Here is a 56,895-nt window from a genome sequence, read left to right on the forward strand (position 1 = left end):
AGCATTTCAGCGCGTTTTGCGATCATCAAACTGGTCACCGGCGGCCTGCGCATCGGCGTCTCGGCGCGGCTGGCGAAACAGGCGCTGGCCGAATTCGGCAAGGTCGAAATCGCCGAAATCGAGGAGCTGTGGCACGGGCTGACCCCACCCTATGCCGGGCTGTTCGCCTGGCTGGAAGGCAAGACTGAAAAGCCGGCGAGGACAGCGCTGGCGCTGTTCCGGCCGGTGATGCTGTCCAACCCGATTGGCGACGGCGATCTCGAAAAGCTCAACCCGGCCGACTATGCCGCCGAATGGAAATGGGACGGTATCCGCGTCCAGGCAACCTGCGAAGGCGGCGTTCGCCGGCTCTATTCGCGCACCGGCGACGATGTCTCCGGCGCCTTTCCGGATCTCGCCGAGGCTATGCATTTTTCCGCCGCCCTCGACGGCGAGCTGCTGGTTGGCGATCCCTCAGCAACCGGCACGTTTTCGGACCTGCAGCAGCGGCTGAACCGCAAGACGGTGACGCCGAAGATGCAGCAGCGATACCCTGCGTTCATGCGCTGCTACGACCTCCTGCAGATCGGCGACGAGGATCTGCGCGCCCAGTCGTTTCGCGAACGGCGCGGCCACCTTGAAGCCTTCGTCAAGACGCTCGATCCGAGCCGCTTCGATCTCTCGCCACTGGTCGACTTCACCGGCTGGCCGGCGCTGGAGGAAATGCGCCGGGCGCCGCCGCACCCAATCATCGAAGGCGTGATGCTGAAGCGCTGGGATTCGCCGTACGTCGCGGGACGGCCGAAAGGCCCGTGGTTCAAGTGGAAGCGCGATCCGCACACGGTCGACGCGGTGCTGATGTATGCGCAGCGCGGCCATGGCAAGCGCTCGAGTTTCTACTCCGACTATACGTTCGGTGTCTGGTCGGGGCCGGAGGGATCGGAGGAACTGGTGCCGGTCGGCAAGGCCTATTTCGGCTTCACCGACGAGGAACTGAAGCAGATCGACAAATATGTCCGCGACAACACGGTCGAGCGTTTTGGCCCGGTCCGCTCGGTGCGGGCCGACCGCAAGAACGGCCTGGTGCTGGAGGTGGCGTTCGAAGGGCTCAACCGCTCGACCCGGCACAAATCCGGCGTCGCCATGCGATTTCCCAGAATTTCGCGACTACGCTGGGACAAGCCGACCGCCGAGGCCGACCGCATCGAAACGCTGCAGGCGTTGTTGGACTAGGGCGCGATCGAGACGCGGATTTCGTAGATGTCGACTGCTTTGCCCTGCTTGTCAAAGTCGGAATTGATGGCGATGGTGCCGGCGGCACCCGGATGCTTCTGCGGGAATTGCACGTCGAACAGATATTCGTTGCGCTCCTGGCTGACCGCGTAGCGCTTGCGGCCACAATCGCCGAGATCGCCGAAATTGCAGTCGACGGAAATCTGCGTCTCCTTGCCCTCTTCGGAGCGGGCGAGGATATCGAACATGGCGTGTTTGCCGGCGAGTTTCTCCAGCACGCCTTGCCCGACATCGAAGGCGATGGCCGAGCCGGAGGCGCCGGAGCGGATGCGCAGGAAGGACCCGGTGTCGTCCTGCATCACCTCGGCCTTGGCGTCGGACGGCGCGCTGACATGCGTCGGATCGGCAGGCGAAAACACATTGATCCAGTCGCGCGCCTGATCGGCGGCGCCGGGTTTCTGCGGCGAGCCCGAGTCGGCCGGTGGCGTGAAATCGTCACCGTCGACCGTCGGCGGCGCCTCTGGCGGGGCCGTGTCGAGTTGGGCCGGCGTTTTGAAGACGCCGGTCTGGATGCCGAAATAGAGGCCGATGCCGGCGGCGGCGAGCAGAGTCACAGCGAGGAAGATCGCGGTCAGCGGCAAGCGGCGCCCCCTCACCCGCCTCTCGTCACGGTCGGGCGCCACCTCTGTCGCGGCTTCGGTGGGAGCTGAGGTGAACATGTCGATTTCCGGCACGCCGGGAAGAACCGCGTCGGGCATGATATCGGGGACGACCGGCAAGACGCGCGATTGCGGCGCGTCGGATGCCGGAGGTTGCACTGGCCCGTCGACAACGACCTCAGGCGACGGCGCGGGTTCGACAGCTTCGCCCACAGGTTCGGTGCTCGTGGGAAGTTCCACCGCGGGCGCAGCCGCGGCAGGTTCCGCTTGCGTGGCAGTTTCCGCCTGCGGCGCAACGTCGGCTACCGCCGGCAGATACTCGGATTCGATCTCGGTGATCTTGGCCTGCACCGCCTTGCGGCGCTTGATGGCGGCTTCCACCGTCACGCCGGGATTGGCCTGGAGGACGCGGTCAAGCGCGGCGAAGGCCGATCGATAGACCTTCTCGCGAAACGCCCGGTCCTCGGCATTGCCTTTTTCGAAGGCGTTGCGGATCGCTTTTTCGATCGCGTCCAAGCGAATTCCCTCTGCACGTTCGCTCACATCGCCATGATCGTTAGCCGCAGGCGACCAATCAATCAACGGGCGAGCGGCCGCATTCTGCCTCAGCAGGGCGTCCAAGGCCGATTTCGGAGGTTTTCGGCAAAGAAATCAACATATTTCGCCGATCTTGCCGGTGCGATCACGGACGAAGCGCCCGGCGACGGTCGCGTAGGCGTCAAGCGGACCGGTGTGCCGGCTCCTTTTGGACCGGCAGCCAGGGTCGGCACGAAATGCCAAGTCCTGTCTTGAATTTACGACCGGTTGCGTCTATCACCCAGCCCATCTTGGAGGCCTTGGCTTCCCGGGCCGCTTTAGCTCAGTTGGTAGAGCACATCATTCGTAATGATGGGGTCAGGTGTTCGAGTCACCTAAGCGGCACCATTTTTCTCAGACATTTGTCCGCACTTGCTCCCGACGGGCTGCTCTGGACGCCCCCATTTATCGACGACAGCAAAATGGCAGGCGGTGGCTTGCGTCAGGCGCCAATTGGCAGGATGTTGTACGAGGGAAACGGGAGGCGAACCGGCACGCTGGCGCCAAAACGGCTGCTGGAATTATCCGATGTCGCGAGCTTGCTTTGCCTTTCTTGCCCTGATTGCCGTCTTCATCAAGCCGGTGGAGGCAGGCGGGTGGATTTCTCATCTGCTTGACCATTCGGCCATGGCTTCAGCCTATGCGGCAGAATCCGACCTTGTAACCGCTTACACGACAGGGATGGCGCGCATCCGGCTGAAGCTCGCGGGACGTTCTGGCGAAACCGACCTTGCGGTCCCTCTCGAACCAACGCTCTTGCGAGCGGAATTCCGGGCCCGGACATGGCGCGCGGCGGACGGCAGTCTGTTGCAGGGTTTCGCAGGGACTGGCGGCTTCCGGCTGACGCTCGGAAATTGCCTTGCCCGCATCTGCGCTGCCAGCGAATGCAGCGATGCCGGTTGGCCGGTTTTCAGTTGCAGCGACGGCCGTAAGCGCAAGATGTCGGCTACGGACTTTGCCGTCGCGGTTTTCGACGGCGTCTCCTATCGACGATTGAGCGCTGCCCCCTCTCAGCAGTAAGATCGACCCACAGTGAGTTGCCTGCCCGCGTTGCGGCTGAAACGCCCGCCCGTTTCCGGAGCGGGCGCTTTTGGTAAATCCTGTCAGTGGTCAAAAGCCCCAATAGCCGGGATGCCAGCGATGGCGGAACCAGAATCCGGCATGCCAGTGGCCGACCGGACGCATCATCACCCGGTGGTTCGGCACGCAATTGCCCCATCGGTTCATGTGCCAGGCGGGGCCGCATCGCCAACCAACGGTTTCAATGGGACCGACGCTTTGAATGGGGATTGGGACGGTACCGGGCTTTGCCGTTGGCAGAGCCTGCGAGCCGACACTCGACAGCATCAAGGTGCCTGCCGCAATCGCGATGGGTAGAATGTGTTTGGTGAGCATGACTGTGTTCTCCATGTTCACACCCCCGCGAACAATTAACCCGCTGCCACCTGAATGTTGACTGAACGGCGCAATCACAAATGCGTCATTTGGCCATGCCGCCGCCTCGCCGACATGCGTGGAACACGCCCTGCAAGAAGCGTTGAAAGGCGATGACAGGCTCGACTGCCGTGCCAGCAAGGCCTGCACCTTCGCCAGATCACCAAAAACCCCGACCTGACGCCGGGGTTTTCGCTTCATGGAAAACAAACAAGCTTGCCGCCGCTCGGCTCAGCGGCCGGCTTCAACCGTCTGCGCAGGGCAGCACAGTGGCGGTCAGGCCATCTTTGCCAGGATCTTGGCCATGTCTGCGGTGTCGAACGCCCGCAATGTCTGGGTTCTGATGTTGCCCAGCGATGCGATCGATAGGGCTAGTGCGGTCGCAGCAATGTCGTCGTCGGCTTCTGCGACCGCCACGACATCATATTGACCAAGCGTCCACAACAGCGTGTGAACCTTGATCCCGTTCTTGCTGGCCATCGCCTTGAAAGCCTCAGCACGCTTCTGGGTGTCCTTGATGCTCTTGATGCCTTGATCTGTGAAACTCGACAGCAATACGTAGTAAGCCATTGGTTCCTCCCACAAATGGGGAGCGTACGGGCGCTCACGGCGCGTCCGCCGTCTCCCAGAATTACGATAGCACGAGCCGGGCGCGCGAACCACAGAAGGCCTGCCGCACCCGCTATTTCACCGGTCAGCTGGGAGAAGCACGAAATCCGTTCGCTACAGCGAGGCCACGGTCTTCAGCGCGCCGTCAAGCATGTCGCCCTTCTCGTCTTTCAGCGCCATCTCTCGCAGCCGCCGGATCCAGTCGGCGGCATCCGGGCGGCCCTTGACCAGATCGAGCGCCGACAGCACCCGGTCGAATTTCGATTGGGCGCGGAGATGGGTGTCGCTGTAGCCCTTGATCAGCCGGCGGCAGTTGACGATCTCGACAGCCAGCGCGTAATCAGCCGGCACATAGCCAAGCGCCAGCGCGTACCAGCGATCGATATGCTCGACCTCGACCTTGTGGCGCAGCAGGCTGCGGCGCCAGCGACGCAGGCCGCCGATGAACCAGAGCGCGGCGAAGCCGGCGAAACTGTCGGTGCGGATGCGGCGGCCATGGTTGATACGGCGGTCGAGAAAGGCGGCGAGCTTGGGCCGGTCCTCGATATAGCTGCCGAGCCCAGCTGGCAGCGTGCCGCAGAATTCCTCGATGCGCGGATGGAAATATTCGGTCACGTGCAGGATCGAGCCGTCCTTGACGCCGACCTCGCGGCGCACGCGCTGGTCTCTGGTCGAGCGCGTCTTCAGATCGGCAACGCGGATCATGTCGTCATAGCACATCGCGTTGGCGAGATGCTTGGCGGCGGCGATCGACAGCGCATAGGCCTGTCCGGCACCATCCAGCGCGATCGCCCGGTCGAGCCGGTCGAGATACTCGCCGCCATAGGCGATGTCCTGATAGTCGACGACCTTTTTCAGGCCGCGCATCGCCATGTCGCGCGCTGGCTCCGGCAGCGCGGCGACGCGAGCCGCCAAGGCCTGCCAGTCCTTCAGCAGGCTTTCCGGACCGCTGACTTTTCCCGCCGCATCAGGGACGCTCTCGGCAGCCACGGGTTCCGCCGCCTGTGGCGCTGGCGAGCCGGTGCCGCCCGCGCGATCAAAGGCAGCGCCGAAGGCGGCGAGGCTGGCCTTGACGCCGCGACCACCGGCACCGATCGCCTGCTCATAGCTTTCGCGGGTGAAGGGCAGCGCGTCGGATCCGGCCAGTGCGCCGAGCAGGCTGGCCGAGATCATCGAGCCGTTGTCGGCGGCGATCTTTTCCATGTCGAAGGCGATGAAGCGCTTGGCCGCAGCTTCCGCCGTTGCGTGCACCTTTGACGACGATGCGCGGCCGTCGCCGGGTTCGATCTTTTCCGACACCGCGGCAATGCGGTGCGACGAGGCGATCAGCGTCGTGCGTTCAGGCGTGACGAAGCCACGGATGATGGCGCGGCCGGCCTCCATCAGTTCGGCGGCGATCAGGATGTCGACATCGCCCTGCGACGGCGACAGAGCGAGGACCGGCGGGCGGCCGCTGTCGCGGCACATCTCGACATAGTAGATGGTGGCGCCGGTGCGCTGGGCGACGCCGGCAACCGAGGTCGATTGCGCGACATAGCCATTGCGCTCGGCGACGTCGGTGATCCAGTCGGCCAGAACGCCGCCGCCCTGGCCGCCAACCGCCAGCACGGCAAGCTTGATGACGCGCTCGTCATGCTGCGCGTCCGCCCTGGAGTGGGATGAAGGCTCAAGCATCGGCGAATGTCAGGCGCCGGCTTTCGCGCCGCCTCTGCAGGAGGCTGATCGTGGCCCGGCGCGTGGCTTCCAGGAAACGATCCCAGCGGCCGGGATTGTGCACGACGTCGGCGCGATAGAAAGACGGGCACAGTACCGCCGCATCGGCGACCTCACCGCAATTGCCGCAGCCGACGCAGCTCTGGTCGATATGCGCCACCGGATCGTCGCGCAGCGGATCGTCGAGCGACTTTACCGACAGCGACGGGCAGCCGGACAGCCGCATGCAGGCATGGTCGCCGGTGCAGATATCCTCGTCGACGCCGAATTTCGGTTTGACGACGCGCTCGCCACCCTTGATCGCCTTGTCGACCAGCGGCTTTTCACGACGCTGCCGGTTGAGCATGCATTCGGACGAAGCGACGATGACCTTTGGTCCCTTCTCCTCCGTCGTCAGCGCCTCGCGCAGCGTGTCCTGCATCTTGGTGACGTCATAGGTGCGGTCGATGTGGCGCAGCCATTTGACGCCCATGCCTTTCACCGCCTCGGTGATCGGATGCTTGGTCGATTTGGTCTTGTTGCCGGCGCGCGATGAGAGAATGTCCTGGCCGCCAGTGGCGGCCGAGTAGAAGTTGTCGACGATGACGATGACGCCGTCGTTCTTGTTGAACACCGCATTGCCGATCGAGGAGGTCAGGCCGTTGTGCCAGAAGCCGCCATCGCCGACGAAGGAGATCGAGCGGCGCTTGGCATCGGGCGAATTGAATGCCGAGGCCGAGGCCGGCCCGAGCCCATAGCCCATGGTGGTGGCGCCGAGCTCGAAAGGCGGCATGATCGAGAACAGATGGCAGCCGATGTCGGAGGCGATGTGGTGCTTGCCAAGCTCCTGCTCGACCAGCTTGGTGGCGGCAAAGATCGGCCGTTCCGGGCAACCGACGCAGAAGCCGGGCGGGCGGCCCGGCACGACATTGATCAGGTCGGCAATGTCGAGCCCGTCGCCGGCCTTGTTTGGCGCGCGCACCTCGCCCGGCAAAAGATGCGGTGCGGTGGCGCGCAGGAAGGTACCGATGCCGTCTAGCATGACCTGGCCGGTGTATTCGCCGGCCATCGGCAGGTGCTCCTTGCCGACGATGCTGGTACCGCGCCCGGCCTTGTGCAGCATCGAGGCGAACGCCTGCTCGATGTAGTTGGGCTGGCCCTCCTCGACGACAAGCACGGACCCTTTGCCTTCGCAGAAGGACAGGAACTCGTCATCAACAAGCGGATAGACGGCATTCAGGACATAGAGCGGCACGTCGGTGCCGCCAAAGGTATCGGCAAGGCCGAGGCGCTGCAGCGCGCGGATGACCGCATTGTACATGCCGCCCTGCAGGACGATGCCGACCGAGCCGTGATCCGGCCCGAAGATCTCGTTGATCTTGTTCTTGCGAATGAAATCGACCGCCGCCGGCCAGCGTTTCAGCACCTTCTCCTTCTCGTGCAGGAAGGAAGCGGGCGGCAGCACGATGCGGCCGGTATCGCGGCGCGGCGCGTCGAGCGCGTCGGCCACAGTCATTTGCGGCCGCTTGTTGTCCTTGGCGATGAAGTGGCCATGCACATGGCAGCAACGGATACGGACCTGCAGCATGACGGGCGTGTTGGAGGCCTCGGACAGCTCAAACCCGTCCTCCACCGCCTTGACGATCGACGGCAGGTTCGGGCGCGGATCGAGCAGCCAGACCTGACTCTTCATGGCGAAGGCATGGCTGCGCTCCTGCATGATCGAGGAGCCCTCGCCATAATCCTCGCCGACGATGATCAGCGCACCGCCGGTAACGCCTCCGGAAGCGAGATTGGCGAGCGCATCGGAGGCGACATTGGTGCCGACCGTCGACTTGAAGGTTGCGGCGCCACGGATCGGATAGTGCACCGATGCCGCCAGCATGGCAGTGGCTGTCGCTTCCGAGGCGCTGGCCTCGAAATGCACGCCGAGCTCGCCCAGAATGTCCTGGGCGTCGGCCAGCACGTCCATCAGATGGCTGATCGGCGCGCCCTGATAGCCGCCGACATAGCCGACGCCGCATTGCAGCAGCGCCTTGGTGATGGCGAGAATGCCTTCGCCGGCAAACTTCTCGCCGGCACCGAGCCGGAGTTTTTCGACTTCCTTGGCAAAAGACCGTTCGGCCATTTTTGTCTCCTTCCGTTACCGCCCGACGCCGGCGGCGCGTAGGTCTAGATGTCGTGCTTGCGAATGTTCTTCAGCATCTTCAAAAGCGTGGCGATGAGCGCGGCATATTCGGCATCGTCGACATCGTCGAACATTGCCTCGAAGGCGTCGTGCATAGCCGGCCAGGCGCGGGTGAATTCGGCGCGACCTTCGTCGGTCAGGAACACATGGCGGATGCGGCTGTCGGTGACGCCCTGCTCGCGCCGCACAAAGCCTTGCCCCTCCAGCGTGTCGAGCGTGCGGCTCAAGGTGGACTGCTCGATCACCGTATAGACCGAGAGATCGTTGACGGTGACCCCGTCGGTGATCGACAGCACGGCCAGCGTGCGGACCTGCGGGATGGTCAGGCCCTGCTTGCGGAAATCGTCACGCAGAGTGGCGTTGTAGCGGCCCATGATGCGGTTCATCAGATAGGGCGCGAATTGCTGCAGGCCGATCTCGCCCAGGGTCGAAATGCGCTGGCGTTTTTCCGGGGGCTTCTGATCCATCACAGCCGCCCCGCCAAGAGAAAGCCGGAGCCGCCGCCCAGGCCGGCACCCGGATGGGTCGAAGCGCCGATGTGATAGAGGCCCTTGACCCCGGTGTTGTGATTGCGGCTTGCCTTGAATGGCCGCCACAGAAACGACTGGTCGATGGTCGAGGAGCCGCCATAGGGATCGCCCCCGACCAGATTGATGTTCATCGCTTCGAGATCAGCCGGCGAATAGGCGCGGCGCGCAATGACGCTGTCCTTGAAGCCGTCGATATGGCTGGCGAGGATGGCCTCGGCGCGATCGGCATAGGCTTCGCGCAGTCCGTCGGTCCAGCGGCCATCGGCCGGAGTTTGCAGCTTGCCGGCGGCATCGCCCTTGATCTGCCGTGGCGCCTCGGGCAGTTGCAGCCACAGGATCGCCTTGCCGTCCGGGCAACGTGACGGATCGAGCGCATGTGGCTGGCCGACACAGATGGTCGGCACCTCCGGCAGCATGCCGCGCGCCGCCTCGTTGCAGGCTTTTGACACACCATCAAGCCCCGGCGTCAGATGCAGCAGCGCGACCTTGTCGAGACCGTCGCCGCGCCATGCCGGCGGCTTGCTCAGGGCATAATGGATCTGGAAATTGCCCTTGCCGTAGCGGTATTTCTGCGTCGCCTCGACATCGTCCTTGGGAGCATTTGCGCCAAGCAAGCGCCCGTAAAGCTGCGTCGGCGTGACCGAACAGATGATGCTCTTCCTCGCATTGACGGTCTCGCCCGAGGCCAGCCGCACACCGGTGGCGCGGCCGTTGGTCAGGATGATGGAGGCAACGTCGGCTTCTGTGGAGATGACGCCGCCGCGCTCGGTGATGAGCGCCTCGAAAGCCGAGAGCAAGTTTTGCGCCCCGCCCTTGACGATCGGCGCCCCGGCGGCTTCCAGCGCGAAGGCAATAACCTTGGCGATCTGGCCGGAAAATGCGTCTTCAGGCCCCAGGCCCGCATGCAGCACCCAGGGCGCCCACAGCGCGCGGATGGTGTCGGACTGGTAAGTGCTTTCCAGCCAGCTGCGCGCCGGCGCCAAAGCGTCGCCGAGGAACGCTGCAAGGCCGCGTGGGCCACGCCGCCGGACCTCGCCGGCCAACAGCTTCGCCGTCGGGTAGGACCACAGGCTGCCGCCGAGCAGGCCGAACAGCAGTCCGGCATTGCGCTCGATGTCGCCGACATCGCTTCCATGCTTATCGCCGTCACCCGCAGCAATCGCATTGATCGCTGCGACATTGGCGGCACGGTCGGTGCTCAGCACGGCATGGCTGCCGTCCGGCCGCAGCACGCCGGTCGGCGTGCCGGCGTGGCAGAATTCCAGCCCGTGCCGCGCCAGGTCCTTGCCCAGCGCCGCATAGGCCGGCGAGGTGATGAACAGGACGAAGGTCGTCGCCATCACATCATGGATGAAACCGGGCGCGGTGATCTCCTCGGTGCGCATGCAGCCGCCGATGCGGTCGTTGCGCTCGAGGAGGAGCACCTTCGCGCCCTTGCCGCCGAGCATCGCCGCGCAGACCAGCGCGTTGATGCCGCTGCCGACAATGATGTGATCGGGGGCGGTCATCGGCACGTGTTCTCCGTCGGCAGGAGGTGGGGTTTAAACGCGCGGGATAGCGTTCCTTCGCGCCCCCCTCTGTCCTGCCGGACATCTCCCCCTCCAGGGGGGAGATCGGCCTTCATCATGGATTTCGCCAATCTCCAACGTTTCTGAAAGGAGTGAGGCGCCCACACTGCCAATCTCCCCCCTGGAGGGGGAGATGTCCGGCAGGACAGAGGGGGGCGCCGTAGAGCAACAGCGCCGCAAGGTCGCCTCTCCCAAATCGTCACCACTGCATTGCCTGACAGCATGATCTTCTCCCGAAGACCCCACCTCGCCCTTATTGCTTTGACACGAGCGCCAGCGCGCGGATCGGGCTGCCGGTGCCGTGCTCGATCTTGAGCGGTGCCGCGATCAGGATGGCGCCCTTCGGCGGCAGCTGGTCGAGGTTGCAGAGGCTGGCGAGGCCGTAGCGATTGGCCTTGTGCATCAGCGTGTGCGCCGGGAATGGTGGCTCCATGCCGCCGGCCTTGCCAGCATCGGTGCCGATCGTCTCSSWGCCCCAGCCCTTGATRTTCTTGCTGATCAGGAACTGGATGGCTTCGGCGGTCGGGCCCGGCGTGTGCGGGCCGGTYTCGTTGGCGTTGAGGAATTCGGCTTCCGAGCCGTTGCGCTTGTACCAGTCGGTGCGCATCACCACCCACTCGCCGGCGTTAATGGCGCCATGCTTGGCTTCCCATGCCTTGATGTGGTCGACGGTGAGCAGGAAGTCATGGTCGGCGGCGGCTTCTTTCGAGCAGTCGATGACATTGACCGGGCCGACGAAGTTCTGCGCCGGAATGGTGTCGGTGGCGCCGTCCGGATAATCCTTGCCGGTGATCCAATGCTGCGGCGCATCGAAATGCGTGCCCGAATGCTCGCCGAGCTTCAGCCAGTTCCAGGCCCACCATGGACCGTTCTTGTCGTAGCGGGAGATCGAGTGGATCTCGACCTTCGGCGTGTCGACGGCCAGCTCCGGCGGCAGCTTGATCAGCGGCGTGTTGGGTCCAAGTGGCGCCGACAGGTCGATCACCTGGATGGCGCCTGAAAGAAGCTGGCCGGCAACTTCGCCGAGGAGTTTCTGGGTGTCCATGGTCTCAGTTCCCTCTTTTGTCAGTGATGATCAAGGCTCGTCTCGGCCCTTAATATCCTACTAGACGAAAACATATGCATCTGCAATTATCTTTAAGCATAAAGGAAATGGGTTGGGTGGGCGTGAGCGAGTTTGACGCCATATTCGTCGGGGCCGGCCACAACAGTCTGGCATGCGCTGCGCATCTGGCGCTCAAGGGTTGGAAAACCGGGATTTTCGAGCGCAGTGCAGCAATCGGCGGCGCCGTCCAGACTGACGAATATACGCTTCCCGGTTTCCGCCACGATTTCGGCGCGATGAACCTGAGCCTGTTTGCCGGCTCGGCCTTTCACCGGAAATATGCAAATGAATTGAAAACCCACGGGCTGGAATTCGCGCCGGTCGCAGATTGCTTCGCCAGCGCCTTTCCTGACGGCCGCTGGTTCGGCGTCAGCAACGATCTGGAAAAGACGACGTCGCGCATCGCCGGCTTCTCCGCCGCTGACGCGGTCGCATGGCGAAAGCTGGTTGCGGCTTTCCCTGGGGAGGCCGAGCATCTGTTCCGCCTGCTGGGCTCGCCGATGAGCGCACGTGCCCTTGCCGGCACCGCCTGGAACCTGTGGCGCAAGAAGGGCATTGCCGGGGCGCTCGACACCAGTCGTATGTTGCTTTCCTCACCCCGTGCGTGGCTCGAGGAGAATTTCGAGTCGCCTTATGTCAGGGCGACGCTCGCCACCTGGGGCATGCATCTCGATTTCGCGCCCGACATCGCCGGGGGTGCGGTGTTCCCCTATCTGGAATCGATGGTCAACCAGTGTTTCGGCATGGTGATCGGCAAGGGCGGCGCCGATACCATGATCCGCGCTTTGTCCGGCATGGTCACATCAGCGGGCGGCAAGATCGTCACCGGGGCCGAAGTCTCCGAAATCACGGTTTCCGCCGGCAAGGCAACCGGCGTGCGGCTCGCTTCCGGCGAGACCCACAGCGCCACCAAGGCGGTGATCGCCGGCGTCGCTCCCGGCGCGCTAGCCGGCAAACTGTTGCCTAACGGTTCCGGCGATGCCGGCTTCGACACGGCGATGAAAAAGTTCCGCCATGCACCGGGCACGATGATGATCCATCTGGCGCTGGACGAATTGCCTGACTGGCGCGCCGGCGCAGAGCTCCGGCAATTCGCCTATGTGCATCTGTCGCCGTCGCTCGACGCCATGTCGCGCACCTATCAGCAGGCGATGGCAGGCCTGCTGCCGGACGAGCCGGTGTTGGTCGTCGGCCAACCCACGGCGATCGATCCATCGCGTGCGCCTGAGGGCAAGCATGTGCTGTGGGTGCAGGTGCGAATGCTGCCCGCGGAAATCCTTGGCGATGCGGCCGGCACGATCGCACCGGATCACTGGGACAAAGTCAAAGAAAAGTACGCCGAGCGCGTCCTCGACATCATCGAGACCTACGCGCCAGGTCTTCGCCAAAAGATCCTCGGCCGTGCGGTGTTCTCGCCCCTCGACCTCGAACGCGAGAACCCGAACCTCGTTGGCGGCGACCAGGTCTGCGGCAGCCACCATCTGGCGCAGAATTTTCTATTTCGCCCGGCACGCGGTTACGCCGGCTGGAACACGCCGGTGGCGCATCTGCATCTCACCGGTGCTGCGACGTGGCCGGGCGCCGGCACCGGTGCAGCCTCGGGCTTCATGCTCGCGCAACAGCTTGGCGGGAGGTAGCATCACGATTTTTCCAGGGTGAAGGAGAGGCAAGGCGCGGTTGCCCAAGGAGCCTGAACCCACTGATTAGACAGAGACGCCGTGCAAAGAAAACCAAACAGGGGAACGACCATGACAATCAACAGACGCGAATTGCTCGGATACAGTGCCGCAGCGCTTGGTGCGGCCGCCATCGGCCTGCCGCAGATCGCCAAGGCAGCCGGCGAACTGACCATCGCCTACAATGTCAACCTGCCGTCCTGGGATCCGACGACTGGACCTTCGGCGGTCAACCCGACGATCCAGGGTCTCTACCAATCGGTGTTCGACCAGTTCATTCCGCAGAAGCCGGACCTTTCGTTTGCGCCGGGCCTCATCACCGAATGGGGCTGGAACGACGACCGCAGCAAGATCACGATGACGGTGCGCGAGGGCGTGACCTGGCATGACGGCTCGCCGTTCACCGCAGAGGACGTGGTGTGGTCGCTGCAGCGGGCGGGCGACGAGAAGACCGGCAACCCGATCCAGTTCGTCTGGAAGAACGTCACCAACTTCAAGATCGACGGCAACAAGATCACTGGCGACGTGGTGCAGTTCGACCCGGTGTATTTCAAGTGGATGTCGTTCCTGACCGGCTACGTCATGCCAAAAGCCTATTACGAGAAGGTCGGCGCCGAGGGTTTCGAGAAGGCGCCGATCGGCACCGGCCCCTATATGGTGGACAAGTTCGAGCGCAACGCCTTCCTGCGGCTGAAGGCCAACCCGAACTATTGGGGCGACAAGCCGGCCTTCGAGAACGTGACGATCAAGTTCGTCACCGATGCGGCAAGTCGCGTCGCCGAGATCGAGTCGGGCTCCTCGCAGGTGACGCTCGAAGTCCCCTATGAGGAGTATGACCGGCTGATCGCCAAGGACGGGCTGGCCGGCTCGTGCAAGAACGTGTCCGACATCGGCATGATCTTCTTCAACGATATCGAGGCGATGCTGGACAAGAACGTCCGCCAGGCGGCAGTGATGGCGGTCGACAAGAAGCTGCTCGTCGAGCGCCTGCTGCACGGCTACGGCCAACCCATCGATACGCTGGAAACGCCGGAATACACGGCCTTCGACCCGTCGATCAAGGTCGAGCACAATCCGGAAAAGGCCAAGGAGCTTTTGGCCGCCTCCGGCTATTCGCCGGAGAAGCCGGTAAAATTCACCATACAGACGACCAAGGGCTTCAAGCCCAAGGATTACGAGATGATCCAGGCGATCGTCGGCATGTGGCGCAAGGTCGGCATCGAGGCGACGATCGAGGTTTATGAGATCGCCAAGCACTACGAGCTGCGGGCCGCCGACAAGCTGGCGCCGGCCGCTTTCTACAATTGGGGCAATGCCATCGGCGATCCGACGACGTCGACCGGCTTTGCCATGTATGGCCCCAGCCCGCATTCGGTGTGGGACAGCCAGGATTTGATCGACATGATCAACCCGCTGTGGGGCGAAAAGGACGAGGCCAAGCGCATCGCCGGCTGGAAGGCGGTCGACAAGTACATCGCCGAGCAGGCCTATGTGCTGCCGCTGATCCAGTATGCGCAGCCGATCGTGCATGCCAAGGGCGTCAACGTCGTGCAGCATGTGTCCGGCGCGCTGTTGCCGGCCTTGATGACCCCGGCCTGACATCGGCATAGACTGCGTGCGCGCCACCGCAACCGGTGGCGCGCCTCTTTCCGCCAGGCTTACAGGCGACCATGCTTCTGCAAAGATTTCTGATCCGTCTTGTGACGATGGCGATCACGCTGTTCGGCGTCGCGGTCGTGGTCTTCGTCGTCATTCGCGTCGCGCCCGGCGACCCGATTGCGATGATGCTGCCGCCCGGCGCGACCCAGGAGGATATCGCCCGGCTGCGCGCGCTCTACGGGCTCGACAAGACCATCGTGCAACAGTTCTTCATCTGGCTCTCGGGCGTGGTCAGGGGCGATTTCGGCACCTCGATTTCGCTGCGTCAGGACGTGCTGGGACTGGTCTTCAACCGGTTGCCGGCAACGCTGGAACTCGCCATCGTCGCGCTGCTGATGGCGGTGGCGATCGGCGGCACGACGGCGATCCTCGGCGCGCGCGAACGCGGCACCGCGGTGGAAGCCGGCATCGACATCGCCAGCGGTGCGGCACTGTCCATTCCGGATTTCCTGTGGGGCCTGGTGCTCATTCTTCTCTTTGGCGTGCTGGTGCCGGTGTTCGACATTTCCGGGCGGGTGTCGCCGCAACTCGACCTGCCCTTCGTCACCCAGTTCTATCTCGTCGAAAGCATCGTGCGGCTGCGCTTCGACCTGACCAAAGATCTGCTGGCGCATCTGCTGATGCCGGCGATTGCGCTGGCGCTGCCGCTGGCCGCGATCATCGCGCAGCTCTTAAAACAGTCGCTGAAGGAAGTGCTCGATCTCGACTATGTCGTGCTGGCCCGGGTGAAAGGGTTTTCGGAAACGCAGGTCATCCTGCGCGAGGCGCTGAAGAACGCCGCCCTGCCGACGCTCACCTTGGTCGGCGTGCAGTTCACCTTCCTCATCGGCGGCACCGTCATCGTCGAACGGCTGTTTTCCTATGAGGGTCTCGGCAACATGGCGATCGACGCCGTCATCAACCGCGACCTGCCGCTGATCCAGGGCATCGTGCTGGTCTTTGCGCTGCTGTTCGTGCTGATCAACCTTGCCGTCGACATGATGTATGCGCTGCTCAATCCGAGGCTGCGCCATGGATGATAGCCGCATCTCAAGACATGGCTCGGGCGCAAAACTGTGGCTGGCCGGCGGCTGGCTGCTTTTGGCACTGCTGGCCGCGATCCTGGCGCCGCTGGTGGCGCCGCAGGATCCGCTGGCGCAGGACCTGATGCTGGAGCGGCTGCCGCCCTTCTGGCTGAGTGGTGCGGAACCCGGCTATTGGCTGGGCACCGACAGCCTTGGCCGCGATCTGCTATCGCGTCTGATCTTCGGCGGCCGCATCGCCTTCATCGTTGCCTTCGCCGCGGCCATCGCCGCCTGCCTGGTCGGCTCGACGCTCGGGCTGGTCGCCGGCTATTTCGGCGGCTGGGCCGACCGCATCATCTCGCGCATCGTCGATGTCTGGATGGCGTTTCCGCCGGTGCTGTTCGCCATCCTTCTGGTCGCGGTGCTCGGCACCGGCTTGAGCTCCGTCATCATCGCCATCGCGGTCATCGACTGGACGCGCTTCTGCCGGGTGATCCGCGCCGAGACCATGGGGCAGTCGCGCATGGACTATGTCGAGAATGCCCGCATCGCCGGCTATGGCCGCGTCGGCATCATGCTGCGCGAAGTGCTGCCCAATGTGGTGCCGTCGATCGTCGCACTTCTGTCGCTGGAGATGGGCATCGCCGTTATCGTCGAGGCCATCCTGTCCTTCGTCAACCTGTCGATCTCGACCGACGATCCGACCTGGGGCGGCATCATTGCCGAGGGCCGGCTGTCGATCCATCAGGCCTGGTGGGTGCTGGTGTTTCCGCTCATCACCCTGATCCTGACGGTGCTGTCGTTCAGTCAGTTCGGCGAGGGGCTGAAGGCACGCTTCGATCCGGTGCTGCGATGAGTGCCGCTTGCCTCGATATCCGCAATCTCAGCGCGGTGCTGCCGAACGGCCAGCGCGTGCTGCGCTCGGTGTCGCTCGCCGTTCAACCCGGCGAAGTGCGCGCGCTGGTCGGCGAGAGCGGCGCCGGCAAGACCATGATCGGCAAGGCGGTGCTCGGCGTCTTGCCGCCAAGCGTGCGCATCGTCGAGGGCGACATGTTGTTGGAAGGCGAAGACCTCGGCAGACTTCAGCCCAAGGCGCGGCGCACGCTGATCGGCGCCCGCACGGCGCTGATCCCGCAGGACCCGCTGACGGCGCTCAACCCATCGCGCCGCATCGGCCCGCAGATGACCGACCGGCTGGTGCGCATCCTCGGCTGGAGTGGCGAAAGGGCCGACCAACGCATTCGGCAATTGCTGGACCAGGTGCAGATCCGCGATCCCGACCGTGTGCTCAAATGCTATCCGCATGAGCTTTCCGGCGGCATGCGCCAGCGCGTGCTGATCGCGGCCGCCTTTGCCGCCGAGCCAAGGCTGATCGTCGCCGACGAACCGACCACGGCGCTGGATGTCACCGTGCAAAAGCAAATCCTGCGGCTGATCGCCGAGTTGCAGCGCGAGCACGGCACCGCGATCCTGTTTGTCACCCACGATCTCGGCGTCGTCGCCAAGATCAGCCAAAAGGTGTCGGTGCTCTATGCCGGCAAGGTGGTGGAGGAGGCCGAGACGGCTGATCTCTTCGCCGCCCCTGAACATCCCTACACGCGGGCGCTGATGGCGGCGACGCCGCGCTACACCGATCCGTTCGCCTCGCTGAAACCGGTGGACGAGGCGGTACTCGCGGGGCTCGCCGCCGAGATCGCTGCCGCCGACCAGGCGTGGAGGCGGCCGCATGGCTGAGCCGCTGTTTTCCGTGCGCGGGCTGAAGGTGGCGCTGCCCGACATGACACGCAAGCCGCTGATTGGCCGCGCGCCGCTGGCCGAGATCCTGAAGGGCCTCGACTTCGACCTGCCCAAGGGCTCGGTGACCGGCATCGTCGGCGAATCCGGCTCCGGCAAATCGACACTCGGCCGCGCGCTGGTGCGGCTGCTGGAGCCAAGCGCCGGTAGCATCAGCTTCGACGGCCTGGACATCACCCACCTGCCGGAGGCGGAGCTTCGGCCGCTGCGCCGCAATCTGCAGATGATCTTTCAGGATCCGATGTCGTCGCTCAATCCCCGCCGCACCATCTTCAGCATCATCGCCGCCCCGCTCAGGCAGAATGGCCTTGGCGACAATCTCAAAACCCGTGTCGCCGAGGCCTTGCTGCGTGTCGGCCTGCCGCAGAGCTTTGCCAGCCGCTACCGCCACGAACTGTCGGGCGGCCAGCGCCAGCGCGTCGGCATTGCCCGTGCCCTGGCATTGTCGCCAAAATTCGTGCTGGCCGACGAGATCGTCTCCGGCCTCGACGTCTCGACCCAGGCGCAGATCCTGACGCTGCTGGAAAAGCTCGCCGCCGAGATGGGCCTGACCGTCGCCTTCATCAGCCATGACCTGTCGGTGATCCGGCGGCTGTGCAAGCAGGTGATCGTCATGCGCGAAGGCGTAATCGTCGAGGCCAGCGCGACGGACGCTCTGTTCGACAATCCGCAGCAGGCCTACACGCGCGACCTGATATCAGCCATTCCGCTTCCCGAAATCGATGCCGGCTGGCTGGACATCCATCCCGCCGCAAAGCCACCGGCATGAACCATCCGCACGCCGAACAGCGGGCGTTGGCGTGCGCCCGGCAAGTGTCCCGCGATGGAGGATGACTGACATGAAGAGTGCAATCCTGACCGCAACATTTGCGGTTGCCGTTCTGGGAACCATGGGTGCTGCTTCCGCCGATTCCATCCCCGGCATGCGCGGCCACGACCACACCGGCGTCACCGTGCCCGACATGAAGCAGGCGGTCGATTTCTTCACCGAAGTGGTCGGCTGCAAAAAGGCGATGTCGTTCGGCCCGTTCGCCGACGACAAGGGCACCTTCATGCAGGACCTGCTCGGCGTCGACCCCAAGGCGGTGATCGAGGAGATCACCCTGGTCCGCTGCGGCTATGGCTCGAACATCGAACTGTTCAAATACACCGCACCCGACCAGAAGGATTTGACGCCGAAGAACAGCGACATTGGCGGCTTCCACATCGCGCTTTATGTCGACGATGTCGCCGCCGCGAAAGCCTATCTCGACGGCAAGGGCGTGAAGACCCGGTTGGGTCCGCTCCCGGTCAAGGAGGGCCCGGCCGCCGGCCAGACCATCCTCTATTTCCAGGCGCCGTGGGGCCTTCAGCTGGAAGCCATCAGCTATCCCACAGGGATGGCCTACGAAAAAGGCGCCGAGACCGTGCTGTGGAGCCCAAAAAACCCGGAAAAGTGACCCGGCAGGGCGTGCTTGCGCAACCATCCGCAAGCACGCGATAGGCCCCCGAAGCAAATCGTCTCAACATGAACCTTTAAGCTTGAAATAATTTCCGTCCGGCACAATACTGCCAGTCGAGATCGCCGGCCTTGCCGGCGACCCGGAAGCGAAGGGGAGATCGCAGGCATGAAGGTTGCGGTTCTCGGCGGTGGACCTGCCGGCCTCTACTTTGCCATCTCGATGAAACTCAGGGACGCCGCGCACGAGGTGACGGTGTTCGAGCGCAATCGCGCCGACGACACGTTCGGCTGGGGCGTCGTGCTGTCGGCCGAGACGCTCGACAATCTGACCCGGAACGATCCGGTCAGTGCTGTCTGGATCAAGAAGCACTTCGCCTATTGGGACGACATCGCCGTCATCCATGACGGTGTGCGCACCGTCTCGACCGGCCATGGTTTCTGCGGCATCGGCCGCAAGCGGCTGCTCGTCCTGCTGCAAAGGCGGGCGCGCGAACTCGGCGTCAAACTCAACTTCGAGACCGACATCGCCGATCCCAAGCCTTATATGGAAACGTACGATCTCGTCGTTGCCGCCGACGGGCTGAACTCGAGAGCCCGCAACACTTTCGTCGACGTGTTCAAGCCCGACATCGACACCCGCAAATGCAAGTTCGTCTGGCTGGGCACCGAGCAGAAATTCGACGACGCCTTCACCTTTATCTTCGAGAAGACGGAGCATGGCTGGGTGTGGGCGCACGCCTACCAGTTCGACAGCGATACCGCGACCTTCATCGTCGAATGCAGCGAACAGACCTGGGCTGGTTTCGGCTTCGGTTCGATGTCGCAGCAGGAATCGATCGCCGTCTGCGAGCGCATCTTCGCCAAGCACCTTGGCGGCCACGCGCTGATGACCAATGCCAACCACATAAGGGGTTCGGCCTGGATCAATTTCCCGCGCGTGCTGTGCGAGCGCTGGTCCTATCAGAACCTGGCGCTGATGGGCGATGCGGCGGCATCGGCGCATTTCTCGATCGGCTCCGGCACCAAGCTGGCGCTGGAAAGTGCTGTGGCGCTGGCAGACTATGTCGAGTCCGAGCCCGACCTCGAAGCGGCGTTTCGTAAATATGAGGATGCGCGCCGCACCGAGGTGCTGAAGCTGCAGTCGGCGGCGCGCAATTCGCTCGAATGGTTCGAGGAAGTCGAGCGCTATCTCGGCCTCGATCCGGTCCAGTTCAATTACTCGCTGCTGACGCGGTCACAACGAATCAGCCACGAGAATTTGCGGCTGCGCGATGCGGAATGGCTGGCCGGCGCCGAAGAATGGTTCCAGCGCCAGGCCGGCGCCGGCGGCAACAGCTTGCGCCGCGCGCCGATGTTCGCGCCGTTCAAGCTGCGCGACATGGCGCTCAGCAACCGCATCGTCGTCTCGCCGATGGCGCAGTACAAGGCCGTCGACGGCTGTCCGACCGACTGGCATTTCGCCCACTATGCCGAGCGTGCCAAGGGCGGCGCCGGCCTGCTCTATATCGAGATGACCTGCGTCAGCCCGGAAGGTCGGATCACGCCTGGCTGCCCCGGATTCTACGCACCAGAGCATGAAGTCGCGTGGAAGCGGCTGGTCGATTTCGTCCACACCGAGACAGAGGCGAAGATCTGCGCCCAGATCGGCCATTCCGGCGCCAAGGGCTCGACCCGGCTCGGCTGGTTAGGCACCGACGTGCCGCTGCCGTCCGGCAACTGGCCGGTGATGGCGGCATCGGCTGTCGCCTGGTCGCCTGAGAACCAGGTGCCGAAGGCGATGGACCGCGCCGACATGGACCGCGTGCGAGACCAGTTCGTAGCCTCGGCCGAGATGGCCGAGCGTGGCGGCTTCGACATGCTCGAAATCCATGCCGCACACGGCTATCTGCTGTCGTCCTTCATCACACCGGTCACCAACCGACGCACCGACGCCTATGGCGGTTCGCTGGAAAACCGCATGCGTTATCCGCTGGAGATCTTCCATGCGGTGCGCGCCGTGTGGCCCTCGGAAAAGCCGATCTCGATGCGCATCTCGGCCAATGACTGGGTCGGCATCGAAGGCGTGACGCCTGCCGACGCGGTCGAGATCGCACGGCTGTTGCATGAGGCCGGCGTCGACATTTGCGACGTCTCAGCCGGCCAGACATCGGCGCTGGCAAAGCCTATCTATGGCCGCATGTTCCAGACGCCGTTTTCCGACCGCATCCGCAATGAGGTCGGCATGGCGACGATGGCGGTCGGCAACATCTACGAACCCGACCACGTCAATTCGATTCTGATGGCCGGCCGCGCCGACCTAGTGGCGCTGGCACGACCGCATCTCGCCGATCCCTACTGGACGCTGCATGCCGCCGTCACGCTCGGCGACCGCGGCGTCAAATGGCCGGATCCCTATTTGCCAGGCCGCGACCAGATCTACCGGCTGGCCGAACGCGATGCGGCTGCGGGGTTGAAAGTATGAGCGGCGCCGCAGCCATCGCTGGCAGGCATGCGCTGGTCACCGGCGGCGGCTCCGGCGTTGGCCGGGCGATCGCATTGGCGCTGGCCGGCGCCGGCATCGACGTGACCATCTGCGGCCGGCGCGAGGCGGAGCTCGCCAAGGTGGCCAAGGAAAGCAGCCGTATCTTCGGCATCGCCGCAGACGTCACCGACGAAGCCTCGATGGCGTCGCTCTACAGCCAGGCGGAAGCCGCACGCGGACCATTCGACATCGTCGTCGCCAATGCCGGTATGTCCGGCAGCGCACCGGCGCACAGAACCGCGCTCAGCGACTGGCAGCGCACGCTCGACGTCAATCTCACCGGTGCGTTCCTGACGGTGAAGCCGGCGTTGGCCGGCATGGCCGCGCGCAAGGCGGGCCGCATCGTCTTCGTCGCCTCCACCGCCGGGCTGAAAGGTTATCCGTATGTCGCAGCATACGTTGCCGCCAAGCACGGCGTCGTCGGGCTGATGCGGGCGCTTGCCGCCGAGACCGTCAAAACCGGGGTGACCGTCAACGCCGTTTGCCCGGGCTTCGTCGAAACCGACATGCTGGAGGCATCCGTCCAGCGCATCATCGACAAGACCGGCCGCTCGGTCGAGGACGCACGGACGAGCCTCGCCTCGACCAATCCGCAAGGCCGCTTCATCCAGCCGGAGGAAGTCGCCGCCGCGGTGCTTTGGCTGTGCGGCGATGCCGCCCGCTCGATCACCGGGCAGACGATCTCGATTTCAGGAGGCGAGACATGGTAGCAGGTCCCCTGCCCACCCCTTCAGGACACGGCAAGGACCGGCTGCGGCTGTGGATAAGGCTGCTGCGGGCATCCCGCACCATCGAAGCCGAACTGCGCGAGCGCCTGAAAAAAGAATTCAACACGACGCTGCCGCGCTTCGACGTGATGGCGGCGCTCTACCGCGTGCCGGAAGGCATGCTGATGAGCGACCTGTCGCGCTTCCTGCTGGTGTCCAATGGCAATGTCACCGGCATCGTCGACCGTCTCGTCTCGGAGGGACTTGTCGCCCGCGCGCGCCGCAATGGCGACCGCCGCACCTCGATGGTGCGCTTGACCGAGGAAGGCTCCAAGACCTTCGGCATCATCGCCGCCGCGCATGAGACATGGATCGCCGAGCTGCTGGGTAATGTCAGCGAGGACGAAGCACGCAGGCTGACCGGCATGCTGACCTCGTTCCGCAGCAATTGGGAGGGCAGGGAATGACCGAGATGGCCGGCCGCAAGCCGAAGCATTTCCTCTGGCAGGTCGAAGGCAAGATCGCAAAGGTCCGGCTCGACCGGCCGGAGCGCAAGAACCCGCTGACCTTCGAGAGCTATGCCGAATTGCGCGACACTTTTCGCGACCTCGTCTATGCCGACGATGTCGATGCCGTGGTGTTCCTGTCCAATGGCGGCAATTTCTGCTCCGGCGGGGATGTGCACGACATTATCGGGCCGCTGGTCAAGATGGACATGAAGGAGCTGCTCGCCTTTACCCGCATGACCGGCGATTTCGTCAAGGCGATGCTGAACTGCGGCAAGCCGATTATTTCGGCGGTAGACGGTGTGGCGGTCGGCGCCGGCGCCATCATCGCCATGGCGTCCGACATTCGCATCGCCACGCCGGAGGCGAAGACCGCGTTCCTGTTCACCCGCGTCGGCCTTGCCGGCTGCGATATGGGCGCCTGCGCGATCCTGCCGCGCATCATCGGCCAGGGCCGCGCCGCCGAACTGCTCTACACCGGGCGCACAATGAGCGCGGCGGAAGGCGAGCGCTGGGGGTTCTACAATCGGCTGGTCGATGCCGTGGCACTCGAAGCCGACGCGCTCGATATGGCGGCGCGCATCGTGTCGGGTCCGACCTTCGCCCACGGCATCACCAAGACGCAGCTGAACCAGGAATGGTCGATGGGGCTCGACCAGGCGATCGAAGCGGAAGCGCAAGCGCAAGCGATCTGCATGCAGACGCGCGATTTCGAGCGCGCCTACAAGGCCTTCGTCGCCAAGGGAAAACCTGTGTTCGAGGGCAATTGATGGCCGACAAGAGTTTCCTCAACTGGCCGTTCTTCGAGGACCGCCATCGCGCGCTGGCCGAGCGGCTGGACGCCTGGTGCGCCAAGAACCTGCCGGTCGATCATCATGATGTCGATGCCGCTTGTCGCGAGCTGGTGGCGAAGCTGGGCCGAGACGGCTGGCTGAAACCGACGGCGATCGACACGGAAAACCTTGGGCCACTCGACGTGCGTGCGCTGTGCATCACGCGCGAGACGCTGGCCCGGCATGACGGGCTCGCCGACTTCGCCTTCGCCATGCAAGGGCTGGGCACCGGCGCGCTCAGCCTGTTCGGCACACCGCAGCAGCAGCAATGGCTGGCGAAAACGCGCGCCGGCAAGGCGATTTCCGCCTTTGCCTTGTCGGAACCACGCTCGGGATCGGATGTCGCCAATATGGAGATGGCAGCTGTCCGCGACGGCGACAGCTATACTCTGTCCGGCGAAAAGACCTGGATCTCCAATGGCGGCATCGCCGATCTCTACATCGTTTTCGCCCGTACCGGCGAGGCGCCCGGCGCCAAGGGGCTTTCCGCTTTCATCGTGCCGGCGGAAACCAAGGGGTTGAGCATCGCCGAACGCATCGAGGTGATCGCGCCGCATCCGCTGGCGCGCCTGTCGTTCGACAACGTTCGCGTTCCGGCCTCGGCGCTGATCGGCAGACCGGGCGATGGCTTTCGCATCGCCATGTCGGTGCTCGACGTGTTCCGCTCGACGGTGGGTGCCGCCGCCCTGGGCTTTGCCCGCCGGGCGCTGGATGAAAGCATCGCCAGGGTGGCCGAGCGCGAATTGTTCGGCGCGCCGATGGCTGAGTTGCAGATGGTGCAAGGCCATATCGCCGACATGGCGCTGGATGTCGACGCTGCCGCTTTGCTGGTCTACCGCGCCGCCTGGACCAAGGATATGGGGGCACCGCGGGTGACGCGCGAGGCCGCCATGGCGAAACTATACGCGACAGACCGCGCGCAAGAGGTGATCGACAAGGCCGTGCAGTTGCATGGCGGCGACGGCGTTCGCAAAGGTCATATCGTCGAAAGCCTGTATCGCGAGATCCGCGCGCTGCGCATCTATGAGGGTGCGTCGGACGTGCAGAAGGTGGTGATCGCGCGACAAGTGATGGGCGCGGCCTGAGGCAGCTCAGAAGATTTAGACGAGACCGTTTTCGAACCGGACATTTGAGAAGCAAATTGAATATCGGGAGGCCAGACATGCACACCATCCTGCAGCCGGAAGGCTGGGCGAAACCTGTCGGCTACGCCAACGGCGTCGCAGCGCGTGGACGGCTGGTCTTCGTCGGCGGGCAGGTCGGCTGGAACGGGCAATGCCAGTTCGAGACCGATGATTTCGCCGGCCAGGTGCGGCAGACACTTGAAAACATCGTCGCCGTGCTGGCCGAGGCCGGCGCCGAGCCACAGCACATCACCTCGATGACCTGGTATTTTACCGACAAGGCCGAATATCTGGCCAACCTCAAAGGCGTTGGCGAGGCCTATCGCGAGGTGATCGGACGGCATTTTCCGGCCATGGCCGCCATGCAGGTGATGGCGCTGGTCGAGGATCGCGCCAAGGTCGAGATCCAGGCGACCGCGGTCATTCCGGAATAACCTTTGGGTATCCGGAGTGGTTATCCGCGAAGGCCCGCCTGCTCCAAAAGAGGCAGCACGCGGTCGCAGAAATAGGGCAGTTCCTGCGTGTAGTTGACGAAGGACAGCGCGATGCCCTGGTAGCCATGCCCGGCAATGGCAACCATATCGGCCGCGATCGTTTCCGGCGTCCCGACCAGAGGGTAAGTGCCGGCGCCGCCGGCAAAACGCTGCCGGTAGCGGTCATAGGCATGCGGGTCGTGCGACTGCGAGAATTCCTTCTTACCCGCCATATGCGCATCGACCGCGTCGTGGTCGGCCATATCGACCGCATAGCGGGTGTAATAAGCCTGCGCCTCTTCCATGGTTTCCCGGCAGACGACATGGGCCACCGTATAGACACCGACGTCGCGCCCCAATCTGTCGGCCCGTTCTTGGATGTCGGCGACGTGCTTGCCGGCGTCGCTCATTTCGGAAAAGGTCGTGAACAGATAATCGCATTTGGCGGCGGCGAAATCCCGGCCCGGCCCGCCGAAAGCGGCATTCATGGTCACCGGGCGTGGAGCCTGCAGACTGGCCGGACGGCTCACCGCCTCTTTCAGGCGATAATAGGTGCCTTCATATTCGAGGGGCTGATCCGAGGCGTAAAGTTTTTCGAGGATTTCGATCCATTCGGCGGCCTGATCGTAGCCCCTCTCGACCAGCGGCGTACCGAACATGCCGAACTCCTTCGGGTTCCAGCCGCAGACGATGTTAAGCCCGGCGCGGCCCTGGCTGATGTGATCGACCGTTGCCAAAGCCTTGGCGGCGTAAAGCGGGTGGACCAGCGGCACATGCACGGTCATGAACAGGCCAATCTGTTCGGTCGCCATGCTGAGGGCCGCCGCCCAGGTGAAGGTCTCGAATGACCATTCGCGCACCTTGTTGCGGCCGCCAAAACCGCGCCAGCGCGCGATCGGCAGCATGAATTCCAGCCCGGCGCGGTCGGCGATCCGGGCGGCGGTCAGATTGTCCTGCCAGCTCGCCGTCCAGCGCTCCGGCACATCGGTAATGGCAAGGCCGCCATCGGCATTGGTGGAAAAGACGCCGAGCTTCAACCTGTTCGGACCGTGCAGGGGATGGGCTTTGATCATGTCTGAAAACTCGCGGCGGGAGACCGCACGCTACGGCTATGGGAAAATATTTCAAGCCTGAAATAGCTTCGCCAGACGGTGGTTTGCGGCTATGAATTTGGACCGGATGAAAAAGGGGATCGGCATGAGCGAGTTCCGCCAGAAATGCACGGCCAAGCAAAACCTCGTCGGCTCGTTCGCCGCCATACCACACGCCGTTGCGGTGGAGGTGATGGCGCTGGCCGGTCTCGATTTCCTCTGCATCGACTGGGAGCATGCGCAGATCTCCAGGGACACAATCGAGAACATGGTGCGTGCGGCCGATAGTCATGGCGTGCCCGCCATGGTGCGCGTCCCTGGCCACCAGCCGGAAGCGATCGCCGCGGCACTCGACAGCGGCGCGCAAGGCGTGCTCATCCCGCGCATCTCGACCGCCGCCCAGGCCCAGGCGGCGGTGAAGGCCTCCCGCTATCCGCCTGCGGGCGAGCGAGGCGTCGGACCCGGCCGGGCCGCCGGCTATGGCTACCGCATCCCCGAGTATCTCGCTGCCGCCAATGCCAGGACTGTCGTCGCGGTGCAGGTCGAGACATCAGAAGGGCTTGCCAACATCGAGGAAATTGCCGCCGTGGACGGCGTCGACGTGATCTTCGTCGGTCCCGGCGACCTCTCGGTTTCGATCGATGCAATTGGCCCGAAGGGCGCCGACAAGCTCAACGCGGCGATCCGGACGATCATCGGCGTGACGATCGCGCACGGCAAGGCCGCCGGCATATTCTGCGCCAGCCCGCAGCCTGTCGGCCAATGGGCAGCGATTGGCGCCAGCTTCTTCATCCTGGCCAGCGATACGATGTTTCTCGGCGCCGGCGCTGCCGCCAACTATGCCGCGGCACGCGACGAGCTGGCCTAGCGAAAACTTTTTAAGCTTAAAACTTTTGCCTTGAAAAGTCCGGCGCTTTGGATAAGCATTCAATATCGATCGTGACTGCCGTGCCGGACGGGCTTGCCGGCGGTCCTGTCGAGGCGTTCAGGGTGCGAGGTTCAGTCCTTGTCGTTCATGCTGCCCCAGTCATCGTCTCTGGCCAGCGCGCGTTACGCTTTCGATGGCGTGCGCGCCCAAATTCGCGACCTGCACACCGAAAACATCGCCAACCTTGCCGTGCGCGCGCGTGAACTGGGCGACGTGATCGCGCTCTGGTACGGCGAAGGCGACATGGTGACGCCGGCCTTCATCCGCGACGCGGCCAAGGCGGCGTTCGATGAGGGCCTGACCTTCTATGTTCCCAACATGCGCGGCCACGGCCCGTTGAATGAAACGCTGTCGGAGTACCAGACGCGCCTCCACGGCAGGCCGATCCCGATCGCGCGCACCACGGTGACGCCGGGCGGCATGCAGGCGCTGTACCTGGCGCTTGAACTGCTGGTCGATACCGGCACCAACGTCGTCTATGTCGCGCCGCAATGGCCCAACATCCACAACGCCATCCACCTGATCGGTGGCGAGCCGCGGCCGTTTTCCCTCGATTTCAAGGGCGACTGGAAGCTCGATCTCGACCGGCTGTTTGCGACTTGCGATGCGCGCACGCGGGCGATCTTCCTGTCGACGCCTTCCAATCCAACCGGCTGGACCGCATCGCGCGAGGAGATGCAGGCTCTGCTCGATTTCAGCCGGCGCACCGGCATCTGGATCATCTCCGACGAGGTTTATGGCCGGCTCTATTTCGATGGCGTCGTGGCGCCGTCCGTGCTGCAGATCGCCGAGGACGGCGACCGGGTGCTTTCAGTCAACAGCTTTTCGAAAGCCTGGGCGATGACCGGCTGGCGCGTCGGCTGGCTGACGCATCCCTCCGGTGTCGCCGACCAGCTCGGCGCCATGAGCCAGTATATCAACAGCGGCACGGCCGCTCCCATCCAGGCCGGTGCCGTCGCGGCGATCCGCCAGGGCGAGCCGCTGGTCGAGGAGGTCAGGCAGCGGATCAAGACCGGTCTCGACCTCGCCTATGACAGGCTGGCTGAGATCCCGGGCATCGTGCTGCCGACAAAACCGCGCGGCGGCATGTATGCGTTCTTTGCCATGGAAGGCGAAGACGACGCGCGCCGCGCCTGCGCCAAGATCCTGGAGACGGCACGCGTCGGGCTGGCGCCCGGCCATCTGTTCGGAAGTTCGGCGACGGCCTTCCTGCGCATGTGTGTCTGCCGCGACCGCGACCAGTTAGCGACTGCGCTCGACCGCATGACCGCTGCCATGAATTGACGCCCTGCCCAAAAGCGGGGCGGCAAAAAACCGTGCGGGAGCAAACCCGCCCGATCAACAACCAGAGGGAACAAAAATGAGCCTCACTCGTCGTAACCTGCTTCTTCTCGCGGCCACGATCGGCATCGCTGCCGGCCCCGCCACCGCCTTCGCGGCCGATGTGCTCAATGTCGGCGCCTACCCGACCAATCCGCCCTTCGAATACAAGAACGAGAGCGGCACGTTCGAGGGTTTTGAAGTCGACATCGTCAACGAAGCGGCAAAGCGCGTCGGCATGACCACGGAAATTGCCGACCTCGGATTCCAGGCGCTGTTTGCCGCCACCACCTCAAAGCGCATCGATGTCGCCATCTCGTCGATCACCATCACGCCGGAGCGGCTGAAGTCGCAGTCGTTCACCCAGCCCTATTATGATTCCGACATGGGCATCGCCACCAAGACCGACAGCGCGATCAACACCGAGGCCGACCTCAAGGGCAAGATCATCGGCGTGCTGTCCGGCTCGACCGGCGAGACCTGGGTCAAGGAGCACCAGGCGGCCGACGGGTTCAGCGATGTGAAGGGCTACGACACGCAGCAGAACCTGCTGCTCGATCTCAGCGCCGGCCGCGTCGACGCCGCCGTCAGCGACATTCCGGGCATGGAATACTCCTTCACCAAGATGAAGGACCTCACCGTGAAGGAGCGCATCAAGACCGGCGAACAGTACGGCCTGATGATGACCAAGGACCACCCGCTGCTCGGCAAGCTGAACGACGCGCTGACCACGATGAAGAAGGACGGCACGATCGCCGCGATACACAAGAAGTGGTTCGGCAGCGATGCACCGGCCGATTCCTCGACCGTCAAGGAACTGCCGCTGCCGAAGGGCTGAGCGGCAGTTTTCGTTTGAACCGCGCCGGCTTTCCAGGCCGGCACGATTTGACGGCGTCCTTCGATTTTCGCGCATGACCCTCCCCGGAAACCGATTTCGGTTTCCGGGATCATGCTTTAGCGTCGCGGGACGCCAACCGTTTCGGGAATGCTCCCATGTCGCTGCTGGACACCTTCTTCAACCCCGATGTCATCATGTCCAGCCTGCCGGCGTTGCTGCGCGGCTTCCTGAACACGCTGCTGCTCGGACTGCTCAGCATCGGCATCGGTATCCCCGTCGGCCTGGTGATCAGCCTGGTGCGGCTCTATGCGCCAAAGCCGCTGCGCTGGCTGGCGATTGGCTACACCGACATCTTTCGCGCGTTGCCGGTGCTGGTCGTGCTGATCCTGATCTATTATGCGCTGCCCTTCCTCGGCATACGCCTGTCGTCCTGGACCTCCGCGGTGACGGCGTTTGCCATCATCATGTCGGCCTATTCGAGCGAAGTGTTCCGCTCCGGCATCGAAAGCATTCCAATCGGCCAGTTCGAGGCGGCAAACGCGCTCGGACTGCCGTTCCTGCTGACCTTGCGCAAGGTGGTGCTGCCGCAGGCGATCCGCGTCGTCATTCCACCGATGACCAGCAACTGCGTCTCGATGTTCAAGGACACTTCGCTGGCTTCCACCGTGGCGCTGCCGGAACTCTTGAAGGAAGCGACCAACGCGCAGTCGCTCTACGCCAATCCCTCGCCGCTGATCGGCGCGGCACTGGTCTATCTCATCTTCCTTTGGCCGATGGTCCGCCTCGTCAGCCTGCTGGAACGCCGCTTCAAAACCGAAAAGACGCGCTGACCTCGCCACAATTTCCATCTGCAAAGCACTTGCGCAGGAGACGACCTTGAACAAGCACCAGACCGACAATGCGAGCGACGCCGCCGGCGCGTTCCCCGTCGAAGCCATCCGCGCCATGTTCCCCGCGTTGCAGCGGGCCGGCGACTTCATCTTCCTGGACAATGCCGCCGGCGCGCAGATCCCGCAAAGCGTGCTCGACGCGGTGACCAACCATCTGGTCGCGCACAATGTGCAGCGCGGCGGCCGTTATGGCCGAAGCGTCACTGTCGACCAGTCGGTCGCCGATGCGCGGGAAAGCGTAGCGCTGCTGATAAACGCCTACAGCCCGGCCGAAATCTGCTTCGGCATGAACGCCACCTCCTTCATCCGTCTCGTCAGCCTCGGCATCGGCCAGATGCTGCAGGAGCGCGAGATCGTCATCACCGACATGGACCACGACGCCAACATCGCGACATGGCTGGCGCTGGAGTCCGCCGGCGCCAAGTTCAAGTGGTGGCGCATGCGTGAGGACGGCAATCTGCATGTCGACGACCTCAAGCACCTGGTCTCCGACCGCACAAGGCTTGTCGCTTGCACGGTGACGGCGCACTCGATCGGCTCGATCGTCGATGTCGCGTCAGTGGCCAGGATCGCGCACGCGGCCGGCGCCGAAGTGTTCCTCGACTGCGTGCATTACGGCCCGCACGGGTTGATCGACGTGCAGGCCTGGGATTGCGATTACCTCGTCTGCTCCGGCTACAAGAACTTCTCGCCGCATATGGGCTTCCTGTGGGGTCGCTTCGAGACACTGAAGCGGCTGCCGACCTTTCGCGAGGATTTCATCCCCGACGAGCCGCCCTACAAGGTCGAGGCCGGTACCTTCATCTACGAGAACGTCTCCGGCATGGATGCCGCCGTGCAGTATCTGGAACTGATCGGCCGCAATCTTGCGCCATCCAACAACCGCTCGCGGCGCGACAACATCGTCGCCGGCATGGGCGCCATCCGCGATTACGAGCTGGTGCTGGCGCGCGAGATGCTGGCCGTGCTCAAGGATTGCGGCGCCACCATCTACGGCGTCGCCGACGAGGCCCGCATCAACGAGCGGGTGCCGACCTTCTGCTTCAACATCGGCAAACTCTCGCCCCAGCGGATCGTCGAGGAAATGGCCGAAATGCAGATCGGCATCCGCGACGGCCACATGTACGCGCCGCGGCTGATGAAACGGCTCAACCTCTCGATGGACAGCGGCGCCATCCGCGCCTCGCTGGTGCACTACAACACGGTGGACGAGATCAGGCGCTTCGGCGAGGCGCTGCGCGCCATCATCGCCAAGCTGTCGTGACTGGAATGCGGCGTGCCTGACCTTCCGGTCAGGCCGCCGCCTTCTTCGCCAGTCTCGCCTTGATCGAGGCGACGTCGGCGCGCGGCGTCGCGGCGAACAGCGTGCGGGTGTAGTTGTGCTTGGGGTCGGCAAAGACCTCTTCGCGCGAACCGTATTCGACCGCCTCGCCGAAATACATCACCATCACGTCGTCGGCGATGTAGCGCACCACGGACAGGTCGTGGCTGATGAAGACATAGGTCAGCTGGAACTCGTCCTGCAGGTCGGCGAGCAGGTTCAGCACCTGTGCCTGTACCGACAGATCGAGTGCCGAGACCGGCTCGTCCAGCACCAGCAGGCTCGGGTTCAGCATCAGTGCGCGGGCAATGGCGATGCGCTGGCGTTGGCCGCCCGAGAACATGTGCGGATAGCGGTTGTAGTGCTCGGTGCCGAGGCCGACCTTCTTCAGCATCTTCATGGCCAGGTCGCGCCGCTCTTCGGCCGGCTTGTCGGTGTTGATGAGCAGTGGTTCGCCGAGCACATCGCCGATCTTCTGGCGCGGATTAAGCGACCCGTATGGATTCTGGAAGACGATCTGCACCTTGCGGCGCATCTCCTTGGTCAGGCCGTTCCTGGCGATATCGACCTTGTTGCCGTCGATGAAAAGCTCGCCCGACGTTGCCGGATCGATCAGCGTGATGATGCGCGCCAGCGTGGACTTGCCGCAGCCGCTCTCGCCGACAATGGCCAGCGTCTTGCCCTTGTCGACACTGAAGGAAACGCCCTTGACCGCATGCACGGTGCGCTGCCCGCGAAACAGGCCGCCGCCGACGTGATAGTCGCGCTTGATGTCCTTGCCTTCGACGACCTTGATGCTCATCAGGCGACTCCGGCGGCCGGTTCGAACAGCATGTCTGAGACAGTCGGCAGACGGTCGCCGACAGCGTTGTCCGGCAGGGCCGACAGGAGCGCACGCGTGTAGTTGCTCTTTGGCGACTCGAACAGCGACAGCACGTCGGCCTCTTCCATCTTGCGGCCCTTGTACTGAACGATGACACGGTCGGCGGTCTCGGCGACGACGCCCATATTGTGGGTGATCATGATCAGGCCCATGCCGTATTTGACCTGCAGCGAGACCAGCAGGTCGAGGATCTGCTTCTGGATGGTGACGTCGAGTGCGGTGGTCGGCTCGTCGGCGATCAAAAGCTTCGGATTGCAGGCGATGGCGATGGCGATCATCACGCGCTGGCACTGGCCGCCCGACATCTGGTGCGGGAAGGAGTTCAGCCGTTCCGCCGGCTCAGCAATGCCGACTTGCGTCAAAAGCTCGATGGCGCGCTCCCGGCGTTGCGCACCGTCCATGCCCATATGGAAGCGCAGCACTTCCTCAATCTGGAAGCCAACCGTGAAGCACGGATTGAGGCTGGCCATCGGCTCCTGGAAGATCATCGACATGTCCTTGCCGACGATCTTGCGGCGCTCGGCCGGACTCAGCTTCAGGAGGTCGCGGCCATTGAAGCTCATCTTGTCGGCGGTGACCGTTGCGGTCCACGGCAACAGGCCCATCACCGCCAGCATCGACACCGACTTGCCGGAGCCGGATTCGCCGACAATGGCGAGCACCTCGCGCTCTTCGACATGGAGCGAGACACCGTCGACCGCACGGAACGGGCCCGACGCGGTCTGGAATTCGACGACGAGGTTCTGGATGTCGAGCAGCGCCATCACGATCTCCTGAGTTTTGGATCGAGTGCGTCGCGCAGGCCGTCGCCGATCAAATTGATGGCGAGCACGGTGATGAGGATGGCGAGGCCGGGGAAGGTCACCACCCACCAGGCGCGCAGGATGAATTCGCGCGCCGTGGCAAGCATGGTTCCCCACTCCGGCGTCGGCGGCTGGGCGCCAAGGCCGAGGAAGCCGAGCGCAGCCGCCTCGAGGATTGCGTTGGAGAAGGACAGCGTGCCCTGGACGATCAGCGGCGCGAGGCAATTGGGCAGGATGGTGCGCAGCATCAGCCTAATGTGGCCGGCGCCGGCAACCTTGGCGGCGACCACATATTCGCGGCTCTTTTCGGCCATCACCGCGGCGCGCACCAGGCGGGCGAAATGCGGCTGCAGCACCAGCGCGATCGCCAGCATGGCGTTGAACAGGCCGGGACCCAGGATGGTCACCAGCACCAGTGCCAGCAGCAGCGACGGAAAGGCCAGGATCAGATCCATGACGCGCATGATCGCCACGTCGACCCAGCCGCGGAAATAACCGGCGAGCAGGCCGAGCGTGATGCCGCCGACCAGGGCAAGCGTAACGACGACGGCGCCGATCAGCAGCGAGAAGCGCGCACCATAGAGCAGGCGGGAAAGCATGTCGCGGCCGACGGCGTCGGTGCCGAGCAGATATTCGGCGCTGCCGCCTGCCTCCCATGCCGGAGGCCTCAGAAACGCGGTCTTGTCCTGGACATCGGGCGCATAGGGCGCCAGCACCGGCGCAAGGATCGCGGCCATCACCAGCAGGATGAAGACGAACAGGCCGATGACGGCGCCGCGGTTCACCGAGAAATAGTGCCAGAAGGTCCTGAAGCCGGTCAGCCTATCCGGATTGCCGGCGGCCATCGGGGCGGTTTCGGTTGACTGGCTCATCAAGATGCCCGTATGCGCGGGTTGATGACGGCATAGAGCACGTCGACGATCAGGTTCACGGCCATGACAATAAGGGCGATCAAGAGCAAGCCTGATTGCACCACCACATAGTCGCGCTTGCCGATGGAGTCGACCATCCACTTGCCGATGCCCGGCCAGGCAAAGATGGTTTCGGTGAGGATGGCGCCGGCGAGCAGGGTGCTGACCTGCAGGCCGATGGTGGTGACCACCGGGATCAATGCATTGCGCAGCGCGTGCACGCCGATGACGCGGGACGACGACAGCCCCTTGGCACGGGCGGTCCGCACATAGTCCTCGCCCAACACTTCAAGCATGGCCGAGCGCGTCTGGCGAGCGATCACCGCCAGCGGGATGGTGCCGAGCGCAATTGTCGGCAGCACCAGATGGCTCAATGCCGAGCGGAACGCGTCCCATTTGCCGTAGAGCAATGTGTCGATGGTCATGAAGCCGGTGATCGGCTTGAAGAAGTACTGCAGGCCGATGCGGCCCGAAACCGGCGTCCAGCCGAGATAGCCGGAGAAAAAGATGATCAGCAGCAGGCCCCACCAGAAGATCGGCATGGAATAGCCGACGAGTGCGGTGCCCATCAGCGACTGATCGAACCAGGAGCCGCGCTTGACCGCCGCGAATATGCCGGCCGGAATGCCCAGCGCCATGGCAAAAATCATGGCGAAGAACGACAGTTCCAGCGTTGCCGGAAACAGGGTTCTGAACTCTTCGAGAACCGGGCGCTTGGAGGAGATCGCAACGCCGAAATCGCCTGTCAGGACTTCGCCGACATAGCGTGCGTATTGCTGCCAGATCGGCAAATTGTAGCCGAACTGTTCCTTGAGCTCGGCGTAACGCTCAGCCGACACGCCATGCTCGCCGGCCATGGCAAGGATGGGATCGCCAGGCAGCAGCCTGACGAAAGCAAAAGCACAGATGGTGATGCCGATAAGCGTCGGAATCAAAAGTGCTATTCTGTTGAGGATATATTTGAGCATGATGAAGGGGGCGGCGCTTTATCGCGCCGCCCCACTCTAATATCTTATTCGGCTTTGTCGACGCCGTCGAAGCGGTGAATGCCGAGCGGATCCATCATGTAGCCGCTGACATTCTTGCGCACGACCGAGTAGACTTGGCTGTGTGCCAGAAGGAAGGCCGGCGCCTGCTTCTGGAAGACCACCTGAGCCTGCTCGTAAAGCTTGGTGCGTTCAGCCTGGTCGCTGGTCTTCTTGGCCTTCTGGATCAGGTCCTCGAAGTCCTTGTCGCACCAGCTCGAGTAGTTCGACACGCCGATGGCCGAGCAGGCGAACAGCGTGGCGAAGAAGTTGTCCGGATCGCCATTGTCGCCGGTCCAGCCGATCTGGAAGGCGCCTGGACGATCCTTCTTCTTGCCCTCCGAGCGATACTTGGTCCACTCGTAGTTGACGATCTCAGCCTTGACTCCGACCTTGGCCCAGTCGGCCTGGATCAGTTCGGCGGCACGCTGGAAGTTCGGGTTGTAGGGACGAACGCGGTCGGAAGCCCAAAGCTGGATTTCCGTGAGACCGGCATCGGCCAGCACCTTCTTGGCCGCTTCCGGATCATAGGCGTCGGACTTCACGTCCTTGTTCCACGACCACATCGTCGGCGGAATCAGGTTTACGGCCGGCGTGGCGCCGGCATCCTGGAACAGCGACTTGATCAGCGATTCCCGGTCGATCGCCTGGTTGAGCGCATGGCGCACCTCAGGCTTGTCGAGCGGCGGGATGGTCGTGTTGTAGCTCATATAGCCGATGTTCAGGCCGGCCTGATCCATCAGGGTCACGTCGGCGTTGGCCTTGATCGTGCCGATGTCGGCAGGATTCGGATAAGGAGCGATGTCGCACTCGCCGGCCAGGACCTTCTGGATACGGGCGGTCGCGTCAGGCGTGATGGCGAAGACGAGATCGTCGATCTTTTCCTTGCCCTTGAAGTAGTCCGGGTGAGCCGCATAGCGGATGACCGAATCCAGCTGGTAGTCGACGAACTGGAACGGACCGGTGCCGATCGGCTTGGTCGAGAAGTCGGCCATCTTGCCGTCCTTCTGAAGCTGGTCGGCATATTCCTTCGAGACGATCGAGGCGAAGTCCATGCCGAGATTGGCCAGCATCGGCGCGTTCGGCTCGGTCAGCGTCAGCTTCACGGTCAGGTCATCGACCTTTTCCCACTTGGCGACGTATTTCGGCATGTCCATGCCGGTGTAGTAGTCCCAGGTCAGGTTCGGCAGATACTTGTCGCCGTTCCAGGGATTTTCCTTGTTGAACTGGCGGTCAAAGGAGAAGACTACGTCGTCCGCATTGAGGTCGCGCGTCGGCTTGAAATACTCGGTGGTCTGGAACTTCACGCCCGGATGCAGGTGGAAGGTATAGACCAGGCCGTCGTCCGAGATTTCCCACTTGTCGGCGAGGCCGGGCTCGACCTCGGTGCCGCCATGCTTGAACTCGACCAGCCGCGAATAGACGGTACGCGACGAGGCGTCGAAATCATTGCCGCCAGTCGTGGTACCCGGATCGAAATTGGCCGGCGATGCCTCCGAACAGTAAACCAGCGTCTTTGCGCTGGCCACGCCGCCGAGGACGCTTGCAGCCAGCAACGCGGCTGCAAAAGTCAGTTTCTTTTTCATTGAGCACTCCCTGATGTTCTGCCAAGCCCCTCTAGCAGGCTCGCGAAGGGCGCATATAAGCACCGTTTTCCCGGCTTTGGAACTCCCTGTTTGCCTACCCCACCGTAAGCAGAAAATGATTCTCTTGTTTTGTTCAATTTCAGAAAAAAATAGCAAAACCTGCTAATCACAGGATTGTTAACGACCGCATTTTTTTATTGATCGCCAGTCCCGCGAATACAATCATCCACAGGCCCGGCCCTGTCGCCCGCATGACGGGAAGCAGGCCTCGAAGGCCCCGTCGCCGGAAAGATTTCGGCGGCAAATCTTTCCGGTTCTGCCGCAGGGGCAAGACTTGCACGGCCGCCGCTAGTCGCAATACATAGACTGCATGCCGGATTTCTCTAGGGAATCCGCACCATCGCTGCAGCAGAGGACGTCTCGGTCATTCAGAGGCGGTGCGGCATGGAGCATGCAGTGGAACGACCGAGGGAGGCACGGATGGCAAAAGCAACAAAGACAACGGCCGCGAAAGCGGGGGCCAAGGCAGCTCCCAAAGCTGCTGCTGCCACGGCCAAGCCCAAAGCCTCATCCGTCAAAGCAGCTGCGCCGGCCAAGCCAAAGGCGACGACTGCACCTGCCAAGGCAAGCGCCAAGTCCGTCGCGAAAACAGTGGCCAAGCCTGCCGCTGGGAAGCCGGCAACCGCAACAAAACCGGCAGCGACCAAGCCAGTGGTGAAAGCGGCGGCAGAGCCCGCAGCGACTCCGGCCAAGAGATTGCCGAAGGCACTCACGGCGCTGACTGCCGGACTGCCGGAAAAACCGTGGCTCAAAAGCTATCCGAAAGTCGTTCCGGCCGAGATCGGCACCCTGCCCTACAGTTCCATCGGCGACTTCCTGGTGGCCGCCTGCAAACAGTTTGCCGCGCAGCCGGCTTTCATCTGCATGGGCAAGTTGATCAGCTACGCCGAACTTGAGCGGCAGTCGGCTGCCTTTGGCGCCTATCTGCAGTCGAAGGGATTGCAGAAGGGTGCGCGCGTCGCGCTGATGATGCCGAACGTGCTTCAGTATCCGGTGGCGATGATGGCCATCCTGCGCGCCGGCTACATCGTGGTGAACATCAACCCGCTCTACACGCCGCGCGAGCTCGAGCACCAGCTCAAGGATTCTGGTGCGCAAGCCATCGTCATCCTCGAAAATTTTGCCAACACCTTGCAAGCCGTGATCGCCAGGACTGATGTCAAGCATGTCGTGGTCGCCACGATGGGCGACATGCTGGGCAGCCTGAAGGGGACCATCGTCAATTTCGTCGTGCGCCGCGTGAAAAAGATGGTGCCGGCCTGGTCGCTGCCCGGCCATATCGCGTTCAACGCCGCCTTGAAGGCCGGTACGGGTATCGCCTTCAAACCCGCCAAGGTGGCGGCCGGAGATGTCGCCTTCCTGCAATATACCGGCGGCACAACCGGCGTCTCCAAGGGCGCGACGCTGCTGCACAGCAATGTGCTGGCCAATGTCGCGCAGAATACGCTGTGGATGGACGACGCCTACGCGATCAAGCCAAAGCCGGCGCATCCCAACTTCATCTGCGCGCTGCCGCTCTACCATATCTTCGCGCTGACGGTGAATGCGCTGATGGGCATGCAGCAAGGTGCCCAGAACGTCCTCATTCCGAATCCGCGCGACATTCCCGGCTTCGTCAAGGAACTGCAGAAATACCCGATCCACATCTTTCCCGGCCTCAACACGCTGTTCAACGCGCTGCTCAACAATGAGGATTTCCGCAAGCTCGACTTCAAGCCGCTGATCCTGACACTGGGCGGCGGCATGGCGGTGCAGAAGGGTGTCGCCGAACGCTGGAAGGCGCTGACCGGCAACTCGATCACCGAGGGCTACGGCCTGTCTGAGACGTCGCCGGTGGCCACCGCCAACAAGTTCAGCGACGGCAATTTCACCGGCACGATCGGACTGCCGCTGCCCTCGACCGAGATCGCCATCCGCGACGACGACGGCAACAATCTGCCGCTCGGTGAAGTCGGCGAGATCTGCATCCGCGGGCCCCAGGTGATGGCCGGCTACTGGAACCGGCCCGACGAGACCGCCAAGGTGATGACTCCGGACGGTTTCTTCAAATCAGGCGACATGGGCTTCATGGACGAGCGCGGCTACACCAAGATCGTCGACCGCAAGAAGGACATGATCCTGGTCTCGGGCTTTAACGTCTATCCTAACGAGCTCGAGGAAGTCGTGGCGATGCATCCGGGCGTGCTCGAAGTGGCGGCGATCGGCGTGCCGGACGAGCATTCGGGCGAGGTGCCAAAACTGTTCGTGGTCAAGAAGGACCCGAACCTGACCTCCGAGGCGCTGATCGCCTATTGCCGCGAGAACCTGACCGGCTACAAGCGGCCAAAATACATCGAATTCCGGACCGAGCTGCCGAAGACGCCGGTGGGCAAGATCCTGCGGCGGGCGTTGCGAGGATAGGCACGATTTCGAACGATGGCCCTGGTTGCGGCGGGATCGCGGACGATGGTCGGCGTCCCGACCCGGCAACATTCGTCGAAGCGAACCTGCGGCTTGCGCCCGTTCCCGCGCTTCCTGAAATCCAACTCTACACGGCTCATCCAGGCAGCGGTCTGAGGCGGCTTGCCGACCCGCACCGAGGCGCCGACGCGGACGACGATGCGGTCGCGCCAGCCGACGATGCGCCAGAGCCGCAGCCGCCCTACTGGGCCTATGTCTGGGCCGGCGGCGCGGTGCTTGCCCGCTATATACTCGACCATCCGCAAAGTGTGGCCGGCCGCCGCGTGCTCGACCTCGGCGCCGGCTCAGGCCTGGTCGGCATCGCTGCAGCAAAGGCCGGAGCCCGCGCGGTGATTGCGGCCGAGATCGACCGCAACGGCGTTGCCGCCATCGGTCTCAATGCCGCAGCCAACGGCGTCACGATCACCATTGTCGACATGGATATCACCACGGGCCCGCCACCGGCGGTCGACCTCGTGCTTGCAGGCGACGTGTTCTACGGCCGTGAGGTTGCACTACGCGTCACTCCGTTCCTCGACCGCTGCCTGGCAGCCGGCATCGAGGTGCTGGTCGGCGATCCCCGCCGCAACGATCTGCCACAGTCCCGGCTGCGGCTGCTGGCCGAATATCAGGTGGCGGATTTCGGCGACGCAAAGGGTGCGGCGACCAAGCCGAGTGGCGTCTTTTCGTTTGAGCCCGTCAGATCGTCTCCTTGACCCGCTCCGACAGAAACGCCGGCAGATCGGCAACCGAATCTAGAACAACGTCGGCGATCGACGACAGCGATTCGCGCGTGCCGGTACCGGAGAGCACGCCGACCGCCAGGCCGCAGCCGCCGGCCCGCGCCATCTCGAGGTCGTGGCGGTTGTCGCCAACCATGGCGATCTGTGCCGGCCTCAGGCCGGTCAGGTCTGAGAAGGCGAGGATCGTGTCCGGCGCCGGTTTCGGATTGGCCACGGCGTCGTAGCCATAGGCGGCATCGAACAACTGGGCGACGCCCAGCGTCAGCAAGGTTTTTTCCGCGCCGCTGGTCGAATCGTTGGTGGCGACGCCGAGCCGGTAGGATTTCCTGTGCAGCGCCGTCAGCGACTCGACGATGCCCGGCAGCGCCACCGCCATTGCCGAGCCTTTCACCGAGGTGATCTCGTTGAAGCGGGCGACGGCCAGCATCTGGTCTTCGTCGGACAGGCGCGGAAACCACAATTCGACGACATCCATGTTGGTGCCCGACGCAAAGATGGAATCGGGCTTGAAGCGCTTGGTGGCAAAATCGAAGCCTGCCGCCGCCAGCAGTCTGTCGGCCTTCCAGCGGTCGCCTTCGGAGGCGTCCATGGCCATGAAATCGGCGATGCCGAGCCATGTCGCATTGAAGTCGACAAGCGTGCCGTCCTTGTCGAACAGAATTCCCTTGATGTCCGCCAAACTCTTCACTCCGAGCCACGCAATTGGTGGATGTGTCCCACCAGACCGGCCGTCGAAGCGTCACGCTTTGCGGCATTCTCCTTGCCTTCCACGACAGGCAGCAGCCCGGTCGCCAGTTCCTTGCCGAGTTCGACACCCCACTGGTCGAAGGAATTGATGTTGAACAGCGTGCCTTCGACGAAGACGCGATGCTCATAGAGCGCGACCAGCCGGCCAAAGGTGCGCGGGTCGAGCTTCTTGTAGAGGATCGTCACCGAGGGCCGGTTGCCGGAGAAGACACGGTGCGGCGCGATCTTGTCGACATCGGCCGGCTTCATGCCTTTGGCCAACATCTGCGCGCGGGCTTCCTCCAGCGTGCGGCCCTTCATGAACGCTTCCGACTGGGCCAGGCAGTTGGCCAGCAACAGATCATGGTGATGCCGGAGGTCCGGCTCGTGGCCGATGGCCGCCGCGAGGAATTCGACCGGGATGACATCAGTGCCCTGGTGCAGCAACTGGAAGAAGGCGTGCTGGCCGTTGGTGCCGGGCTCGCCCCAGACGAGCGGGCCGGTCGGCGTGGTGACGGGGCCGCCGTCGAGGGTGACGCTCTTGCCGTTCGATTCCATGTCGAGTTGCTGCAGATAGGCCGGCAACCTGGACAGACGCTGGTCGTAAGGGATGACGGCGCGGGCCGGATATTTGCAGATCACCCGATGCCACCAGCCGATCAACCCCATCAGCGCCGGCAGGTTTTTCGCCAGCGGCGCGGTGCGGAAGTGCTCGTCCATGTCATGCGCGCCATCAAGAAAGGCGCGAAAGTTCCTTGGCCCAACGGCGATCATCACCGGCAGGCCGATCGCGCCCCACAGCGAGTAGCGGCCGCCGACCCAGTCCCAGAAACCGAACACGCGGTCGGCTGCGATGCCGAACTTCGCCACCAGGTCGAGCGCGGTGGAGACGGCGACGAAATGCTTGCCGACGGCGTCCTTGCCGAGTGCCTTCTGCACCCATTTGCGCGCTGTTTCGGCGTTGGTCATCGTCTCGACCGTGGTGAAGGTCTTCGAGGCGACGATGAACAGAGTGGTTTCGGCGGACAGGCCCTTCAGCGTGTCGTGGATATGGGCGCCGTCGATGTTTGAAACATAGTGCGCGCGCGGCCCATCGTGATAGGGCGCCAGTGCCAGCGTCGCCATGGCCGGGCCGAGGTCGGAACCGCCAATGCCGATGTTGACGATATCGGTGATCTTCTTGCCGGTGGCGCCGGCCGCCTTGCCCGAGCGCACCGCGTCGGCGAAAGCGCCCATCGCGTCGAGCACGGCCAGCACGTCCGCTTTGACGTCCTGACCGTCGACCGTGACGCCCTTGCCGCTGAGGGTGCGCAGCGCCGTGTGCAGCACGGCGCGATCTTCGGTGAAATTGATCTTCTTGCCGGAAAACATCGCGGCGCGGCGGCCTTCAAGATCGGCGGCGCCGGCCAGCTTCTCCAGCATAGCCATGGTCTGCGCATCGACCGCGCATTTCGACCAGTCGAGCAACAGGTCGCCGTCAGTGGCGGAGAACTTTTCAAAGCGCTTGGCATCGGCGGCGAAAGCCTCGCGCATGCTGCCGGATGCCGCCGCGCGGTGTTCGCGCAAAGCGACGAGCTGTTTGTCGAAGGACGATTGATCCACTGGCGGGCTCCTGGCGCTTTTCGACACATCTTATCAGACCGGATGTTTCCGGCGCGTGTCGTCGCGCCATTGTATTGAGCCGAATTCCATTCGTTTCAATGCGGAGGGATGACGCAGTTGCGTCATGCGGGGATGACGCAGTGCAGCATGACGGGATGGCGCGCGGGCGTCGGAAGGCGCGACGACGCTGCGCGTCGCGCGGGGGATGCAGCGGTGGGATGCGTGACGACGCGACGACGCTGCGCGTCGCGCGATGGATCACTGGCATAAATCCCAGAGATCAGAAAAATTGATTGGCGCAACCCCTTGTACCACGGTTACGTTCGGCTGGTCCAACCAAGCAAAAAAGGTTGGCCATCGAGGAACATCTTCCATGCCACAGCGTAACGACACGGCCATATGGTCCGGCCTGTTCCGGATTTCGGCGGAATCCGGTCAGACCCTGCAGGCGCAGATCCGCCAGGCGATCGTCGCCGCCATCCTCGACCGGCAAATTGCCGCTTCGATGCCGCTTCCGTCCTGCCGGATTCTGGCCGAAAAGCTCGGTGTCGCCCGCGGCACCGTGGTGCTGGCTTTCCAGCAGCTGGTCGACCAGGGCTTCCTGGTGGCGCGCGAACGGCGTGGCCATTTCGTCAATCCCGACGTGCTGGCGACACCGGCCAAGCCGCACCAGAAGGCGCCCGACCAGGCCAATGAGATCGACTGGAAGGCGCGCCGGCAGATCGCCGCCAGCGACATGCCGCCGCCGGCCAAGCATGACAACTGGATCAAGTCGTCCTATCCCTTCGTCTACGGCCAGTTCGACCCGGCGCTGTTCCCGACCGCCGAATGGCGCGAGTGCAACCGCATGGCGCTGGCCGTGCTCGAAATCCGCAACTGGGCCTCAGACATGGTCGATCGCGACGATCCGCTGCTGATCGAACAGATCCAGGCGCGGCTGCTGCCGCGGCGCGGCATCTTTGCCAATCCGGACGAGATCATCGTGACCTTGGGCGCCCAGAATGCGCTCTACATGCTGGCCACGCTGCTGATGACCAAGGGCTCCAAAGTGGCAATGGAAGATCCCGGCTATCCCGACGCGCGCAGCATTTTCCGGCTGGCGGGCGCCGAGATACAGCCGGTTCCGGTCGACCAGTCCGGCATCGTAACCTCTTCCATTCCCAACGATTCCGGCTTCGTCTTCGTCACGCCGAGCCACCATTGCCCGACCATGGTGCCGCTGTCGGCGGAGCGGCGGCAGGACCTTCTGGCGCGCGCCAACCGCTACAACCAGATCATCATCGAGGATGGCTATGACAGCCAGCTTCTCGACGAGGCGCCGCAGCAGGCGCTGAAGAGCCTCGATCGCTCCGGCCGCGTCGTCTATGTCGGCTCGATGTCGAAGACGCTGGCTCCCGGCCTGCGGCTTGGCTACATCGTCGCGTCTGCCGGGTTGATCTCCGAACTGCGCGCCTTGCGCCGCTTCATGCTGCGCCATCCGCCGGCCAACAACCAGCGCGCCGTTGCGCTGTTCCTGTCGCTTGGCCATCACGAGGCGCTGGTGCGGCGTCTGTCGAGCGCCTTCGACGAGCGGCGCAAGCGTCTGGTCCATGCGATTTCCGCCTTCCTGCCGGAATGGCGCTCGACCGATTCCGCCGGCGGCACATCGCTCTGGCTCGAAGGGCCGCGCGGCACCGATTCTCGCGGGCTGGCCGAGGCAGCGGCCTCGCGCAGCGTCATCATCGAACCCGGCGATCGCTTCTTCGACCGCAACGAAAAACCTTCGCGTTTCATGCGCTTGGGCATTTCCTCGATCGCGCTGCAGCACATCGAGCCCGGGATCCGCGAGTTGGCGACTGCGGCCGGGCGTCGACCGGCAGCGGCCTGATAATCCGGATCTGCAACGGGGCCGGAAACGGCCCCGTTTTTCTTTAGCACTCTGGCATATGCGACGGGGGCCGTTGGCCCATAGGCTGTGCCAATGTCGGCGGCATAGTCGGAGGCATAAAGGGGACGAAGCAGGCCGATGGTGGACCAACCACCGCCTCCCGCTTCGCAGCTAAAGGTGGAGTGCCTCCCATGTCAGTGGCTCTTGAGAAGCAGGAAGCGTCGACGGACCAACGTTCGCGACGCTCCGGCGGGCGCGAAGCGCGCCGCGCTATGCGGGCGGCACCGCTCGCCGACGACATCAGGCCGGTGCGCGCCGGCCTTGAAGGCGGCAGCTACGGACCGCTGACCGAGAACGACCAGGAACGCATCCACGAGGCGGTGCTGACCCTTTTGGAGACGGTCGGCTTCGCCAATGCCATTCCTTCCTGCATCGAGGCCCTGACCAAGGCCGGCGCTACGCTTGGCGACGATGGCCGTTTGCGCTTTCCTCGTGGCCTTGTCCTCGACACGATCAAGAAAGCGGCGCGGCATTTCACCCTGCACGGCCAGGATCCCCGGCACGACATGCTGATCAAGGGCAAGCGCGTGCATTACGGCACCGCCGGCGCTGCCGTGCATCTTGTCGATGTCGAAAAGCGCGAATACCGCGAGTCGCTGCTGCAGGACATCTATGACGCCGCCCGCATCGTCGAGGGGCTCGACAACATCCATTTCTTCCAGCGGCCGATGGTGCCGCGCGATATTCCCGATCCACTCGATATGGATTTCAACACGCTCTACGCCTGCGTAATGGGGACCTCCAAGCATGTCGGGACCTCGTTTACGGTGCGCGAGAATGTGCAGCCGGCGCTGGAGATGCTTTACGCGATCGCCGGCGGTGAAGAGAATTTCCGCGCCCGGCCGTTCGTGTCGAACTCGAACTGCTTCGTCGTGCCGCCGATGAAATTCGCCGAGGACGCCTGCGGCGTGCTCGAAGCCTGCGTCGAGGGCGGCATTCCGATCCTGCTTTTGTCGGCCGGCCAGGCCGGCGCAACGGCGCCGGCGGCGATTGCCGGCGCCGTTGTGCAAGCGGTGGCCGAAGTGCTCGTCGGCCTCATCTATGTCAACGCCATCAAGCCCGGACATCCGGCGATCTTCGGCACCTGGCCGTTCGTTTCCGATCTCAGGACCGGGGCCATGTCCGGCGGGTCGGCCGAGCAGGCGGTGCTGACCGCGGCCTGCGCGCAGATGGCGCAATTCTATGATCTGCCGGGCGGTTCGGCCGCCGGCATGACGGATTCGAAATTGCCCGACATCCAGTCCGGCTACGAAAAGGGCATCACCGATGTGATGGCCGGCCTTGCCGGCCTCAACCTGGTCTACGAATCGGCCGGCATGCATGCCTCGCTGCTCGGCTTCTGCCTGGAAAGCCTGATCATCGACAATGACATGCTGGGCCACTGCCTGCGCTGCGTGCGCGGCATTGAGGTGACCGACGAAGCGCTGTCGATCGACACCATCGCCGATGTCTGCCTGAAGGGGCCCGGCCACTATCTCGGCAACGAGCAGACGCTGCGGCTGATGCAGACCGAATATTTCTACCCGGCCGTCGGCGACCGCTTTTCGCCGAAGGAATGGAACGAGAAGGGCAGGCCCGACATCCTGCAGCGGGCCATCATCGAGAAGAAACGCATCCTCGCCGAGCGCTTCCCGCGCCATGTGCCAAAGGCGATCGACGACAAATTGCGCGCCCGCTTCGGCGAGATGATCAAGCTGCCGCGCGGCAATATGGGCGGGTGAACCAGCCCTGCCGGGTAGTCAGTCGGCGCTCAGCCCGTAGCGCTCGACGATTTCGGCGCTGATGAGCTTGGCATGCAGCGTCATCAGCACGATTTGCGCATCGAAACTGTCGCCGGCCTCGAGTGCCGCCTCGATCCGGCGTTCCGCGTCCAGCCTGCTTTCAGAGCCATTGGCCTGCTCGAATGTTTCCGGCCCGGCGATACAGTAGCTGAACAGTTGCGCCACGGATCGATAGGCGTCTGCTGGCGGCTCTTCGGGCCAGTGATCCTTCATCAGGTTGACGATGGTGAGCTTTACGCCCTCCGGCACCAAAGCGGGATGAAGATCGGCGCCACGCAACGCCGCGTCGAACTCCCTGAGGTCGCCCGAGCGGCCGAACATTCCGAGAAATCCGAGCGAAGAGCGTCGTGTCGTCATCGATGGTCCTGTCCGTTTCCCAATCAATATGGGAACCGCGCGTTCGGAAAGAAACCGAATAGGACTCACCCCTGCTTGATCGTCCTGGCACATTCCTCAAGCAGCCGCAGCGCTCCAGCGAGACCTTCGGTGCGAAAGGTGAGCGGCTGTTCGACGCCGGTCACGCGCACCGTCATCGACCCGGCATCGGCGATCGCCTTCTGCTCTTCCGCCGTCAGCGCGTTGTCGATGTCGGCGATATAATCGACCGTGGTCATGGCTGTCATTTCCAGCGGCTGGTCGACGCCCTTGAGCTGCAGCGTCACCGTGACCGGCACGTCCTCTTCCTTGAAGGCGCCCGGCCACAGGAAGACCCGCATGACGATCCGCTCCGAGTCGCGGGTGCGGCCAAATTGCAGGCCGTTGTAGGGCGTTGCAGCGAATTCAACCGGATCACGGTTGGTCGCGTTGCACCAGCGTTCCGCAACGGCGACCGTCCAGCCGTCCGCCGTCACGGGAAAGTCGGTTGCAGTTGCAACCGACGGCACGAGCGAGGCTGCCACGGCAATTGCCGCCCATAACAGCCTTGCCGGCCGGCGGCTTGCTCGGCGGAACCCGCCGCTCAGTGGTTGTCCCTCGGCACACCGCTGGTGTGCGCGACATCCTGGTATTTCACCGCCGGCTTCAGCACCATGCCGGCCGAGAACTGGTCGACCATGCCGCGCTGGATCTCCTGCCACGGCGTCTGGTGCTTGGGGTAGTGGTAGCCGCCATTGTTCTGCAGTTCGGCGCGGCGCCGGGTGATCTCGTCGTCGGTGACGAGGATGTCGGCGGTTCCTTTGCGTAAGTCTATGCGCACACGGTCGCCGGTCTTCAGCAGTGCCAAGCCGCCCCCGATGGCAGCTTCCGGCGAGGCGTTGAGGATCGACGGCGAGCCCGACGTGCCCGACTGGCGGCCATCGCCGATGCAGGCCAGCGCATGGATACCCTTCTTGATGAGATAGGCAGGGGGCTGCATGTTGACGACCTCGGCGCCACCGGGATAGCCGATCGGGCCGGCGCCGCGCATGAACAGGATGGTGTGTTCGTCGATGCCTTGCGCCGGATCGTCGATGCGGGCGTGGTAATCCTCCGGACCGTCGAAGACCATGGCGTTGCCCTCGAAGGCCTCGGGATCCGCAGGGTTGGACAGATAGCGCTCGCGGAATTCGGGCGAGATACCGCTGGTCTTCATGATCGCCGAATCGAACAGATTACCTCTAAGGTTGATGAAACCGGCATTGGTCTTCAGCGGCTTGGCGACGGAGCGGATGACGTCGGTATTTTCGTTGGCGACGCCCTCGCAATTCTCACCGATCGACTTGCCGTTGACGGTGCGCGCGCCGGGATGCGGCAACAGCCCGCCCTTGATCAGCTCAGCCACCACGGCCGGCACGCCGCCGGCATGGTGATAGTCCTCGCCGAGATACTCGCCGGTCGGCTGCAGGTTGACCAGCAGCGGCACGTTGAGGCCGATCGCCTGCCAATCGTCATTGTCAAGCTTGACGCCGAGATGGCGGGCGATGGCATTGAGATGGATCGGCGCGTTGGTGGAGCCGCCAATGGCCGAATTGACGACGACGGCGTTCTCGAACGCCTCTCTGGTCATGATGTCGGACGGCTTCAGATCCTCATGCACCATCTCGACGATGCGTTTGCCGGTCTCGTAGGAAATCTGGCCACGCTCGCGGTAGGGCGCGGGGATGGCGGCGGAGCCTGGCAATTGCATGCCGAGCGCCTCGGCCAGCGAGTTCATCGTCGTGGCGGTGCCCATGGTGTTGCAATAGCCGGTGGACGGCGCCGAGGACGCGACGATGTCCATGAACTCGTCATAGCCGATCTCGCCGGCCGACAGGCGCTGGCGCGATTCCCAGACGATGGTGCCGGAGCCGGTGCGCTTGCCCTTGTGCCAGCCGTTCAGCATCGGGCCAACCGACAGAGCAATGGCCGGAATGTTGACGGTGGCCGCGGCCATCAAAAGCGCGGGCGTGGTCTTGTCGCAGCCGATGGTAAGCACGACGCCATCGAGTGGGTAGCCATAGAGAATCTCGACCAGGCCGAGATAGGCAAGGTTGCGATCGAGTGCCGCGGTCGGCCGCTTGCCGGTTTCCTGGATCGGATGGCAGGGGAATTCGAAAGGAATGCCGCCCATCGAGACGATGCCCTCGCGCACGCGCTTGGCCAGTTCGATGTGGTGGCGGTTGCAGGGCGACAGGTCCGAGCCGGTCTGGGCAATGCCGATCAGCGGCTTGCCCGACATCAGTTCGGCGCGCGTCAGCCCGTAATTCAGGTAGCGCTCCAGATAAAGCGCGGTCATCCCCGGATTGTCTGGGTTGTCAAACCACTCCTGCGAGCGAAATTTCTTCTTTCTGGTGGGGGCGCCGGCCATCATGGTCTCCATATTTGTAGGACAAATCGATATGACAACGCGCGGATGCAGGCAAGGGGCACCCGCGGTCCGAACCCGCACTTTGGTGCGATAGACATATCAGCGCCCCTGCGCTAGGGCTTCGGACCTGTCTTTTCGGGGAGATTTTGATGGCTTTGGTGATCGAAGGCGAGGAACGCATCGCCGCACCCCTGCAAAAAGTATGGGAAGCACTGAACGACCCCGAAGTGCTGAAGGCGACGATTCCCGGCTGCAAGAGCCTCGACATGAAATCACCGACCGAGATGACGGCGACCGTGGTGCTGAAGATCGGGCCAATCAAGGCGACGTTCAACGGCGAGGTGACGCTGAAAAACCTCAACCCGCCGAACTCCTACACGATCCAGGGCGAAGGCAAGGGCGGCATCGCCGGCTTCGCCAAGGGCGGCGCCGACGTGACGCTAACATCAGATGGACCGAATGCGACGATCCTCAAATACGCCGCCAAGGCCGATGTCGGCGGCAAGATCGCCCAGCTCGGCAGCCGGCTGATCGAATCGACCTCGAAGAAACTGGCCGGCCAGTTTTTCTCGAGCTTTGGCGAGAAGGTCGGCGCAGCCTAAGGCAGTTATTCAAAGACGATGCTCGGCACCGCAGCTGCCGCCGCGCCGCGTTCTTCATTGATCCGGTCCCAGACCTTTCCGGCAATATCGCGGTAGATTTTCGCCTCGGGACCATCCGGCTTCGAGACGACCACCGGGGTGCCGGCATCCGAGCTTTCGCGGATGCCCATTTCGAGCGGCACTTCGCCGAGGAAGGTGACGCCGAGACGCTCGGCCTCGCGGCGGGCACCGCCATGGCCGAAGATGTCATAGCGTTTGCCGGTATCGGGGGCGATGAAATAGCTCATGTTCTCGACGATGCCCAACAGCGGCACGTCGACTTTTTTGAACATGTTCAAACCCTTGCGGGCGTCGATCAGGGCCAAATCTTGCGGCGTCGAGACGATGACGGCGCCAGCCAGCGGTACCTGCTGGGCCATGGTCAGCTGGGCATCACCGGTGCCGGGCGGCATGTCGACGACCAGCACGTCGAGCCGGCCCCATTCGACCTCGCGCAGCATCTGCGTCAACGCCGACATCACCATCGGCCCACGCCAGATCATCGGCGTCTCCTCGTCGACGAGGAAGCCCATCGACATGACTTTCAGGCCGTAATTCTCCATCGGTTTCAGGATCTTGCCGTCGACAGTCTGCGGCCGGCCATGGATGTTGAGCAGCCGCGGCATGGACGGGCCGTAAATGTCGGCATCGAGCACGCCGACGCGCAGGCCATTGGCGGCAAGGCCAAGCGCGATGTTGACGGCGGTGGTCGACTTGCCGACGCCGCCCTTGCCGGAAGCCACCGCAATGATCGCCTCGATGCCGGGCACGCCGCGTTTTCCCTGGCTTTGCGATGCAGGGGCGTGGGGAGCAGGCCGCGGGGCAGAAGGTGCGGCCGGCGGCGCAGGCCTGGGGGCGGGGCGCGCCGGCACCGAGGCTTCCATGCCGCCACCCTTCTTTTCCGCCGTCAGTGCGACCACGGCGCCGACGACACCGGGGATCGCCTTGACGACACGCTCGGCGGCGGCGCGCAGCGGTTCCATCTCCTGGGCGCGGGCGGCTGGGACGGTGATCGAGAAAAAGACCTTGGAATCGGCAATGAAAATCTCGGAAACCATGCCGAGGTCGACAATGTTGCCGGTGAAGTCCGGCCCGTTGACCGTCTTCAGGCGCTCGGTGACGATTTCCTTGGTGACTGACATGGCAGTTTTTCCTTACGCAGCTTGCGCCTGAGATAATGCAGTTCCCCGACAGAACCAAGCCGTGGAGCAATGGCTGCCCTGGCGCGCCCGTAAAAACGACGGGTCCTGTCGGACTTCATCCCCGCCAAACGTCTTCCAGATGATCGAATGCCGGTGCGGCCAGCAATTGGGCCAGCCGACAGTCGTCAAACGATCGGAGCGACCTATTTCAATGACCAGCAAGACCGACAGTCTCGGAAGGAGACGACCATGCTCGCAAACAGCAACGCGACGGCCAATCTGGCGGTGAAAGACCTGGCAAGGGCCAAGGCCTTCTATGAGGGGACCCTTGGCCTGAAACAGGTGCATGATGAGGGCGGCGAACTGATCGTGTACAAAAGCGGCGACACCGCCATCAACGTGTATCATTCCCAATTTGCCGGAACCAACAAGGCGACGGCGGTGACCTGGATGGTTGGCGATGAGATCGGCAATGTCGTCAAGGCGCTAAAGGCGAAGGGCGTTACCTTCGAGCACTACGACATGCCCGGCCTGACGCTGGAGGGCGATATCCATGTCGGCTACGGGATGAAGGTCGCCTGGTTCAAGGATCCAGACGGCAACATCCTGAACCTTGTAGACAGGTAGGTTTCGGCCGCGATCTCGTGTGCACAAGGCGATTTTGGGTAAGGGGCGCCAGCACCGGCTGGCGTAGCCGCCTCGCGCCGGTTAGCTTTCGCCCATGATCGACAAGCTGGAATTCTTCATCGCGCTGGCCAGGGAAGAGCATTTTGGGCGAGCGGCAGAGCTGTGCGGCGTCACCCAGCCGACGCTTTCGGCCGGGATCAAGCAGTTGGAGGGCCAGCTCGGGGTGATGCTGGTGCTGCGCGGCTCGCGCTTCCAGGGGCTGACGCCCGAGGGAAAGCAGGTGCTGGTCTGGGCGCGCCGCATCGTCGGCGACACACGCACTATGAGAGAAGAGATGCGGGCGGCGCGCCACGGCCTTTCCGGCCGCATCCGCATCGCCGCCATTCCAACCGCACTGGCCATGGTGGCGCGGCTGACGACACCGTTTCGGGCAAAGCATCCCGGCGTCACCTTCTCGGTGCTGTCGCGCACCTCGATCGAGGTGCTGTCGCTGCTCGGCAATTTCGACATCGACGCCGGCATCACCTATCTCGACAATGAACCGCTCGGGCGGGTGACCAGCGTGCCGCTCTATGATGAGCGCTACCAGCTGATCACCGCGGTTGGGAACCCCTATTCCGACCGCGACAAAGTGACATGGGCCGAGCTCAGCCAGCTGCCGCTCTGCCTGCTGACGCCGGACATGCAGAACCGCCGCATCATCGACCAGCATCTGGCCGAGGCCGGCGTGCAGGTGCGGCCGACGCTGGAATCGAATTCTATGATCGTGCTGTTTTCCCATATCCGCACCGGAAAATGGTCATCGATCATGCCGCTCAACCTTGCGGAAACATTCGGCTTTTCCGAGCCGATCCGGGCCATCCCCATCGTCGAGCCCGACGCCAGCCACACCGTCGGGCTGGTGGCAACGCCGCGCGAGCCGCACACGCCGCTGGTCTCGGCGCTGCTGGACGAGGCGATGGCGCTGGCGGACGATTTCCACACCCGACGTTGAGCTAGACAATGCTGGCTGGATGCCATCGATAGAAGATTTCTATCGAACAACGGAACAGCTTTATTGATTCCGCGGGTTTCCTCTGATTTTGTAAAGACTTAGCGATAAAAAGCTACCACCAGGGAGGGCGCTGCATGACGATGCAGCCTGCAAGTACCGAGATCGCGTCGCGCACGGCGGCGATCATCCAGGAGTTAAAGGACCTCGAAGGTCCACTGTTGCCGATCCTCCACGGCATCCAGGAAGAGTTCGGCCATGTGCCGCACGACGCGCTGCCGATCATCGCCGATGGGCTGAACCTGTCGCGGGCCGAAGTGCACGGCGTCGTCACCTTCTATCATGATTTCCGCGCCAAGCCGGCCGGACGGCATGTGCTCAAGCTCTGCCAGGCGGAGGCTTGCCAGTCGATGGGCTCGGATGCCGTCGCCGCCAAGATCAAGCAATTGCTGGGCATTGGTTTCCACGAGACGACCCGCGACGGGTCGGTGACGCTGGAGCCGGTTTACTGCCTCGGGCTTTGCGCCTGTTCGCCGTCGGCGATGCTGGACGGCGAGGTGATCGGGCGGATCGATGACGAGAAGATCGAAGAGATCGTCGCGGAGGTGCGCTCATGATCCCCCGCATCTATATCCCCGGAGACTCCGGCGCATTGGCGCTCGGCGCCGAGAAGGTTGCCACGGCTATACGGGCGGAACTGGCCGAACGCGGCATCGAGGCCAAGATCGTGCGCAATGGTTCGCGAGGCGCGTATTTCCTTGAGCCGATGGTCGAAGTGGCGACCGCTGAGGGCCGCGTCGCCTATGGGCCTGTGAAGCCTTCCGACGTCAAAAGCCTGTTCGACTGCGGCTTCCTCAAGGGTGGCCATCACAAGCGCTGGCTGGGCGCGCCCGACAAGATCCCGTTCCTGGCCAAGCAGACGCGCCTGACCTTTGCGCGCTGCGGCGTCATCGACCCGCTGTCGCTCGACAACTACAAGACGCATGGCGGGCTGAAGGGCCTGCAGAATGCCGTGGCCATGGCGCCCGCCGACATCGTCAAGCAGGTGACGGACTCGGGTCTGCGTGGCCGCGGCGGCGCCGGCTTCCCGACCGGCATCAAATGGAAGACGGTGCTGGATACTGCCGGCGACCGCAAATACATCGTCTGCAACGCCGATGAGGGCGACAGCGCCACCTTCGCCGACCGCATGATCATGGAAGGCGACCCCTTCGTGCTGATCGAAGGCATGGCGATCGCCGGTATCGCCACCGGCGCGACCAAGGGCTTTGTCTACATCCGATCGGAATATCCGCATGCGGTGGCGACGATGAACAAGGCTGTCGAGGTCGCCCGCAAGGCCGGCGTGCTCGGCGTCAATGTGCTGGGCTCCCCCAATGCCTTCGACATGGAAATCCGCGTCGGCGCCGGCGCCTATGTCTGCGGCGAGGAAACCTCGCTGTTGAACAGCCTGGAGGGCAAGCGCGGTGTCGTTCGCGCCAAGCCGCCGCTGCCGGCGATCCAAGGCCTGTTCGGCAAGCCGACGGTGATCAACAACGTCATCAGCCTGGCCTCCGTGCCCATCATCATGGACAGGGGTGCCGCCTTCTATAAGGATTACGGCATGGGCCGCTCGCGCGGCACCATCCCGATCCAGATTGCCGGCAACGTCAAGCAAGGTGGCCTGTTCGAGGCGGCCTTCGGCATGACGCTGGGCGAGATCGTCGATGATATCGGCGGCGGCACCGCGACCGGCCGGCCGGTGAAGGCGGTCCAGGTCGGCGGACCGCTCGGCGCCTACTTCCCGCGCAGCCTGTTCGATACGCCGTTCGACTATGAAGCCTTCGCCGCCAAGGAAGGTCTGATCGGCCATGCCGGCATCACCGTCTTCGACGACACCGCCGACATGCTGAAGCAGGCGCGCTTCGCCATGGAGTTCTGCGCCATCGAAAGTTGCGGCAAGTGCACGCCCTGCCGCATCGGCTCGACGCGCGGTGTCGAGACCATTGACAGGCTCGCGGCCGGCATCGAGCCGGAGAAGAACCTCGCGCTGGTCACCGACCTCTGCAACACGATGAAGTTCGGGTCGCTGTGCGCGCTGGGCGGCTTCACGCCTTACCCGGTGATGAGCTCGATCACCCACTTCCCCGAAGATTTCAAGCCCGCGCCGGCGCGCGTGGCTGCTGAATAGGAGCTGGCAGATGAACATCAAGGCCGACTTCCCGCCGCTCGTCGAAGAGATCGACTACGGAACCCCGCAATCGAATGCGGAAAAGCAGATCACGCTGACCGTCGACGGCCGCAGCATCAGCGTGCCGGAGGGCACGTCGATCATGCGCGCCGCGATGGAAGGCGGGGTCGAGATCCCCAAGCTCTGCGCCACCGACATGCTGGATTCGTTCGGTTCGTGTCGTGTCTGCCTGGTCGAGATCGAGGGGCGCGGCGGCACGCCGGCGTCCTGCACGACGCCGGTTGGCGAAGGCATGGTGGTGCGCACGCAGTCCGATCGGCTCGACGCTATTCGCCGCGGTGTCATGGAACTCTACATATCCGACCATCCGACCGGCTGGAACGAGAAAGCCGGCACCGGCGCCAGCGAGTTCGACGCGGTGGCAAAGTCGGTCGGCCTGACCGAGAACCGCTTCGGCGTCGAGGGCCGCAACCACGTCAAGGAAAACGGCGTCGCGCCCGGCCATGGTTCGCTGGCGGTCGACTACATCGCCCGCGATGAGTCTAACCCCTATTTCACCTATGATCCGGCGCAATGCATCGTTTGCTCGCGCTGCGTACGGGCCTGCGAGGAGGTGCAGGGCACCTTCGCGCTGACCATCGAGGGCCGCGGTTTCGAATCGCGCATGGTCGCCGGCATGCACGAGGACTTCATCGCCTCCGAATGCGTGTCCTGCGGCGCCTGCGTGCAGGCCTGTCCGACCGATGCGCTGCGCGAGAAAACGGTGCTCGAGAAGGGCATGCCGGAGCGCTCGGCCGTCACCACCTGCGCCTATTGCGGCGTCGGCTGCTCGTTCAAGGCCGAGGTGAAGGACGACGAAGTCATCCGCATGATGCCGTACAAGGACGGCAAGGCGAACCACGGCCATTCCTGCGTGAAGGGCCGTTTCGCCTATGGCTATGCCACCCACAAGGACCGCATCCTGTCGCCGATGATCCGGGAAAAGATCAGCGATCCCTGGCGCGAAGTGAGCTGGGAAGAGGCGATCGCTCACACAGCCAAGGAATTCCGTCGTATCCAGTATCAGTACGGACGCACCGCAATCGGCGGCATCACGTCCTCGCGCTGCACGAACGAGGAGACCTATCTCGTCCAGAAGCTGGTGCGGCAAGGCTTCCGCAACAACAACGTCGATACCTGCGCGCGCGTCTGCCATTCGCCGACCGGCTACGGTCTCGGCCAGACCTATGGCACCTCGGCCGGCACGCAGGATTTCGACTCCGTCGATTACACCGACGTCGCCGTCATCATCGGCGCCAATCCCGCTTCCGCCCATCCGGTGTTCGCCTCGCGACTAAAGAAGCGGCTGCGCCAGGGCGCCAAGCTGATCGTGCTCGATCCGCGTCGCACCGAGATGGTCAAGTCGGCCCATATCGAGGCGGATTATCACCTGCCGCTGAAGCCCGGCACCAATGTGGCGGTGCTGACCGCGCTGGCGCATGTCATCGTCACCGAAGGTCTTTTCAACGAAGCCTTCATCCGCGAGCGCTGCGACTGGGTGGAGTTCCAGGATTGGGCTTCGTTTGTCGCCTTGCCGGAAAACAGCCCCGAAATCGTCGGCAAGCTGTCCGGCGTCGATCCCGAGTTGATCAGGGGTGCTGCGCGGATGTACGCCACCGGCGGCAACGGCGCGATCTATTATGGCCTGGGCGTGACGGAACACAGCCAGGGTTCAACCACGGTGATGGCGATCGCCAACCTCGCCATGGCCACCGGCAATATCGGCCGGCCAGGCGTTGGCGTGAACCCGCTGCGCGGCCAGAACAACGTGCAGGGCTCGTGCGACATGGGCTCCTTCCCGCACGAACTGCCCGGCTATCGCCACATCTCCGGCGAAGCCGTGCGCGACATCTATGAGAGCCTGTGGGGCGTGAAGCTGGACGACGAGCCCGGCCTGCGCATTCCCAACATGTTGGACGCCGCCGTCGACGGCACGTTCAAGGGCATCTACATCCAGGGCGAGGACATTCTTCAGTCAGATCCTGATACCAAGCATGTTGCCGCCGGCCTCGCTGCGATGGAATGCGTCGTCGTGCACGACCTCTTCCTCAACGAGACGGCGAACTACGCACATGTGTTCCTGCCGGGCTCGACCTTCCTGGAGAAGGACGGCACTTTCACCAACGCCGAGCGCCGCATCAACATGGTGCGCAAGGTTCTGGAGCCCAAGGCGCGCTACGCCGACTGGGAGGCGACGCAGGAGCTTGCGCGCGCGGTAGGGCTGGACTGGAATTATCAGCATCCCTCGGAGATCATGGACGAGGTCGCCAAGACGACGCCGAGCTTCGCCGGCGTCTCCTTCGAGCTGCTCGACCGTGTCGGATCTGTGCAATGGC

50 protein-coding genes and 1 tRNA gene (2 of these 51 only partly in view) are annotated in these 56,895 nt (G+C 63.7%); 31 read left to right on the top strand and 20 right to left on the bottom strand.

The annotated features are described in order from the left end of the window. Positions 1-1,212 carry the 3' portion of a cisplatin damage response ATP-dependent DNA ligase gene (locus AC1DXN_RS08835; RefSeq protein ID WP_477275535.1) on the top strand. Its footprint begins 384 nt before the window's first position, so 1,212 of the gene's 1,596 nt are visible here — the last part of the coding sequence; its start codon lies beyond the left edge, outside the window; the stop codon is at positions 1,210-1,212. Here AC1DXN_RS08835 and AC1DXN_RS08840 read toward each other — a convergent pair. Next, positions 1,209-2,387, bottom strand: a complete 1,179-nt coding sequence (locus AC1DXN_RS08840; protein ID WP_477275537.1) for a hypothetical protein — start codon at positions 2,385-2,387, stop codon at positions 1,209-1,211. The genes AC1DXN_RS08835 and AC1DXN_RS08840 overlap by 4 nt on opposite strands. Positions 2,388-2,719: 332 nt before the next feature. Here AC1DXN_RS08840 and AC1DXN_RS08845 point away from each other — a divergent pair. Together AC1DXN_RS08845 and AC1DXN_RS08850 are read left to right on the top strand one after the other, a co-directional pair. After that, positions 2,720-2,795, top strand: a tRNA-Thr gene (locus AC1DXN_RS08845). Between the two features lie 279 nt (positions 2,796-3,074). Continuing rightward, positions 3,075-3,467, top strand: coding sequence for a hypothetical protein (locus AC1DXN_RS08850; RefSeq protein WP_477241472.1), 393 nt, complete (start codon positions 3,075-3,077; stop codon positions 3,465-3,467). Positions 3,468-3,557: 90 nt separating this feature from the next. Here AC1DXN_RS08850 and AC1DXN_RS08855 read toward each other — a convergent pair whose 3' ends face one another. From AC1DXN_RS08855 to AC1DXN_RS08885, 7 genes are all read right to left on the bottom strand, one after another. Continuing rightward, positions 3,558-3,842 carry a GCG_CRPN prefix-to-repeats domain-containing protein gene (locus AC1DXN_RS08855; RefSeq protein WP_477275933.1) on the bottom strand — a complete coding sequence of 95 codons (285 nt, stop codon included), beginning with the start codon at positions 3,840-3,842 and terminating at the stop codon, positions 3,558-3,560. Positions 3,843-4,157: 315 nt separating this feature from the next. After that, positions 4,158-4,451 (bottom strand): GYD domain-containing protein, encoded by a 294-nt coding sequence (locus AC1DXN_RS08860; RefSeq protein WP_477241470.1) that lies wholly within the window; start codon positions 4,449-4,451, stop codon positions 4,158-4,160. 153 nt (positions 4,452-4,604) lie between these two features. Continuing rightward, positions 4,605-6,164, bottom strand: a complete 1,560-nt coding sequence (locus AC1DXN_RS08865; protein WP_477275539.1) for an indolepyruvate oxidoreductase subunit beta family protein — start codon at positions 6,162-6,164, stop codon at positions 4,605-4,607. Continuing rightward, entirely contained in the window at positions 6,157-8,310 is a 2,154-nt protein-coding gene (locus tag AC1DXN_RS08870) for a thiamine pyrophosphate-dependent enzyme (protein ID WP_477275541.1), read from the bottom strand. The genes AC1DXN_RS08865 and AC1DXN_RS08870 overlap by 8 nt, the downstream gene beginning before the upstream one ends. A 44-nt stretch (positions 8,311-8,354) precedes the next feature. Continuing rightward, entirely contained in the window at positions 8,355-8,837 is a 483-nt protein-coding gene (locus AC1DXN_RS08875) for a MarR family winged helix-turn-helix transcriptional regulator (RefSeq protein WP_477241464.1), read from the bottom strand. Next, positions 8,837-10,408 (bottom strand): phytoene desaturase family protein, encoded by a 1,572-nt coding sequence (locus AC1DXN_RS08880; protein WP_477275543.1) that lies wholly within the window; start codon positions 10,406-10,408, stop codon positions 8,837-8,839. The genes AC1DXN_RS08875 and AC1DXN_RS08880 overlap by 1 nt, the downstream gene beginning before the upstream one ends. Positions 10,409-10,721: 313 nt before the next feature. After that, positions 10,722-11,513 carry a cyclase family protein gene (locus tag AC1DXN_RS08885; RefSeq protein WP_477421524.1) on the bottom strand — a complete coding sequence of 264 codons (792 nt, stop codon included), beginning with the start codon at positions 11,511-11,513 and terminating at the stop codon, positions 10,722-10,724. Positions 11,514-11,635: 122 nt separating this feature from the next. Here AC1DXN_RS08885 and AC1DXN_RS08890 point away from each other — a divergent pair, with 122 nt between their 5' ends. From AC1DXN_RS08890 to AC1DXN_RS08950, 13 genes are all read left to right on the top strand, one after another. Then, a complete protein-coding gene (locus tag AC1DXN_RS08890; protein ID WP_477275547.1) occupies positions 11,636-13,210 on the top strand; it encodes a phytoene desaturase family protein in 1,575 nt (524 codons plus the stop codon). A gap of 111 nt (positions 13,211-13,321) precedes the next feature. Further along, entirely contained in the window at positions 13,322-14,848 is a 1,527-nt protein-coding gene (locus tag AC1DXN_RS08895; RefSeq protein WP_477275548.1) for an ABC transporter substrate-binding protein, read from the top strand. A gap of 71 nt (positions 14,849-14,919) precedes the next feature. Continuing rightward, entirely contained in the window at positions 14,920-15,927 is a 1,008-nt protein-coding gene (locus AC1DXN_RS08900; RefSeq protein ID WP_477275550.1) for an ABC transporter permease, read from the top strand. After that, entirely contained in the window at positions 15,920-16,768 is an 849-nt protein-coding gene (locus tag AC1DXN_RS08905) for an ABC transporter permease (protein WP_477275552.1), read from the top strand. Before AC1DXN_RS08900 ends, AC1DXN_RS08905 begins: the two co-directional genes overlap by 8 nt. Beyond that, positions 16,765-17,646 (top strand): ABC transporter ATP-binding protein, encoded by an 882-nt coding sequence (locus AC1DXN_RS08910; RefSeq protein WP_477275554.1) that lies wholly within the window; start codon positions 16,765-16,767, stop codon positions 17,644-17,646. The genes AC1DXN_RS08905 and AC1DXN_RS08910 overlap by 4 nt, the downstream gene beginning before the upstream one ends. After that, positions 17,639-18,475 (top strand): ATP-binding cassette domain-containing protein, encoded by an 837-nt coding sequence (locus AC1DXN_RS08915; protein WP_477275557.1) that lies wholly within the window; start codon positions 17,639-17,641, stop codon positions 18,473-18,475. Before AC1DXN_RS08910 ends, AC1DXN_RS08915 begins: the two co-directional genes overlap by 8 nt. A 70-nt stretch (positions 18,476-18,545) precedes the next feature. Continuing rightward, positions 18,546-19,145, top strand: coding sequence for a VOC family protein (locus AC1DXN_RS08920; RefSeq protein ID WP_477275559.1), 600 nt, complete (start codon positions 18,546-18,548; stop codon positions 19,143-19,145). Between the two features lie 168 nt (positions 19,146-19,313). Then, positions 19,314-21,608, top strand: coding sequence for a bifunctional salicylyl-CoA 5-hydroxylase/oxidoreductase (locus AC1DXN_RS08925; RefSeq protein ID WP_477275561.1), 2,295 nt, complete (start codon positions 19,314-19,316; stop codon positions 21,606-21,608). Then, entirely contained in the window at positions 21,605-22,378 is a 774-nt protein-coding gene (locus AC1DXN_RS08930) for an SDR family NAD(P)-dependent oxidoreductase (RefSeq protein WP_477241442.1), read from the top strand. Before AC1DXN_RS08925 ends, AC1DXN_RS08930 begins: the two co-directional genes overlap by 4 nt. Next, positions 22,372-22,842, top strand: a complete 471-nt coding sequence (locus AC1DXN_RS08935; RefSeq protein ID WP_477275563.1) for a MarR family winged helix-turn-helix transcriptional regulator — start codon at positions 22,372-22,374, stop codon at positions 22,840-22,842. Before AC1DXN_RS08930 ends, AC1DXN_RS08935 begins: the two co-directional genes overlap by 7 nt. Then, on the top strand, positions 22,839-23,651 hold the full coding sequence (locus AC1DXN_RS08940; protein ID WP_477275565.1) for an enoyl-CoA hydratase family protein: 813 nt from the start codon (positions 22,839-22,841) through the stop codon (positions 23,649-23,651). The genes AC1DXN_RS08935 and AC1DXN_RS08940 overlap by 4 nt, the downstream gene beginning before the upstream one ends. Then, positions 23,651-24,799, top strand: a complete 1,149-nt coding sequence (locus AC1DXN_RS08945; protein WP_477275567.1) for an acyl-CoA dehydrogenase family protein — start codon at positions 23,651-23,653, stop codon at positions 24,797-24,799. Before AC1DXN_RS08940 ends, AC1DXN_RS08945 begins: the two co-directional genes overlap by 1 nt. A 77-nt stretch (positions 24,800-24,876) precedes the next feature. Beyond that, positions 24,877-25,272, top strand: a complete 396-nt coding sequence (locus AC1DXN_RS08950) for a RidA family protein (RefSeq protein ID WP_477241434.1) — start codon at positions 24,877-24,879, stop codon at positions 25,270-25,272. Between the two features lie 20 nt (positions 25,273-25,292). Here AC1DXN_RS08950 and AC1DXN_RS08955 read toward each other — a convergent pair whose 3' ends face one another. Further along, positions 25,293-26,384 (bottom strand): LLM class flavin-dependent oxidoreductase, encoded by a 1,092-nt coding sequence (locus AC1DXN_RS08955; RefSeq protein WP_477275569.1) that lies wholly within the window; start codon positions 26,382-26,384, stop codon positions 25,293-25,295. Positions 26,385-26,508: 124 nt separating this feature from the next. On the opposite strand from AC1DXN_RS08955, the gene AC1DXN_RS08960 reads away from it, so the two are divergent. The 5 genes from AC1DXN_RS08960 (at position 26,509) to AC1DXN_RS08980 (ending at position 31,642) form a co-directional block, all read left to right on the top strand. Beyond that, positions 26,509-27,270, top strand: coding sequence for an HpcH/HpaI aldolase family protein (locus AC1DXN_RS08960; protein WP_477275570.1), 762 nt, complete (start codon positions 26,509-26,511; stop codon positions 27,268-27,270). Positions 27,271-27,417: 147 nt separating this feature from the next. Further along, positions 27,418-28,614 (top strand): pyridoxal phosphate-dependent aminotransferase, encoded by a 1,197-nt coding sequence (locus AC1DXN_RS08965; RefSeq protein WP_477275935.1) that lies wholly within the window; start codon positions 27,418-27,420, stop codon positions 28,612-28,614. Positions 28,615-28,690: 76 nt separating this feature from the next. Then, positions 28,691-29,488: an ABC transporter substrate-binding protein gene (locus AC1DXN_RS08970; RefSeq protein ID WP_477241428.1), complete on the top strand. Its 798-nt coding sequence runs from the start codon at positions 28,691-28,693 to the stop codon at positions 29,486-29,488. A gap of 155 nt (positions 29,489-29,643) precedes the next feature. Next, a complete protein-coding gene (locus AC1DXN_RS08975) occupies positions 29,644-30,318 on the top strand; it encodes an amino acid ABC transporter permease (protein ID WP_477241426.1) in 675 nt (224 codons plus the stop codon). Between the two features lie 46 nt (positions 30,319-30,364). Next, positions 30,365-31,642, top strand: coding sequence for a cysteine desulfurase-like protein (locus AC1DXN_RS08980; RefSeq protein WP_477275572.1), 1,278 nt, complete (start codon positions 30,365-30,367; stop codon positions 31,640-31,642). A 28-nt stretch (positions 31,643-31,670) separates the two neighbouring features. Here AC1DXN_RS08980 and AC1DXN_RS08985 read toward each other — a convergent pair whose 3' ends face one another. The 5 genes from AC1DXN_RS08985 to AC1DXN_RS09005 are packed head-to-tail and all read right to left on the bottom strand — an operon-like array spanning position 31,671 to position 36,907. Continuing rightward, positions 31,671-32,501, bottom strand: a complete 831-nt coding sequence (locus AC1DXN_RS08985) for a dipeptide ABC transporter ATP-binding protein (RefSeq protein ID WP_477275574.1) — start codon at positions 32,499-32,501, stop codon at positions 31,671-31,673. Next, positions 32,501-33,346, bottom strand: coding sequence for an ABC transporter ATP-binding protein (locus AC1DXN_RS08990; protein ID WP_477275576.1), 846 nt, complete (start codon positions 33,344-33,346; stop codon positions 32,501-32,503). Before AC1DXN_RS08990 ends, AC1DXN_RS08985 begins: the two co-directional genes overlap by 1 nt. Further along, entirely contained in the window at positions 33,346-34,230 is an 885-nt protein-coding gene (locus AC1DXN_RS08995; RefSeq protein ID WP_477275937.1) for an ABC transporter permease subunit, read from the bottom strand. The genes AC1DXN_RS08990 and AC1DXN_RS08995 overlap by 1 nt, the downstream gene beginning before the upstream one ends. A gap of 26 nt (positions 34,231-34,256) precedes the next feature. Next, the gene (locus tag AC1DXN_RS09000) at positions 34,257-35,264 is read right to left on the bottom strand and encodes an ABC transporter permease subunit (RefSeq protein WP_477275578.1); all 1,008 of its coding nucleotides are present in this window, start codon (positions 35,262-35,264) and stop codon (positions 34,257-34,259) included. A gap of 44 nt (positions 35,265-35,308) precedes the next feature. Beyond that, positions 35,309-36,907 (bottom strand): ABC transporter substrate-binding protein, encoded by a 1,599-nt coding sequence (locus AC1DXN_RS09005; RefSeq protein ID WP_477421526.1) that lies wholly within the window; start codon positions 36,905-36,907, stop codon positions 35,309-35,311. A gap of 480 nt (positions 36,908-37,387) precedes the next feature. On the opposite strand from AC1DXN_RS09005, the gene AC1DXN_RS09010 reads away from it, so the two are divergent. Both AC1DXN_RS09010 and AC1DXN_RS09015 read left to right on the top strand, forming a co-directional pair. Beyond that, positions 37,388-39,367 (top strand): long-chain-fatty-acid--CoA ligase, encoded by a 1,980-nt coding sequence (locus AC1DXN_RS09010; RefSeq protein WP_477275582.1) that lies wholly within the window; start codon positions 37,388-37,390, stop codon positions 39,365-39,367. A 5-nt stretch (positions 39,368-39,372) separates the two neighbouring features. Continuing rightward, the gene (locus AC1DXN_RS09015; RefSeq protein ID WP_477275939.1) at positions 39,373-40,122 is read left to right on the top strand and encodes a class I SAM-dependent methyltransferase; all 750 of its coding nucleotides are present in this window, start codon (positions 39,373-39,375) and stop codon (positions 40,120-40,122) included. Here the strand turns inward: AC1DXN_RS09015 and AC1DXN_RS09020 are convergent. After that, entirely contained in the window at positions 40,106-40,828 is a 723-nt protein-coding gene (locus AC1DXN_RS09020; protein WP_477241398.1) for an HAD family hydrolase, read from the bottom strand. The genes AC1DXN_RS09015 and AC1DXN_RS09020 overlap by 17 nt on opposite strands. Positions 40,829-40,833: 5 nt before the next feature. After that, positions 40,834-42,477, bottom strand: a complete 1,644-nt coding sequence (pgi, locus tag AC1DXN_RS09025; protein WP_477275584.1) for a glucose-6-phosphate isomerase — start codon at positions 42,475-42,477, stop codon at positions 40,834-40,836. Between the two features lie 373 nt (positions 42,478-42,850). On the opposite strand from pgi, the gene pdxR reads away from it, so the two are divergent. Together pdxR and AC1DXN_RS09035 are read left to right on the top strand one after the other, a co-directional pair. Continuing rightward, positions 42,851-44,344, top strand: a complete 1,494-nt coding sequence (gene pdxR / locus AC1DXN_RS09030) for a MocR-like pyridoxine biosynthesis transcription factor PdxR (RefSeq protein WP_477241394.1) — start codon at positions 42,851-42,853, stop codon at positions 44,342-44,344. A gap of 191 nt (positions 44,345-44,535) precedes the next feature. Beyond that, a complete protein-coding gene (locus tag AC1DXN_RS09035) occupies positions 44,536-46,125 on the top strand; it encodes a trimethylamine methyltransferase family protein (protein ID WP_477275586.1) in 1,590 nt (529 codons plus the stop codon). Positions 46,126-46,143: 18 nt separating this feature from the next. Here the strand turns inward: AC1DXN_RS09035 and AC1DXN_RS09040 are convergent, their stop codons facing one another. The 3 genes from AC1DXN_RS09040 to AC1DXN_RS09050 form a co-directional block, all read right to left on the bottom strand. After that, positions 46,144-46,542, bottom strand: a complete 399-nt coding sequence (locus tag AC1DXN_RS09040) for a hypothetical protein (RefSeq protein WP_477275588.1) — start codon at positions 46,540-46,542, stop codon at positions 46,144-46,146. Positions 46,543-46,607: 65 nt separating this feature from the next. After that, entirely contained in the window at positions 46,608-47,084 is a 477-nt protein-coding gene (locus AC1DXN_RS09045; RefSeq protein WP_477275590.1) for a hypothetical protein, read from the bottom strand. 59 nt (positions 47,085-47,143) lie between these two features. Further along, positions 47,144-48,949: an IlvD/Edd family dehydratase gene (locus AC1DXN_RS09050; protein ID WP_477241386.1), complete on the bottom strand. Its 1,806-nt coding sequence runs from the start codon at positions 48,947-48,949 to the stop codon at positions 47,144-47,146. Between the two features lie 149 nt (positions 48,950-49,098). Here AC1DXN_RS09050 and AC1DXN_RS09055 point away from each other — a divergent pair, with 149 nt between their 5' ends. Continuing rightward, positions 49,099-49,551 (top strand): SRPBCC family protein, encoded by a 453-nt coding sequence (locus AC1DXN_RS09055; RefSeq protein ID WP_477275592.1) that lies wholly within the window; start codon positions 49,099-49,101, stop codon positions 49,549-49,551. A 5-nt stretch (positions 49,552-49,556) separates the two neighbouring features. Here the strand turns inward: AC1DXN_RS09055 and AC1DXN_RS09060 are convergent, their stop codons facing one another. Then, positions 49,557-50,732, bottom strand: a complete 1,176-nt coding sequence (locus AC1DXN_RS09060; protein ID WP_477275593.1) for an Mrp/NBP35 family ATP-binding protein — start codon at positions 50,730-50,732, stop codon at positions 49,557-49,559. A 249-nt stretch (positions 50,733-50,981) separates the two neighbouring features. Between AC1DXN_RS09060 and AC1DXN_RS09065 the strand changes: the two genes are divergently transcribed. From AC1DXN_RS09065 to fdhF, 5 genes are all read left to right on the top strand, one after another. Next, positions 50,982-51,359, top strand: coding sequence for a VOC family protein (locus tag AC1DXN_RS09065; protein WP_477275595.1), 378 nt, complete (start codon positions 50,982-50,984; stop codon positions 51,357-51,359). Between the two features lie 94 nt (positions 51,360-51,453). Further along, on the top strand, positions 51,454-52,353 hold the full coding sequence (locus AC1DXN_RS09070; RefSeq protein ID WP_477241378.1) for a LysR family transcriptional regulator: 900 nt from the start codon (positions 51,454-51,456) through the stop codon (positions 52,351-52,353). 134 nt (positions 52,354-52,487) lie between these two features. Next, positions 52,488-52,967 (top strand): formate dehydrogenase subunit gamma, encoded by a 480-nt coding sequence (locus tag AC1DXN_RS09075; RefSeq protein ID WP_477275597.1) that lies wholly within the window; start codon positions 52,488-52,490, stop codon positions 52,965-52,967. After that, the gene (locus AC1DXN_RS09080) at positions 52,964-54,520 is read left to right on the top strand and encodes a formate dehydrogenase beta subunit (protein WP_477275599.1); all 1,557 of its coding nucleotides are present in this window, start codon (positions 52,964-52,966) and stop codon (positions 54,518-54,520) included. The genes AC1DXN_RS09075 and AC1DXN_RS09080 overlap by 4 nt, the downstream gene beginning before the upstream one ends. Positions 54,521-54,530: 10 nt before the next feature. Further along, a protein-coding gene (gene fdhF / locus AC1DXN_RS09085; RefSeq protein ID WP_477275601.1) for a formate dehydrogenase subunit alpha crosses the window boundary here: on the top strand, positions 54,531-56,895 show its 5' portion. 545 nt of this gene lie beyond the right edge of the window; the window shows 2,365 of its 2,910 coding nt (coding positions 1-2,365); its start codon is at positions 54,531-54,533; the stop codon falls past the right edge of the window.

Source organism: Mesorhizobium sp. P2_H9 (assembly GCF_056403215.1).

Bases quoted from the DNA above. Each gene is read 5' to 3' on its own strand.
- AC1DXN_RS09005 (WP_477421526.1), bottom strand. From the start codon at position 36,907: ATGAAAAAGAAACTGACTTTTGCAGCCGCGTTGCTGGCTGCAAGCGTC.
- AC1DXN_RS08910 (WP_477275554.1), top strand. From the start codon at position 16,765: ATGAGTGCCGCTTGCCTCGATATCCGCAATCTCAGCGCGGTGCTGCCG.
- AC1DXN_RS09055 (WP_477275592.1), top strand. From the start codon at position 49,099: ATGGCTTTGGTGATCGAAGGCGAGGAACGCATCGCCGCACCCCTGCAA.
- AC1DXN_RS08875 (WP_477241464.1), bottom strand. From the start codon at position 8,837: ATGGATCAGAAGCCCCCGGAAAAACGCCAGCGCATTTCGACCCTGGGC.
- AC1DXN_RS08945 (WP_477275567.1), top strand. From the start codon at position 23,651: ATGGCCGACAAGAGTTTCCTCAACTGGCCGTTCTTCGAGGACCGCCAT.
- AC1DXN_RS08905 (WP_477275552.1), top strand. From the start codon at position 15,920: ATGGATGATAGCCGCATCTCAAGACATGGCTCGGGCGCAAAACTGTGG.
- AC1DXN_RS08940 (WP_477275565.1), top strand. From the start codon at position 22,839: ATGACCGAGATGGCCGGCCGCAAGCCGAAGCATTTCCTCTGGCAGGTC.
- AC1DXN_RS09050 (WP_477241386.1), bottom strand. From the start codon at position 48,949: ATGGCCGGCGCCCCCACCAGAAAGAAGAAATTTCGCTCGCAGGAGTGG.
- AC1DXN_RS08960 (WP_477275570.1), top strand. From the start codon at position 26,509: ATGAGCGAGTTCCGCCAGAAATGCACGGCCAAGCAAAACCTCGTCGGC.
- AC1DXN_RS09035 (WP_477275586.1), top strand. From the start codon at position 44,536: ATGTCAGTGGCTCTTGAGAAGCAGGAAGCGTCGACGGACCAACGTTCG.
- AC1DXN_RS08895 (WP_477275548.1), top strand. From the start codon at position 13,322: ATGACAATCAACAGACGCGAATTGCTCGGATACAGTGCCGCAGCGCTT.
- AC1DXN_RS09060 (WP_477275593.1), bottom strand. From the start codon at position 50,732: ATGTCAGTCACCAAGGAAATCGTCACCGAGCGCCTGAAGACGGTCAAC.
- AC1DXN_RS09065 (WP_477275595.1), top strand. From the start codon at position 50,982: ATGCTCGCAAACAGCAACGCGACGGCCAATCTGGCGGTGAAAGACCTG.
- AC1DXN_RS08955 (WP_477275569.1), bottom strand. From the start codon at position 26,384: ATGATCAAAGCCCATCCCCTGCACGGTCCGAACAGGTTGAAGCTCGGC.
- AC1DXN_RS08985 (WP_477275574.1), bottom strand. From the start codon at position 32,501: ATGAGCATCAAGGTCGTCGAAGGCAAGGACATCAAGCGCGACTATCAC.
- AC1DXN_RS08855 (WP_477275933.1), bottom strand. From the start codon at position 3,842: ATGCTCACCAAACACATTCTACCCATCGCGATTGCGGCAGGCACCTTG.
- AC1DXN_RS08925 (WP_477275561.1), top strand. From the start codon at position 19,314: ATGAAGGTTGCGGTTCTCGGCGGTGGACCTGCCGGCCTCTACTTTGCC.
- AC1DXN_RS09070 (WP_477241378.1), top strand. From the start codon at position 51,454: ATGATCGACAAGCTGGAATTCTTCATCGCGCTGGCCAGGGAAGAGCAT.
- AC1DXN_RS08920 (WP_477275559.1), top strand. From the start codon at position 18,546: ATGAAGAGTGCAATCCTGACCGCAACATTTGCGGTTGCCGTTCTGGGA.
- AC1DXN_RS09010 (WP_477275582.1), top strand. From the start codon at position 37,388: ATGGCAAAAGCAACAAAGACAACGGCCGCGAAAGCGGGGGCCAAGGCA.
- AC1DXN_RS09000 (WP_477275578.1), bottom strand. From the start codon at position 35,264: ATGCTCAAATATATCCTCAACAGAATAGCACTTTTGATTCCGACGCTT.
- AC1DXN_RS08850 (WP_477241472.1), top strand. From the start codon at position 3,075: ATGGCTTCAGCCTATGCGGCAGAATCCGACCTTGTAACCGCTTACACG.
- AC1DXN_RS08975 (WP_477241426.1), top strand. From the start codon at position 29,644: ATGTCGCTGCTGGACACCTTCTTCAACCCCGATGTCATCATGTCCAGC.
- AC1DXN_RS08970 (WP_477241428.1), top strand. From the start codon at position 28,691: ATGAGCCTCACTCGTCGTAACCTGCTTCTTCTCGCGGCCACGATCGGC.
- AC1DXN_RS08990 (WP_477275576.1), bottom strand. From the start codon at position 33,346: ATGGCGCTGCTCGACATCCAGAACCTCGTCGTCGAATTCCAGACCGCG.
- AC1DXN_RS08880 (WP_477275543.1), bottom strand. From the start codon at position 10,408: ATGACCGCCCCCGATCACATCATTGTCGGCAGCGGCATCAACGCGCTG.
- AC1DXN_RS09040 (WP_477275588.1), bottom strand. From the start codon at position 46,542: ATGACGACACGACGCTCTTCGCTCGGATTTCTCGGAATGTTCGGCCGC.
- AC1DXN_RS09080 (WP_477275599.1), top strand. From the start codon at position 52,964: ATGATCCCCCGCATCTATATCCCCGGAGACTCCGGCGCATTGGCGCTC.
- AC1DXN_RS08935 (WP_477275563.1), top strand. From the start codon at position 22,372: ATGGTAGCAGGTCCCCTGCCCACCCCTTCAGGACACGGCAAGGACCGG.
- AC1DXN_RS08950 (WP_477241434.1), top strand. From the start codon at position 24,877: ATGCACACCATCCTGCAGCCGGAAGGCTGGGCGAAACCTGTCGGCTAC.
- AC1DXN_RS08965 (WP_477275935.1), top strand. From the start codon at position 27,418: ATGCTGCCCCAGTCATCGTCTCTGGCCAGCGCGCGTTACGCTTTCGAT.
- AC1DXN_RS08865 (WP_477275539.1), bottom strand. From the start codon at position 6,164: ATGCTTGAGCCTTCATCCCACTCCAGGGCGGACGCGCAGCATGACGAG.
- AC1DXN_RS08900 (WP_477275550.1), top strand. From the start codon at position 14,920: ATGCTTCTGCAAAGATTTCTGATCCGTCTTGTGACGATGGCGATCACG.
- AC1DXN_RS08870 (WP_477275541.1), bottom strand. From the start codon at position 8,310: ATGGCCGAACGGTCTTTTGCCAAGGAAGTCGAAAAACTCCGGCTCGGT.
- AC1DXN_RS08995 (WP_477275937.1), bottom strand. From the start codon at position 34,230: ATGGCCGCCGGCAATCCGGATAGGCTGACCGGCTTCAGGACCTTCTGG.
- AC1DXN_RS09075 (WP_477275597.1), top strand. From the start codon at position 52,488: ATGACGATGCAGCCTGCAAGTACCGAGATCGCGTCGCGCACGGCGGCG.
- AC1DXN_RS08930 (WP_477241442.1), top strand. From the start codon at position 21,605: ATGAGCGGCGCCGCAGCCATCGCTGGCAGGCATGCGCTGGTCACCGGC.
- AC1DXN_RS08915 (WP_477275557.1), top strand. From the start codon at position 17,639: ATGGCTGAGCCGCTGTTTTCCGTGCGCGGGCTGAAGGTGGCGCTGCCC.
- pdxR (WP_477241394.1), top strand. From the start codon at position 42,851: ATGCCACAGCGTAACGACACGGCCATATGGTCCGGCCTGTTCCGGATT.
- AC1DXN_RS08860 (WP_477241470.1), bottom strand. From the start codon at position 4,451: ATGGCTTACTACGTATTGCTGTCGAGTTTCACAGATCAAGGCATCAAG.